This is a genomic window from Paraglaciecola sp., from assembly GCF_039964565.1.
Lineage (GTDB): Bacteria > Pseudomonadota > Gammaproteobacteria > Enterobacterales > Alteromonadaceae > Paraglaciecola.
On the sequence record NZ_JBDVXF010000005.1, the window covers coordinates 115,343 to 173,013 of the forward strand.

Genomic DNA, 57,671 nt, shown 5'->3' on the forward strand with positions numbered 1-57,671 from the left:
ACCATCACCGACCCCGTGTGAAAATCCCCATGTAACAAGGCTTCAGGCTTATTCATGAAAGTATATTTCATGTCTGCAACATGTTTTCTAACAAGAGGGTTTTTCTGTATAGAATCTATCACTGCCTGGGATAAAGCCGGATTGTAAGCGTTCATTTCGTGATGTTCAAATGGATAAGTAAACACAAACTCTTCGGTTATTTTACACATATCATGATTATGGCTATCACTCATCAATGCCTTCTTTTCTAGTGAAGACAAGGCAAAACTAGAAGAATAAAATAAAGTCTCGGCTAGAAAAGTAGATAAGTCTTCTGCAAGTCTAGGCAGATATCGCCCCTGTATTAATTGCGAGCGTAAAATATCGTGTTGACTTAGGTTTTGCATAATAACCACAGACAACGCTTCAGATTGATAATATAGCTCTGGCAGCATTTCCGGGCATACGCTGGATTGATAATTTAAGGCATTAATTTCAGCGGTCATTCTTTGTCGAGTTAAGGGCCATTGTTCTCCCATCACCTTAATATAAGGCGGGGCTTGCTTGATAAAAACAGACTGGCTTGGCTCTTGTTTGTTTCTCACCACAAAGGCAAAATTCATGTTGCCATCAGTTATTTCCTGAATCTCTAGATTATCAAAGCTCGAAAATCTGTGCTCGATTTCAGGCAACGATTGTAGGTAATCGGTAAGATTGAGGCGGCTAAGTTGAAAATATTCCATTCAGAATGGTACACCGTTGATTACATTAAAAAGAATTTGATACGTTTATTAAATGCCATTGCGCGGCAATTAATCTGGCAAATGTGCTTGTAAGTAACGCAACATATTGTCACCCATAACTTGTTTAATTTGTGATTCACTTAGTCCCAAATCTAACAAAGCTTGAGTTAGATACACTAGCTCAGACGTATCAAATGGCACACTGGTGGCGCCGTCGTAATCTGACCCAAGCGCTATGTGTTCGCTCCCTACTAATTCAATACCATATTTAATTGCTTTTGCGATTTCAGTTACATTAGGTTCACACACCGCTCCATCCCAATAACCCACAGCAATAAGACCGTCGTTTGCCGCAATTTGTTGCATCAAGTCATCGGAGATATTTCTTGCTGACGGGCAATGTCCGTAAAATCCGGTATGGCTTATGAGTAAAGGCTGATTACTCATCGCTAAAATATCTTTGACTACTTGTTCAGATGAATGTGACACATCTAACATAACCCCTAAAGACCGCATTGTTTGTATGGCGTTTTTTCCAAATTCTGTTAGCCCCTCACCACTTACGCCATGTAATGAACCACCTAACTTATTATCAAAAAAGTGTTGCAAACTCATCATCCGAAAACCACTATCAAATAGACGCTGGATATTGCTTAGGTCTCCATCAAGTGCATGTGAGCCTTCTGTGCCTAATAACATCCCTAATAATTTAGGGTTGGCTTTTCGCTTCTCAAGAAATTGTGATAGGTCCGATTTCGACGTAATTAGAGACACTTGATCGGGAAACCGTTGTGCTAGTTCTAACGCTTTACTCGCTTGAAACAAAGCTCGCTCTGCCAAACTATCCCAGGTACTAATAGGCCATAGGTTAACTAACGCCAGTTTAGTGATATTGTCGCTTGCATCAGTGCTGTTTTCTTCATAGTTGATGCCGTCAGGTGATTTAGTCACAGTGGTAAACATTTGTAATGCCACATTACCTTGTTGCAAACGAGGAATATCAACGTGTCCGTAGTCATGGTTTTCTATTAAATCTCTTTTCCACATTAAAGAATCACTGTGCCAATCACCGATAAATAATTGCCTATGTAAAGCGCGTGCTTGCTCAGAAATCACTGGTAAATTTGAATCATGTAACCGGTTGGTTTGTTTATCTAACTGCGCGGGAAAAAACACAAAAAAGGCAATAACTGCGAGTATGACGAGTATGGCGACGACTTTATAAATAGCTTTTTTAGAAGGCATAAGTAGTAATCTAAGGTTTGAGAAACATAAAGAGATACAATCTTCGTTCGTACCATAAATGTCAAACTAAATTATGAATTCCGGCAAAGCTAAAACTCTTCTGCTAACACCGTAAACCCGACTACGACTTAGGGTGCCAGTAAATTCAGTGTTAGGTTAATCGCTATTTTCAGACAACCACCTCCGCAACTCAATTTTCATTCAAATGGCAGTTTTTAATTGCCACAGGTTTGTTAAACTTTGCTATGAGATGTATCAAGCTTAGCGATTGATATTGAATTTTAACTTTTCCTACTTCCCGGTTTTACAATTAGGTATGACATGAAGAACCCATCTAGCGTGTTATGGTTTTTGAGTTTCCTTTATATTTTATTTTCGTCTCATTCAATTGCGCAACCTTATCCTCCTCTGAGATTCTTAACTGAACATAGTCCGCCCGGTGAATATCTAAATGAAGAGGGGGTTGTAACAGGTGTCACTGTAGAACTGATACGTATTTTACAACAGCGTCTTGACGAACCGGGTGAGATAAACATTTTACCTTGGGGCCGAGCCATGAAAATAGCGCGACAAGAAAAAGGGCTAGCTTTATTTGAAACAGTGCGAACTGAAGAGCGAGAAAGTTGGTTTAAATGGGTGGGGCCCCTGCAAAGTTATACAGTTTCGTTGTATGGTCTAAAACAGAGAATGATAAACAAACCCGATCTAAAAATGGCACCTCAAAAATATATTGCTTGTACCTATCGCAACTCCGCAATTATCGACGAAATAGAGAGTTTAGGTTTTCATACAGATAGAAATTTAATCCTAACCAGTAAAGTAGGAGATTGCCAAAAAATGGTATTGCTAGGACGTGCAGACTTAACACCTATTAGCGATTTAGGATTAGATAACTTTGTATCCGAAGCGTCAAAAATAGGTGATGAATTGGTACCTGTAGCGTTTTTAACCAAGCGCCAACGTTATCTCGCGTTTTCACTTGATGTTGATTCTAAACGTATCAATAGATGGCAAAGTGCGTTGGAGCAGAGCTATCGCGATGGCACTATGCGGCGACTCTATCAACCGGTATATTCCGAGTCCATAATTAAACGCCTTGAAGAGATAGCAAAGAATAATGTAAAAAACCTTTAAATTGATTATCAGTCAAATGCTATTGCTTGACTCGCGCTACCAAAAAATCCACAGCAGCTTTGACTTTAGGCACTAAATATCTTTGTTTCTGATATAACAGATACACCGCCATGTCGTTATTCTGGCTAATTTGTACAGTCGGCTCTATCTTTAACTCTAACAACTCACCCCTTGCCAAGTACTGTGCCGCTGACCACCTTGGCGCCATCAATATGCCTTTACCTTTAGCTGCTAGTTCACCTAACCATTTACCGTTGTTTGATACCGCCACTTGTGGAGCAGAGACGTCATGCCACTGATTATTGAGGTAAGCCAACCACGGTGTAGGTCCATTAGGTGTGCGAAAATATAGACCTTTGTGTTTTTTCAATTCAAGTGCGTTTGTTGGAGTTCCCATGTTTAGCAGATATTGCGGAGAGGCAACAGGTACAAACTGATTACCCATTAATTTGATCGCTAATACTCTTTCGTTTGGCGCATAGCCACCTCTAATTGCAACGTCCACTTCGTCTCTACTGAGCGCCGACAATTCATCGCTTAGACTCACATCGAGCACTATTTCAGGGTAGAGTTGGCTGAATTCTTCTAAAAGCGGTAGTAAGATACGCTCTCCAAATCCAACCATTGAGCTGATGTGCAAGTGCCCCATTGGTTTAGCTTGATAACTCCGCACCGCCTCATTACTTTGTTCCAGTTGCTGCAGGATATCCACCACTTGGTTATAATAACGCTGCCCGACCTCAGTGAGTTTAACGTCTCGTGTAGAACGCTTGAGTAGCGTGGCACCTAAGCTACTTTCTAAATCTGCAACCCTTCTGGACAACGAAGACGGTGGCACCCCGAATAACCTAGCAGCTTTCGTAAAACTGCCCATTTCTGCAACTTTACTGAAATAGCGTAACGCTCGGACTTGGTCCATTACTTTCCTTTTATATCTATCGAAAATACATTTATTGTCTTTATAACAATAAAGATAGCCTTTTTCAGCTATATATCTTGCCATTTTATTTAGCAATACTTACCTCTACAACGCAGTTCATTTAACGCAACCACATAATGGAGAATGCTAAACATGAGTACATACACAGCGATTAATCTAATTGCCCGCCCTGCCCCAGGCCCTATAGGTGCAGAACTTTTTGAAATAGTACAAAAACCCATTCCAAGTGCTGGTCCTGGGCAGATTTTAGTTAAACAAACCCATATGTCGCTAGACCCTGCGATGGTTGGATGGATGAATCCCGACCCAGAAAGTTATATCCCACCCGTTGCACTTGGCGACGTTATGCGCTCTTCAGGCATTGCTGAGGTAATCGAAAGTAATCACCCCGACTTTAGTGTTGGCGATCGTGTGATGGGCATGACTGGGTGGACTGAATATGTGGTAAGCACAGGCGAAGGCCTAAGAAAAGTACAACCGGGATTAGATCCTGAAATGGTGTTATCAGTTTTTGCACTGCCGGGCTTAACTGCAACCCAAGGTTTCTTTGGTTTTGGCAATCATAAAGCCGGTGAAACTATAGTGGTCAGTGGTGCTGCAGGTTCGGTTGGGTCAATAGTAGGACAGCTAGCCAAGGCCGAAGGTCTCAACGTGGTTGGGGTCGCAGGCTCTGATGAGAAATGTGATTGGATAGTTAAAGACCTTGGATTTGACGGCGCGATCAATTACAAAACAGATGATATTGATGCTAAGTTAACTGAATTAGCGCCCAAAGGTGTTGATATATACTTTGAAAATACAGGCGGTCCTATCCAACACCATGTTATCGAGCATATGAATGCTCACGGTAGAGCAATTGTATGTGGCATGATTTCTGACTACACAGCCGAAACTCCCAGTGCAGGTCCCAATTGGATACCAATTATAAAAAAACGTATCACTGTCCAAGGTTTTGCTATGCCTGATCATTTTGCGCAACTACCAGAATTAGTTAGCAAACTCACGCCCTACGTAATGCAAGGAAAGATAAAATACCGCGCACATGTGCTCAATGGTCTAGAGACTGCAATCGATGGTTTAAACATGTTATTAACAGGCGCCAATAACGGTAAACTAATAGTTAAATTGTAAAACCAATTGATATAACCCCCCAATCATAATTTTGAACAATCCCCCCTAAATGGCGGGGATTGTGACTAATCACATTGCCTTAAACAAAAATTCAGCCATTTTGAGGCCGCTTCTTTAAAATATTTTAAAAAATAATTTAAAGTGTTTTTGTCTATATTATTCCAATCCCACCTATAAAATTGCCCACCTAAACAAAGTATAAAAAATACCAAGAAAATCTGTTTAGGCCCCTATTATAAAGGCATTCATCTTGTACACCCCTCGGTTACACGAGTCCTCAATCAAACCAAAATATTACCAATATACGTTTACCACCCAATATTGGTATTACCAATAATAAACCAATTTATAAATATTGGAATAACAAAATGTTGACATACCACACCTTAATTGGTTAGTTTAGCGCACAAGCTTGAAACATTTTGTTTACAACTCAAACAAAACGTAAACAAGTAAAATTTCACATACCGATTAAAACTCATTGAAAAATGAATGGAGAACGCATGAAAACTAAACTAAATAAAATCAGCTCGGTACTAAAAAGTACTAGCGCACATTCAGCGATATACAGCGCAGCTGTAGTCGCAATTTTGGCAGCTCCCACAGTTTCAGCACAACAAGCGGCTCCCGAACAAGCTGTTGAAGTCATCGAAGTTTCAGGAATTCGTAGCTCACTAACGAGCGCACTACTTGAAAAACGTGAATCAACCAACCTAATTGAAGTAATTGAAGCTGAAGATATCGGTAAGTTACCCGACCAAAACTTGGCAGAAGTATTAGAAAATGTAACAGGTATTCAAATAACAAGAACAGCTGGTGTGGGTACCGGTGTTCAAATCCGTGGTTCAAATTCGAACAATGTCCTAATAAACGGCGTGCAAACAGTAGGCGCTGGAACTGGACGTGGCGGTATAAGTTTCGAAGACGTTTCAGCGTCAATCATCGCAGGTGTCGAGGTGACAAAAGCTTCGGACGCAAAAACTATTGAAGGCTCTGTAGGCGGTACAGTTAACTTAAGAACAATTCGTCCTTTAGAACTGAGCGAGCAATTAATTAATGTTCGTATTCAAGGCGAAGACAGCAGTTTAACAACTGATGGCATCCAGCCACGTTTTTCTGCCGTTTATGGTGATAACTGGGAAGTAGACAGCGGAAAATTTGGTTTTGTTCTGAGCGGAAGTATTACTCGACAAGAGTCTTCATCTTTCCGTCCTCGTGTTGACCGTGATGGTAGTTTAGTCGAAAACTGTGATGCAGTTGTTGTACGTAGCGGAAGTGTTGAAGACGTTGCTAACCGCCCTGTTTGTCAAGATTTCGACTTCCTTGGAATTCAGTTCTTAAATCAAGAATATGAAAACTATGAGTACGAAACCACTAACATTTCATCAACCTTCGAGTTTGCTCCAAACGACAACACTAAATTTTTCTTAGATGTTGTGTTAACTGATCAAGAACGTCGTCAAGATAGTACTCGTGTCCAAGGTTCGGGTGTAAGTTCAGTACTTAACCAAAATCTACCCACTGAATTTGAAACCATTAACTTTGGCTCTTTAGACGGAGTAGAGCTTGGCAGTATTCAAGCTGCGGTGCGTGGTGTTGTCGAGCCCGATTTAGCTAAGGACGACGATGATCCTAACTTACGTTTTAGTAGTGACACTGGTGCCCGTTTGACCGATACCAGCCTTTTCCGATTTGGTGGCGAGTGGCAAGGTGACAATTTGTTCGCTAGTTTTGAAATATCTTCAGCAAGTTCTGACACCACAAATCCAAATTTAAGCACCACTTTAAATTTCATTAACCCGCACGCTCCGTTAGACGGTCTTGATGAAGACGGCAACATTACTTCAAACACAAGTAATGATAACGCTGTGCCATTTATCTATGATTTAACAGGTGGAGCCTTAACCTTTGGCATCAACTTTGATTCACCATTTGCGCCAACTGTTGCAGAATTATTAGATCCCGCCAACGTTGTATTAGACCAGGTTGATGTGGGTCGTAATGAAACAAACAACTCATTAGACGCTGCTCGTGCAGATTTCAGTTATTATTTAGAAGACTCCCCTATTACTTCTATCGATTTTGGTTTACGTGTCAGCAAACGCGAAAGTACTTACAACCAAATAACCGATAGAATTGGTGGTTTCAGTAAGATGGTAGATAGCCCAAGTGGTTCTTTGTTCGCTGATATATTGGTTCCAGGACCTAGCAACTTTGGTGACGCTGACGGCCGTGAGTTGGCAATGCGTAATTTCATTATCGTCGATCCTGACTTAGCCTTTAATAACCCTGATTTTGTGTTAGATACGTTAGAATCAGCACTAATCGCTCATGATTCTTCACCTGATTTATCATCGTTATCCCCTTCATCTTCAGCATTTTTTAGTATTTCTGAAGAGACTCAAGCTATATATGCACAAGCAAACTTCGAGTTTGAAAACGTTGTGGGTAATATAGGCGTTAGACACCTGAAAACGACTGTTGATTCCACAGGTAATACTATTACTGACAGTGGTTCAGAATTAACTACTATTTCTGGTGATTACAGCTATACCTTACCAAAAGTGAACATTGTATTTACGCCACATGATGAAGTAGTGTTGCGATTAGGTTGGGGTCAAGATATTCGTCGTCCAGATTTTTCTGATTTGAATACCTCTGTGTCTTTCCCTTCTAACATTAACCAATCAGTTTCTATTGGTAATCCGGGGTTAGAACCACAAGAGATAACAACGTTAGATTTATCTGCTGAGTGGTATTTTACTGAAGCTGCAGTAGTAAGCATCGGTTATTTCGATAAAGAAATCAGTAACCTGTTCGTTTCTACTTTGGATTCTTCACCAACAGATGCTAACGGTTTCTTTTCTACCGATCCTTCATGTTCTGGTGGTGGTATCTATAACCCAGCAGCTCAAGGCGATGACTTTCTTGCTCCTCTGGGCGTGACTGGCGCTTGTGTAGATAAAAATACTCAAGTAAACGACCCTGCTAAAACCACCCAAACAGGTATCGAAATGGCGGTTCAATATGACCTGTCTAGTTTTGAAGATGACTTAGGTTGGGCATCAGGTTTTGGTTTCATGGCTAACTATACAATCCAAGAATACAAAGGCGGTTCAACAGTTAACTCTTCGGCTGGTCGTGGTACTGATATCTTTAACGCGATTAACGGCATTTATAACGATGCAGATTTTGTCACAGTTAATGCCGTTCAAGGCCTTTTAGACTTTTCTGAAAATGCTTATAACGTGACGGCTTACTATGAGAAGTTTGGTTTATCTGCACGACTTCGTTACACATGGCGTGAAGCTTTCCGTACCGACGATACTGCAGGTGGAGCATCACGTAACTCTACTTTAGGTTTCCCGGTTTATACTCACGACCGCGGACAGCTTAATGCAAGTGTTAGCTATGATGTTAACGAACAACTAAACATAGGTGTCGAAGCTGTTAACTTGACTGAGTCTGATATTACACAATCTTGTGTAAATGAAGATGCAATGCTGTGTTTCCAAGGATTGGCTGACCGTCGTATTACCTTCGGTGCTAGCTATCGTTTCTAAGAACAAAATCCGATAGTAAAAGTCAATTTGAGCGCTACTCTTGGCGCTTCGCTACCTCCAAACATAAAGTTGGAGGTAGCACATAACTTCTGTATTTCTAGGTTTAAAATTAGTTTCGGAACAATTTGAAAAGTAAATGAAACGACAATAATTTTGGAAGTTAAAAAAACACAATTATTACCAATTACTTTACCAATATTAACAAATATTATTACCAATTTAATTACCAATAGTGTAAATTAGACGGATGAAAAGGATTAGTCTAAATACGACTACAAATTAACCCGTTGAGCTTGTGATAAACCCAAAGCAAACAGCAAACTAACATCACTATAATTAGGAATTATTTATGACAAAACCTACCATTGGCTTTATTGGCCTTGGCCTTATGGGCAGTAACATGGTTGAAAACCTTCAGAAAAAGGGATTTGAACCAATTGTAATGGACCTAAATAAGGACGCAGTTGCCGCCGTAGTTGCTCGCGGTGCCACTGAAGCAACCTCTCCCGCTGAACTGGCTGCTGCCTGTGACATCGTTATGCTTTGTCTGACAACTTCTAACGTTGTTGAAAAGTTGGTTTATGCAGATGATGGTATATTAGCTGGCATCAAAGAAGGCGCAGTCTTAATTGATTTTGGCACTTCTATTCCAGCTTCTACTCGTAAAATCGGTGCCGACCTAGCTAAAAAAGGTGCGGGCATGGTTGATGCGGCACTTGGGCGCACGCCAGCACATGCTAAAGATGGCTTGCTTAACATTATGGCTTCGGGCGACCAAGCTACGTTCGACAGTGTTAAATCTGTTCTTGAAATGCAGGGCGAGAATGTCTTCTACTTGGGTGCATTAGGTGCAGGTCACACGACTAAGTTAATCAATAATTTCATCGGTATGACAACTGTTACCGCTATGTCGCAAGCTTTCGCCGTTGCAGAACGTGCTGGTGTAGATCGCCAACAACTTTTCGACATTATGTCTACTGGTCCCTCTAATTCGCCATTTATGCATTTTTGTAAAAATTATGCCGTTGACGGTGTGAGCGACTTAGGTTTCTCAATAAACAACGCCAACAAAGATTTAGGCTATTTCCTTGAGATGGTAAATGATTTAGGTACCACAGCTAAGATTGCAGAGGGCACTTCTGCGCACCTTCAAGCTGCAGTAGATGCAGGTATGGGAAATGGTAACGTTCCAGAAATTTACGACTACTTTCTTAAGCTATAGAAATAATTGAAGAGTGATCAGAGAAACATAACGTAAAAAATTGTGTTCCGTTATTAAGCCTCTTAACTTAGAGGCTTTTTAGTTCTGATGACCCTAGGATGCTTTTCGACATAAAGTAAATCCGATGACAGACTAGCCGAAATTGGGCTGAATAGGAGATAAATATGAGCCAGAGTGAACACTTTTTATTTGCTGACAAAACTGAAATTGAAGATATTGGCGGTGGTTTAAAGCGTCAAATGTTAGGTTATAACCACGAATTAATGGCAGTAAAAATTTGGTTCGAAAAAGGTGCGATTGGCTACAATCATGCACATCGACATTCACAAGTAACTTACGTTGTAGAAGGCGAATTCCATTTTAATATTGATGGAGTAACCAAAATTTTAAGAGCGGGCGATAGCTGCTTGATACCACCCTTTGCAGATCATGGAGCAACCTGTCCCACCGGTGGCATTCTAATAGATACCTTTAGCCCTGCCCGAGAAGACTTTGTAGAGGGTTTGTCAGCCCCAGAATAACTGTGGCGTATGACTGCGTACTTAAACTCCTTATTGGTTGATAAGACGTTTGAGTATGCAATCAAATTTTTGTTACACCAACAGATTGTTATTGGCGTGCCAACAGCAAATTTGTAGCGACGGGGTACTCCCCAATAAAACCAAATTTTCTAGACTAACAAGAAAGTAAGTTGTTAGATAAAGGACACCTAAAATGCACTTAAGAAAACTCACAGCACTCTTATTATTTGCAGTCGCAATTACGTCACCGCTTTTATTACAAGCACAGCCACATCCGAACTTAATTTTAACCAAAGAAGGTGTACAGAAAGTAAGGGAACATTTGGGCAAAGTGCCTTTATTTGACGCTACTGTTCAAAAAGTAAAACAACAAGTTGACGCTGAAATTGCATTTGGGATCGACACCCCAATTCCTAAAGATTTTTCTGGTGGTTATACCCACCAAAGACACAAAATAAATTTTCTTATCGCACAAAAAGCGGGCGCACTTTATCAAATTTTACAGGATGATAAATATGCGAAATACATCAAGGATATGCTGTTTCAATATGAAGCAATGTACAAGGACTTACCTGTGCATCCACAAGAGCGTTCTTATGCTCGCGGCAAGCTATTTTGGCAATGCCTAAATGACAGTAACTGGCTGGTTTATATGAGCCAAGCCTATGACGCGATTTACGATACTCTCAGCAAACAGGAGCGTGACAGGTTAGAAAATAACCTTTTTCGACCTTTTGCTGACTTTATTTCTATTGACAATCCACAGTTTTATAACCGAGTTCATAACCATAGTACCTGGGGTAACGCAGCCGTTGGCATGATCGCTCTTGTAATGAATGACGAAGAGTTATTACAACGGGCTTTATATGGCATTGAAGACGATGGTCTTGAGATTGGTGGTAAAGACAATGACGGCGGTTTTATCAAAGTTGCTGGTCAAAAAGCGGGGTTTTTAGCTAACTTGGAAGAGCCCTTTTCACCGGATGGTTATTATACAGAAGGTCCATATTACCAACGCTATGCCATGTATCCTTTTTTGATTTTTGGTTTAGCCATGTACAATGCTAAACCTGAAATGCAGGTTTTTGAGCACAAAAACAATGTACTGCTTAAAGGGGTAAACGCCCTTCTCAACTTATCCGATGCTGATGGAGAGTTTTTTCCCTTAAATGACGGACAAAAAGGCATGTCTTACTATACCGCGTCTTTAGTAACAGCGGTTGATATTGCCTACCAATATGGCAATCAGAATCCTCAACTGTTGAGCATTGCTGAAAAACAGAATGAAGTATTATTAGACCAATCTGGCCTTGCAGTGGCGATGGGGATCCGCGATGGCAAGTCTCAACCCTTTGTAAAAAATTCTATCAATTTATCCGATGGTCCCAATGGTAAACAAGGTGGCGTTGCTGTGCTGCGTTACGGTAATGAAGATCTAACCTTAGTGTTTAAATATGCGGCACAAGGCTTAAGCCATGGCCACTATGACAAACTTTCTTTCTCTTTATACGAAAAAGGTGACGAAGTGCTTCAGGACTATGGACTGGCGCGTTTCGTTAACATTGGACAAAAAGGTGGAGGTAATTACCTTAAAGAGAATAAGACATGGGCCAAAACCACCATTGCACATAACACTATCTCACAAAATGAAATGATGCATTTTGGCGGCAAATACGAAACAGCCAGTCAACATCACTCTGAACTATATTTTTATGATGATTCCAATAAAGACATTCAAGTTGTCAGTGCAACAGAAAACAACGCCTATCCTGGCACAAAATTACACCGCACTATGGCCGTGATTAAAAGTGACGGTTTCGAGAAGCCCTATTTATTGGATATTATGAAAGTAGAGTCTGAGAAACAGAATCAATATGACCTACCTTTCTATTTTATGGGTCAAGTATTGAGCCAAAACTTTGCCTATGAGTCTCCTACAACCTTATCTCCATTAGGTAAAAGCAATGGTTATCAACATTTATATTTGGAAGGTAAAGGGCGGCCTACTGGCAGCACCACTCAATTTTCATGGTTAGGACAGGGAAAGTATTACACCTTAACTTCGGCCACAAATAAATCTGATGAATTATTACTGACTCGGTTAGGGGCAAATGATCCGGACTTTAATTTGCGCAGAGAAGCGGCGCTGATGATCCGCAGAAAGGATAGCGACGACACAACTTTTGCCACTGTTATTGAACCACACGGCAGCTATAGCCCTGTTTCAGAATTGTCAGTGAATTCAAACAGTAACATTGCTGAATTGAAGGTAGTACACGACGACCTAAACTACACCGCAGTTTCAATCAAAGATGTAAAAGGTAATAGCAGAATGTTTATCTTGGCCAATAAAAATGCCGCGGCTAACAAACAACACAAAGTTAAAATTGCTGGCAAAACTTTCAATTGGACCGGGCCTTATCACTTCAACTAATAAGGAAAAGAGCACCCGCTCCTCACCTCACTAATTTATCCAAGCGAAGGCTCTACATACATAGAGCCTTTTCTTTTTTGCATATTTTTCTGAATATATTGCCTGTCAAACCGTTCTACGAAAATAGGATAATAGCCAACCAGCAAGGTGTATCTATCCCCTATCTCCTATACCGAGATCAAATGGGATTATCCTGATCCACGTTGAAGTTATTCTATGTGGTTAGTCAGGCTGTTAACTGTTTCCTGGGTAACACTCCAAAATCGACATACCTGTGTGTGATTGATATTCAAAGCGTTTCACACCAGCCGGGCAGAAAAAGCGCTCCCAACGCTTAAGTTGAATCACTTCCCCATCAATACAAATTGTGCCCTCACCTTGAGTCACAATACCATAGAAAAAGGCCTGCTCTTGGCGGTTAAAATTGCCTGTGACAGATGCTCTTTTTACTGTGAAGCAAGACGTTTTATCGGCACCGATTAGCTCTTCTAGGCAATTACCCTTGTTATCTGTAGCAAGGGTTTTAGGCAAACAACGAAATTCCGCGTCAATATCTTCAGGAGCAATAGGATCATAGTTAAACACGTCTAGCGCTGTATCAATATCTCTTCCCATAAACCTTGCTTGCTCAGGGATGACAAAACCGCCGCGCTCAAACTCAAACCTGACAGCCAGATCCGAGGGCTCCATAATTTCCAACATAAGTATGCCGGCACCTAAAGCATGAGGGCGACCACCTGGTAGCAGAAATACATCCCCAGGTTTAACTGGAATACGGTCGAAACAACTCTCTATGGATTGTATATCTTGTGTTTCAATCCACTCTTTCAACTGCTTACGACTAGGTGAACGTTGAAAGCCAGCATAAATGTATGGCTCACTTACGTCTTCGCGGGTTTCAAGAATAACATAAGCTTCAGTTTTGCCACGAGGCATACCTAATCGCTGCTGTGCAAACTCTCGGGTAGGATGCGCTTGAAAGTGTAAACGAGTTGCACTATCTAAATATTTAACCAGAGGAATATCGTCCATCGAACGGATAGTGTCACCAGCCTTTCCTAGAAAATATTCTTGATTCTTTTGCAATAAATCTCTAAACGGGACAGACCTACCCGCTTCATCTTTCACCATGGCCAATCCTTCTGACACATGCTCACGCCCAACATTGCGAGCCTCAACAGTAGAGCCAATCCAATCTTCAGGGAAACTTGAATCTTGGGGTTCTACTTTGCCTTCAATAGTATCCAGCAATTTACCCCCTTGGTAGGTTCGCCAAACACGATTGGAGTCGAACTTCATTATTTGATTCATAGTGTTGTTTCCGTTATTCCTAGAAGTGAAGATTTTTGAAATTACTAAACCTATATTTGAGTTTGTTCTTCTTATTTATATTGCTTTCAATGTAGCAACAATGCCACTGAGGCTCATGTAACTCATAACTAACGCAAAAACAAAAATTAGCAACAATATCAGATTGACCCTAGATGAAAACTTGTGCGCTCCCATTAGGTCTTTTTTGTTTCCCAAAAAAGCAATACAAAAAACCGTAGCAGGCAAGACTAAGGCACCAAAAGCTTGAGAACCTACCATGACCGCTATCGGCTTAGCGTTAAAAATAGGTACGATTAAGCCAAGTAAGGAAATAACTAGCGCCATGACTCTGTAACTTGGTCTTTTGAGGTTAGGTTGACGCTCATAAAAGTCATCCAACAACCAGGGTAACAAAGCGACATTAGGAAACTGTGAAGACACCCCAGCTGCGATTAAACCAATTGTAAAAATAGCGACTGCCGCGGACCCAGCTAGAGGCTCTAACAAATAGATCATTTGGGTTACATTGGTTAGGCTAATTCCTTGTGCAAATAAGGCCCCTGCGGCGGCGGCCATTATTGAAGTGCTGACAATAAACATCAAAAAAGCAGAAAACAGAGCATCTCTGTTTTGAGTTTTAAGATCAGCTAACGTCCAACCTGCTTCTTTGACGAGTATGGTACGTAAGATAAATAACCCAGAAAAAACCGTTGTTCCGACCATGGAGGCGATGACCAAAAACGAACTCTTATTAGGTCCAGTATCAGGTACATTAGGTATCATTCCGTTTAGAATATCTAAAGCCGGCGGCATCAAAATGAAAAAATTAATCAGAAAACATAGAGCCATAATGGCGACAAAAAAAGCCAATACTTTTTCAAATACTTGAGTCTTACCAATCAGAAAAATAATATAAACAAAGGCAATAAAAAACACTGCAAAATAAAGTGGAGCGATACCAGCCTCTACAAAATTCTTCGACCACTCAAAACAAACGTCAGCTAATATACCCATCACACCGATAACACTTCCGCATATTTGAGTCGTGAGTGCCACTATAAAAAAGCCACCAACAAGAGGGTGAATATTCTTCTTGAATGATTGAAGTGCAGTCTGACCTGTTACTAAGGTAAATTTACCAAACAGTTGAATCAAAAAATAGGTAATGGCACAAGAGATAAATATGGTCCATAACAGAGACATACCATAATCTGCTCCAGCTTTAGCCATGGCGGTGACACTACCAGTGCCTACCGTAAATCCGAATAAAAAGATCCCCGGCAATAGGGATTTAAAAAATGTTTTGACGTTATGCATTATATAAATTACCGGAAGTTTGGAAGTGCGCGATTACCGAGTCAATTCGAAAAAATCAAAAGTAATCAAACAACTAAACCGATTTAGTTAATACTTATAGTAACCGTTGTCATTATGAGCTGTCAATCATTAGCAGGGCTATCACAAGAGCTCCTACCGACAACCAATTAACAGCACGCAAGAGTTTGTTATTTAAAGTATTTTTATACAGGATTGTCGTTCAGTGACAGAGCAAGCAATCATCAGTTTTTGAGCGTTTTTAGCTTTGTCATTTATATTCTCTAACAGTAACTTAGCTGCCTCTTTACCGATAATATAAGGTTCTTGTTTGACTACAGTAATGGGGACTTTGAAAAATTCTGCCATGGGGATATCGTCGAAACCAATGAGTGAAACATCTTCGGGTATTGATATTTTTGCTTGGTTTAATTGACTCAAAAGCTCAGTAGTAATAGCTAAATGCTGAGTAAAAAAGGCGCTAGGAGCAGTACTCGATTCTAGGATACTTATAGGTGAATGTTCGAATCCAGTTTCGCGATGCCAATACTGAATGAGATTTTTATCCAAAGCAATATTGTGACGTTCAAGTGCAGATACATAGCCGAGGTAGCGGTCATTTCTTGATTTTACATTTTTAAATTCTTGAGTGACAAAACATATTTTCTTATGTCCTAAACGAATCAAATACTCAGTTGCGTCGAACGCGGCTTGGCGGTAGTCAGACAAAATAAGATTCTTTTCATTGCCATCGTGTTCTAACTGAAAGTGAACGATAGGCATACCTTTTCCTATATAGTCAGAGATCAGTTTGTTGTTTCCTCCTGACGACGCGATAATAATGCCATCAACCCTTAATTGATAAAGCGCCTCTAGGGATTTAGCTTCGATATCGGGGTCAAAATCAGTGTTGTATATTAGGGCGTTATAACCACAAGTTTTACAGAAATCATCGACTCCACGAATAGTGTGGCTCGTATCAAATCCGGTAATGTCCCTTACAACTACACCTATAGTTTTGGTCCTATCAGCTTTTAAGTTTCTGGCGATAGGATTGGGAACATAATCTAACTCCTTAATCGCTGCTCTAATGCGCTCCTGCGTTTCCTTTGACATATAATCAAAACGGCCATTAATGTATTGAGATGCGGTGCTTTTTGAAACACCCGCTAACTCTGCCACATCCACTAATTTTACTTTTGCCATCGATTTACTTCTGTAAAAAATCTAAATTTCTGAAAGTTGACATTCTGCAAGAGTATGATAATTTAATCAACTAAACCGGTTTAGTAAAACGGTATTTATACGATTCGAAGAGAGATCATTAGGTGAAAATTACAGAAATTAAAGTGTTTGTTTGTAGCCCCGGTAGAAACTTTGTCACCGTGAAAGTAATAACAGACTCGGGTATCTATGGCTTTGGCGATGCCACTCTTAATGGACGTGAAATGGCGGTTGTCACTTACCTAGAAGAGCATCTTGCGCCATGCCTAGTTGGCCGCAATGCTCACGACATTGAAGATATTTGGCAATACCTCTACAGAGGCGTTTATTGGCGCAAAGGCGCAGTAAACATGGCAGCTATTGCTGCGATTGATATGGCCTTGTGGGATATAAAAGGTAAAGCAGCTGGCATGCCTGTTTATCAATTGTTAGGTGGCAAAAGTAGGCGTGCTGTAACCTTATACGCCCATGCCAGTGGTGAAACTATTGACGACACGCTAGATCAAACTGAAAAGCATATAAAGCAAGGCTTCAAGGCCATTCGATTGCAGTGTGCAATACCTGGATTAAATGTGACTTACGGCGTTCTGGGAGATAAAACAGATTATTTCGAACTTCAAGGTAGTCGACCTTTGCCACCAGAAGAACGATGGTCCACACCAAAGTATTTCAACATGGTGGGGGAGCTTTTTCGTAAGGCACGAGAGCGCTTTGGTAACAACATTGATTTATTGCACGACGTGCACAGCCGCTTAACACCGATTGAATCTGCCAGATTGGGCAAGTTATTAGAGCCCTACAACTTATTATTTTTAGAAGATGCCTCCATTGCAGAAAACCAAGACAGTTATAAGGTAATTCGTGAGCATACAACTACCCCCCTCGCTATAGGCGAGACCTATAACACCATATGGGACTGCAAAGAGCTCATTCAAAATCAACTAATCGATTACATCAGAATGGCAGCGACTCATGCAGGGGGAATAACCGCGCTGCGACGCATTGCTGATTTTGCAAGTATTTATAATGTCAAAACGGCCCCACATGGTGCACCCGACCTCTCCCCTATTTGTTTTGCTGCGCACATGCATTTAAACCTTTGGGCCCCCAACTTTGGTATTCAAGAATTTGTTGGTTTTGGTAATGACCATTCAAAGCGTATTTTTAAGCATACTGCTGAAGTGAAAGAGGGTATGGCTTATTTAAGTGATGCCCCAGGCTTAGGAATTGAATTTGACGAAGAAGCAGCAAAAGAATACCCCTATAAACGCTCTTATTTACCAGTCAGCCGTTTGGAAGATGGCACAGTGTGGAATTGGTAAGCGCATCGTTTTTATGATTAATTGGGTTGGTGAAAAATCAGGAAAAATACCATGAATAAAAAGATACGAGTATTAGTACAAGGTACCGGATTTGCTGGTCAGGGACACACAGCAGCGTTCAGAGATATGGGTGCTGAGGTTGTCGGCATAGTGGGCAGAACAGAAAGTGTCGTGCAACAAGTCGCCAAAGAATTAAATATTCCCTATGCTGGGACTGACTGGAAACAAGCGCTGATCGATTGTAAACCAGATGTAGTCTCAATCGCCACTCCAGGTGGCGTCCATGAAGAGCCTATCCGTCAAGCAATAGAGTTTGGTTGCCACGTGTTTAGTGATAAACCTCTGACCCATAGTGGTGAAACGGCTAAAAAGCTGTATGAACTAGCCATTGAAAAGAAGGTAAAAACAGCCTTTGCATCCAGTTTCAGGTATATGCCTGAAGTGATCCACGCTAAAAGATTAGTGGCCTCTGGTGCGATTGGCGAGCCATTAGAAGTGGAATACATATCGCACTTTAATCTGGAGCGAAATATTCCTTTTGGCTGGTCTCATAGAAAAGAAGACGGTGGCGGTCGTTTAAACAACAACTTCACCCATAAGTTATCGATTACCACCTCAATTATAGGTGAAAAAATCTTATCAATTATGGGGGAAGTGCGTGATGACCTAGGTCGAGCTCCTATAGTTGAAGGTGTGCATAACTTCAAAACACGACGTGATTTTATTCCTGAATATATTGATGACCCTTCGCTAAAATGGGGGGAATCAAATGTGGAATGGTCTTATACAGTCTTAGCGCAACTAGAAAGTCCAATCGCTCAAAAACCGGTATCTGTGATGTTTAAACACGGTGGTTTGCATCCACGCTTTAATGAAGATCATATCGTCATTTATGGTAGTAAAAGCGCCCTATATATCAAAGGCCATTATGCCAGCGGACCTCTGTATATGTACGATAAAAACAATGAATGGGTCGAAGTTGCGCTACCTGAAGATATTGCCAAAAACATTCCCAATGTTGAAGGCGATACAGAAAGAAACTGGCGTTATCTAATTAAACAATTAATCAGTGATATTAAAGGCGAAGACGTCGCCCCTTATCAAACCTTCAAAGAAGGCGCTCAATATCAACAACTAATTGATCTTATTCGTAAAAATGACAATTGGGTTGACGTTAGTCATCTCCAATAAAAGGGTTACCCATGTTTTATGAATACTTAGTGATTATTGGTTATTTTTCACTCATTATCGGTATTGGTTTTGCTTTCAAAAATATGGCTAAAAACTCTACCAGCGACTACTTCCGTGGTGGCGGTCGTATGCTGTGGTGGATGGTGGGCTCTACGGCGTTCATGGCACAGTTTTCAGCTTGGACTTTCACCGGAGCGGCAGGTAAGGCATTTACTGACGGTTTCGCGATTACCTTGGTCTTTTTTGCCAATACCTTTGCGTATTTTTGTGGCTGGCTGTATTTCTCAGCACGATTCCGGCAAATGCGTATTGATACCCCCACAGAGGGGATCAAGCGGCGCTTTGGTAGTCAGAACGAAACATTTTTTTCATGGGCTCTGATTGTTTTCAGCTTTATCAATGCCGGTGTATGGCTAAATGCCTTAGGTGTGTTTGCCAGTGCCGTTTTTGAAGCGGATATTACCCTTACTATCATAGTGACTGGACTCACTGTTGTATTTGTATCAGTCCTATCAGGGGCGTGGGGGGTGGTTGCCTCCGACTTTGTGCAAACCCTAATTGTGGCAGTTATTTCAATAGCTTGTGCCATTGTGGCGCTTGTTATGGTCGGTGGACCTATTGCGTTAGTGAATAACTTTCCAACAGATTTTGTGTTGGGTCCCGACATGAATTATGGCGTAATTTTAGTGGCTTCTTTTGTGTTCTTTTTAGCCAAACAAATGATCACTATCATGAACATGCACGACTCATTTCGGTTTTTGAATGCTAAAGACTCAGCTAACGCTCGAAAAGCGTCGTTACTTGCCATGATATTAATGGGGTTTGGCAGTATTATTTGGTTTATTCCCCCCTGGGCTGCTGCCACTTTATATCCTGATGCAGCAGCAGCTTACCCCGAACTCGGTAATAAAGCGGCCGATGCTGTGTATTTGGTGTTTACTCGTAATGCCATGCCAGTGGGCACAGTAGGCTTGCTATTGGCTGGTTTGTTTGCCGCAACTATGTCTTCTATGGATTCCGCATTAAATAAAAACGCTGGAATTTTTGTCAGGAGTCTTTATCAACCTATGCTGCTTAAAAGGAATAAAAGCGTAGATGATAAACACCTGCTTAAAGTCAGTCGTATTGTTAGTTTCGTAAGTGGTATTTTAGTAATAGTGGTGGCGCTGTTTTTTAAATCCTTAAAAGAATTAAGCCTATTCGAATTAATGATGAACATGTCAGTCATGATTCAAATGCCTTTACTCATCCCTTTGATTTTTGGCCTATTCATTAGAAAAACACCGCAGTGGGCGTCTTGGGTGACTGTCGCCATTGGGCTTTTTGTATCTTGGTTTACGGCCAATATATTTACGCCTGATGTGTTAGCAGATTATATTGGATTACAGCAAGCATTCACACGCCGCGAATTTATAGACATCAACTTAATAATCACCATAGCGGCACACTTAGTGATAACCGCTGGATTTTTCTGCTCAACAACATTTTTCTATAAGCAAGAGAAGGATCAACATAGACAGGAAACGGATCGCTTCTTTGATGATCTAGGCAAAGCTGTGATTGCTGATTTTGAGCAAGATGAATATGACAAACAACAGCGTCACAAACTCGGCTCTATGGTTATTTTTATGGGAAGTGGTGTATTCGCCATGATATTGATCCCGAACCCTATGTGGGGGCGAATGGTGTTTCTACTGTGTGCATTAGCAATATTAACAGTTGGTTTTTTACTTAAAAGAAGCGCCAAGCCTTAGCTTTATTTAACTAACGTAGTTTTAAACACTTTGGGACAGTGAATTGCTGTCCCTTTTGTCATGGGTGAATAATCAAAATGTTTAGCAAAATAATTGCACACCTCTTTATTTAGAGTTTTGTTAGTTTAAGCCTAGCTTGCAACCTATTATCTGAACCTGACCAAGTCACTTTAAGCCATGGCACCGATAATTCTAGCGCCTATGTCGCCATTGAAACGGCTCAGCATGTACAAATAATTTTTACGTCAGACAATGGTAAATGGCAAGGACAGTGGGACTTTTACCCCGATAGGTGCATGAGCCAAGGTTACCATTATTGGGTGCAATATGAAGGGGTCCCTGGGGGCGAAATGGATGACGATGATTTTTGGTATGCGTCAATTGATGACAAGGCGCATTCTATTAAAGAAAGCAATATTGGAGACTTACCCGCTCTTGAGTGGTTTGCATTTGGTGATAAAAAAAACGCTGATATGATTTATTTAACCTGAGCTCGGGTTAAGACGTGCCGCGTCCTATGAAGTCAATCTAATAAAAACAATAGGTTATAATCTTACTATTTATCTAGCCGCCAATTTAATGCATCCAGTGCTGATTTTATTGTGTTTATCAAGGCGAGCTTGTGAAGCAATAGCCAGCTATTGAGAGCAAGTTCAACGAAGTTAGGCGCAATAATAGCGGTGCTGGACGGTATGGCTTATCCCGAGTTCAGGTTATTTACTCCGCCATCAAGATGATAACTATCCTGAAAATTACGTGAGTAGACCCTATATGACAGTATTAGGCTTTGGCTGTAGCGACAAAAATAAATATCTCAACACTCCGCAAACATTTTCAATTGGCTTCGTAGAATAAACTAACTACAAAGATGTAGAACAAGCTGTCAAAAGAGTGATTCAATAGTTTGGTGAAAAATAGAGCTGAAGAATATTATTTACCCCCATTTGAATAAAATGGGTTACCGCACTAATGAGCCTTAATGGCTTGTTTTTGTATTGCTAATGATCAGTCGACAGTTCAGATAGCTTATCAATAATCACTTTATTCGCATCTGGAAAAGTAAACTGAGTTAGGTCCTTTATTTCTACCCATTGGCTTTGTTGTCCTTCTTGGTGACTCGCCTCTCCTTCAAACTCCTCCACCAGACGTACATCTAGACGAACTTTTTTGTCACCATAATCGTGTTCAATCAACATCAACGGGCTTTGCTTAGTAACCTGTATGCCAATTTCTTCCGATAACTCCCTAACCAGTGCTTGCTCAATGGTCTCATTCGCTTCACGTTTACCACCAGGAAATTCCCATTTACCACCTTGATGTAACGCATCTGAGCGCTTGCTGATGTAGATTTTATTACCTTGTTTAATTACACCAACAGCGACTTCAACTATTTTCATAAGGGCTTCTCTTGTTATCCACAAACATCTAAAACAAAAAAGTCGGACATGAGTCCGACTTTAATGGAAATTACTCGTTTAAATTAACTTAATTTAACTTAATTTTCCATGACACTGCTTATACTTTTTACCTGAACCACAAGGGCATGGATCATTTCGGCCAACTTTTGGTCCCTGACGTATGCCCGTTTTAGTGGGCTCAGGTTTACTCGCTGATTCATGTTCAAATTTCTTTGGTGTTTCGTCGGCTTGACGTCTTTGCTCTTCTACCGCTTCAACGTCTTCTTGCGCTTTAACCTGAACTTTACTTAAAATAGTGACCACTTCGACTTTGAGAGCTTCTAACATTTCTGAAAACAGTTCAAAAGACTCACGTTTGTATTCTTGCTTAGGGTTTTTCTGTGCATAACCACGTAAATGAATACCTTGGCGCAAATGATCCATAGCAGCCAAATGTTCTTTCCAGTGGCTATCTAGGTTTTGAAGCATCACCGCTTTTTCAAATTGCCTGATGACCTCTGGACCAACAATCTCTTCTTTAGCTTTATAGGCTGCGTTTACTTCAGCCAAAACCTTTTCACGAAGCTTTTCTTCATAGAGTTTGTCGTCTTCATCTAACCATTTTTGAACTGGCATTTCGGTTAAAAACTCTGCTTTGAAACGCTCTTCTAAGCCGGCCACATCCCACATTTCCTCTAAAGACTGGGGAGGAATATATTGGTCTAGAATACCATTGACCACATCTTCACGGATCACTTCGATGGTTTCACTGATTTCGCCTTCGTCTAATAACTCATTACGCTGCTCATAAATAACTTTTCGTTGATCATTAGCAACATCATCATATTCAAGCAATTGTTTACGCATATCGAAGTTACGACCTTCAACTTTACGTTGGGCATTTTCGATAGCTCTGGTTACCCAAGGGTGTTCAATCGCTTCACCACGCTCCATGCCCAAACGCTTCATCATATTGCCCATTTTTTCAGAGGCAAAGATACGCATCAAAGCATCATCAAGTGACAAGTAAAAACGTGAAGAACCTGCATCCCCTTGGCGACCCGAACGGCCACGCAATTGATTATCGATACGACGTGATTCATGACGCTCGGTACCTATAATATGCAATCCTCCTGCTGCCAAAACGGCGTCATGAGCGACTTTCCATTCTTCCTTAATTTTTTCTACTTTACTCGGCTTAGGATCGTGGATTTTGTCGATTTCTGCCTGCCAGTTACCACCTAAAACGATATCCGTTCCCCTACCTGCCATATTCGTGGCAATGGTAATGGCACCTGGTTTACCTGCTTGAGAAACAATATCCGCTTCTTGTTCATGGAACTTAGCATTGAGTACTTTATGAGGTATTTTTTCTTTTTTCAAAATGCCCGATATCAATTCCGAATTCTCAATTGAGACGGTACCCACTAGCGCTGGTTGACCACGTTTGACACAGTCTTTGATATCTTCAACTATGGCTTCGTATTTTTCTTCCGCAGTTAAGAAAATCAAATCCGCTTTGTCTTTACGTACCATAGGTTTATTGGTTGGAATAACAACAGTATCCAGACCGTAAATACTTTGAAATTCAAAGGCTTCGGTATCGGCTGTACCTGTCATACCAGAAAGCTTCTCATACAAACGGAAATAATTCTGGAAGGTTATAGACGCTAATGTTTGGTTTTCATTTTGAATGCGCACACCTTCTTTCGCTTCTACTGCTTGGTGTAACCCCTCAGACCAACGACGCCCTTCCATAGTACGTCCAGTGTGTTCGTCAACTATAACGATTTCGTTATCTTTAACGATATAATCCACGTCTTTGGCAAACAGTTTATGTGCTCGTAGTGCTGCATTAACATGATGCAGTAATGAGATATTAGCGGCAGCAAACAAAGATTCTTCTTCTGGTAAGATACCTTCGCGTTGTAAAATTTGTTCTACAAATATCTGACCATTTTCAGTCAAATGAATTTGCTTACCTTTTTCGTCAATGGTGTAGTGTCCATCACCCGTTTCACCTTCTTCATCTTCTTTTTCTTGCTTAGTTAGCTCAGGGATAATGACATTTATTTTTCGATATAACTCAGAGCTGTCTTCGGCTTGGCCAGAAATAATAAGAGGTGTACGAGCTTCATCAATAAGAATCGAATCTACTTCATCAATTACAGCAAAATGTAGCCCTTTTTGAACACGATCATTCGGACTAAATGCCATATTGTCGCGTAAATAATCGAAACCAAATTCATTGTTTGTGCCATAGGTGATATCGGCGGCGTAAGCGTCTCGTTTTTGTTGAGGATTCAAACCCGGAATATTACAACCTACAGTTAAGCCCAAAAACTCAAACAAAGGTCTACTCCAGTCAGCGTCTCGACTAGCTAGATAATCATTAACAGTAATAACATGAACGCCTTTGCCTGATATCGCATTGAGGTAGGTAGGCAAGGTAGACGTCAGTGTTTTACCTTCACCAGTACGCATTTCTGCAATTTCACCTTGATGTAGCACCTGACCACCGAGCATTTGCACATCAAAATGACGCATTCCGAACACTCGCTTACTGGCTTCACGAACCACAGCAAAAGCTTCGACCATAATATCATCTGTGGTCTCATCTTTTTCTAAGCGCTGTCTAAATTCGCTCGTTTTGTCTTTAAGCTGTTCATCAGATAAAGCTTCGTATTCAGTTTCTAGTTGATTAATAAGGTCAACAGACTTACTTAGTTTTTTAATTGTCCGGTCGTTTCGACTGCCGAATATTTTGGTGAAGATACTAGAAAACATCTATTTACAGCTTCCAATCTAAAAGATTAATAATTTTATTTGATCATCAAGTCACAACAACCCATGATCAAACCCTGTACTAAAATAAAACAATCGGCCCAGAGAGCCGATTGTTAATAATGAAATTTTGCCCCATTAATGTGGATTAGGAGCTTTTGCGATATACGTAAGGTAATGGATCCTGCTGCTTACCTTTGCGTATTACCTCATAATGCACGTGTGCTCCAGTAGAGCGCCCCGTATTGCCCATGACAGCGATACTTTGGCCTTTTGTCACTACATCGCCAATCTTAACATTAAGTTCTTTATTGTGCCCGTAACGCGTAACTAAGCCGTCTCCGTGATCAATCTCGACCAAATTACCATAACCGTATCGTGCTCCAGACCAAGTGATAATCCCGGCTCCGGTAGCTAAAACAGGCTCACCTTCTTTACCGGCAAAATCAAGCCCTTTATGCATCGCGGGCAAGCCACTAAAGGGGTCTTTACGAATACCGTAATAAGATGACAACCAACCAGATGAAATAGGTTTACCCTCTAAGCGTCTCTCCTGCTCTATATGGTGACTGAGCATGATAGATTCAAGGGCTGTGAGTTCTTGGGTTTTACTTTGGATGGTTTCTAACATGCTCGTCATTTGCGACAAAAGCACATCTTGAACTTGAATATCTACGGGACTGCTATCCAAAGGACCGCCCATACTAGGTATTTGATTGAAACTAAACTCTTCAGGATTCAGATTGGCTCTTTCAACCAAGCGAGATCCTAAAACATCTAAGCGTTGAATTTGGCTTTGCATATCTGCCAATTTAAGCATTACACCGGTTAAACGTTGTTCCGTTGAAGATTTGAGTAAATTTACTTCATTAGCCTGTTGCTCGAGGCCAGCCTTTGCATACTGGATCCTCGCAATATTTTCGTCTGGAGAATGAGTGGAGCGACCAGAAACAAAGAAAAATCCACAGATCGCTAATAAAGCTACAAGCAATTTGGGCTTGTCGATATTGAGCACAAAACGTGCTTTATTACTTTTAAAGAGTAACGTTAATTTCATTACTATTGACTGCCTTTCAACATGGACTCAATATACTTTGAGTTTAATTCACCAAGCCATAAACTAACAGCATAACAAGTTATATCAATTACAACATACTGTTGATTTTTTATACCAACCGGATTCCAAATAGAATCTCTTCAATTAGGAAATAATCAACAATTGTGCATATGTATTATTGATAACTCTCTCACTATGTTATTTGGCTAGTTTATTGTCAACTAGTCAAGCGACACAAATTAAGACTTAATTAGTCAATAATACCGGAGCAAAGCTGATAGGCATCTCTTCTGGGGTGTTATAACCAACAAATTCCCAACATTCTTTATTTTGCAACAAAGCGTTAAGTAATTTGTTATTTAACCCATGGCCTGTTTTATAAGCCACTAACTCACCAATAATACTATGCCCACAAAGATATAAGTCACCAATAGCATCCAGTATTTTGTGCTTCAAAAACTCATCAGGGTAACGTAACCCTTCAGGATTAAGTACTCTATATTCATCTAAGGCGACCGCATTTTCCATGCTGCCTCCTAAGGCCAAATCATGTGAATTCATATATTCAAGATCTTTCATAAATCCGAATGTACGCGCACGACTGACTTCGTCGACGTAAGACGACGAGTCGAAGTCCAAAACCATATGTTGTCGAGTCTGACTAATTACTGGGTGTTCAAAATCAATTCTAAAATCTACCCTAAAACCGTCATAAGGACGAAACTCAGCCCATTTATCACCGTCTTCTACTTTGATAGTTTTATTGATTTTTATAAACTGCTTAGGTGCATTAAGTTCTTCAATGCCAGCTGATTGTAACAAAAAGATAAATGGACTCGCGCTACCATCCATAATAGGTAGCTCATCACTGTCTACTTCTACAATTATATTATCAATACCTAGCCCAGCTAAAGCTGATGCTAGATGTTCAACTGTAGAAATTTTCGCACCATCGTCATTGCTGATACATGTACATAACATTGTATCACCTACAGATTCTGCGCGAGCCGGAATATCAGCATAAGGCTCAAGATCAACGCGGCGGAATACGATTCCCGTATTCGCCGGCGCTGGCCGGAGAGTCATAGTGACCTTGTCACCTTTATGCAGACCAATTCCTGTCTCTTGCACAGATTGTTTGATAGTGCGTTGTTTGATCATAACCTTTCAGCTCAATAGCTTATTAGAATAAAAAGCGGCACGCATAGTACTAAAAAACCTTATTTTTGTCAAAATACTGTCATGTTTAGCTTAATGGCTGTCTTAGCCAAGCTATCAGACCGAGTATTAACTAAATAATTCACTTTTAGTGCTAATCAGCTTGTTTACGCAAGAATGCTGGGATATCTAGATATTCCAAATCGTTGCCTTGCTCAGCTTTTTCTTCACTCACTACTGTTTTTGCTGTTTCAGGCATAACATTCGCGCTAGGCATCACATTTGAACCATTAGCTTGAAGTTTGAATTCGTGTGCGTCAGCTACCACTTTATTTGCTCTATTGGACACCAAAGAAATGTCAGGTTTCTTTTCGGCGCCAATTCCCGTTGCTACAACTGTTACGCGCAATTCATCACTCATTTCCATGTCGATTACTGTACCCACAACAACGGTAGCGTTTTCTGAAGCGAACGCTTTAACAGCATTACCAACAGTTTCAAACTCATCAATAGAGAAGTCTGGACCGGCGGTAATATTGACTAGAATACCTCTTGCACCGGACAAATCGATATCTTCCAATAGAGGGCAAGCGATTGCACTTTCTGACGCTTCTTCCGCACGATCTTCACCTGACGCGCTACCATGGCCCATCATTGCAGTACCCATTTCAGACATAACCGTTCTTACATCTGCGAAATCCACGTTGATCAGACCTGGGCGGGTAATCAGCTCTGCAATACCTTGCACCGCACCGCTTAAGATATCGTTAGCTGCGCTAAAAGCTTGTAGTAACGGCGTACCCTTACCCATTACTTTCAATAGCTTTTCATTAGGAATTGTGATTAACGAATCTACATATTTAGATAACTCTTCAATACCCTGATCGGCAAAGTCGGTACGTTTTCTACCTTCAAATGGGAAAGGTTTAGTTACCACAGCAACAGTCAAAATACCCAGTTCTTTGGCTACTTTCGCGACTTCTGGCGCTGCCCCGGTACCTGTTCCTCCCCCCATTCCTGCAGTGATAAATACCATATCAGCGCCTTCAAGGCTCTGGCGTATGGTTTCTCTATCTTCTTCTGCAGCCTGACGACCAATATTAGGGTTCGCGCCGGCACCTAGACCTTTGGTTACCCCTGATCCAATTTGCAACGTCACGTTTGCTGATGAACTACGTAACACCTGAGCATCAGTATTGATGGCAATAAACTCTACACCTTCAATATTCTGCGCAACCATGTGCTCGATAGCATTACCACCACCACCGCCAACGCCAATAACCTTAATTACCGCTTCTTCGCTATGACTATCCATTAACTCAAACATTTTTACTCTCCGGTTTGTACATAAAAGCAGTCAGAAATTCTTCCTTGTCTGCTGCTCATTTTTTATTGCTCAATTTGTGTGTTAAAAAATCAACTTTTAAAACTCACCCTTGAACCAACTTTGAATTCGTTGCCACATTCCGTCACTTGCTTTGTTTTTCATAACAAGCTGACTTATGACATGTTCTTTTCCGTATTGCAGTAAACCTACCGCAGTAGCAAATTTTGCATCTTCGACATATTCAGACAAACCCTTCATTCCTAAAGGCTCCCCTACTCGAACCGGCATTTGGAAAATTTCTTCTGCAAATTCAACTGCACCTTCCATTTTTGCCGTGCCGCCAGTTAATACTATGCCCGCAGCGATTTGCTCTTCTAATCCACTGGCGCGAATTTCATCATGAACCAGTTCAAACAGTTCTTGATACCTAGGTTCAATTACCTCTGCCAGTGTATGTCTCGACATAGCTCTTGAAGGCCTACCTCCAACACTATGCACTTCAATGTTTTCTTCCATGCTAACCATGTCTTTCAAAGCACATGCATGTTTAATTTTGATCTCTTCAGCATGACTGATTGGGGTACGGAATATTTTGGCAATATCACTGGTAATTTGGTTGCCAGCCGCAGGAATCACTGCGGTATGGCGAATCGCACCATCGGTGTAAATAACCATATCGATAGTCCCCCCACCAATATCCACTACACACACACCTAACTCTTTTTCATCATCGGTTAATACCGCATAACTAGACGCTAACGCCGAAAATATTAATTGGTCGGCTGTGAGCTCACAACGCTCAACACATTTAACTAAATTTTTAGCCATGTCATCAGCACAAGTAATAATATGTGCCTGCGCTTCCATTCTCACTCCAGACATACCAATCGGATTTTTAATACCTTCCTGTACGTCTATCGTAAATTCTTGAGGCAACACATGTAACAATCGACGCTCAGCCGCAATAGGCACAGAGCGAGCGGCATGCACCACATTGTCTACGTCTTCTTGGGTCACTTCCTGATTATTAATCGGCACCATACCGCTTTCATTTTGGCATTTTACGTGGCGGCCTGATATTGACATAAACACCGAAGATACACTGCAGTCCGCCATCAATTCCATTTCGTGCACCGCACGTTTGACCGATTGCACTACCAAGTTGAGGTCGTTTACTCCTCCTTTATCCATGCCTTTTGACGAATGGCTGCCTACACCGACAATGCTAATAGTGTTGTCATGCAACAACTCGCCCACTACGGCCTTCACATTGCTGGTGCCTATGTCTAAGCCAACAATTAGGCTTCTTTCTGTACCCTTAGACATATTGCTCAACTCTGTCATTCATCACATTCACCACACTCACGTTAATTTAATCTGTTCTTTTCCAGTTATTAAACTGGTTTAATTTATGCTGCTTTGTCTAAGGTTTTCCAACCTACTGCTAAACCTGTGTCATAACGTAAATCGACATAATCCACTTGTTTTTCTTGCTGCGATATCAGCGGTAACAAATCCACAAATCGCTGTAATCGGTCAATAAACTCTGTACGTCCTAAATTTAACTTAATGCCATTGTTTAGTTGTACATTCCACGCAAAACGTTCGCTCAAAAACATTTCTACAATATACAAATCGGAGGTGTCCAATAACGACTGCATATTTCGGTATCCTTGCAATGCAGTTTGTTCACTTCCTCCAGGCCCGTATAAATGAGGCAGAGTTATTTTTGAATTCAAATCAGCATCGCTAATCTGCGCATCAAACGCATCTCCAAATTGGTTCAGCAGCATGTCGCCGTTCCAAATAGCGGCTGGCTGTTGCTCAACGACAAACACCTCCAATCCATTTGGCCAACGCTTGCGGACTGAGGCTCGGTATACCCAAGGCATGCCTTCAACCGTTTGATGAGTTTGGTTAACATCCAATTCAAAAAAACTGCCTGGCTGTGTTTTTTTAATCAACCTCTGTATCTTCTGGTCGTCAATAAATGTTCTTTCACCTGAAATCACAATATCTTGTACCGGCGCTTGTTGTTCATCTTCCAACCAAGCATTCAATTTAATCAATCCAAACACTAACAAAACCAACAAACTGATAAAAAACACTGGCCCCACATAAAAATGCGAGCCTCTGCGTGGTTTATCTAACTCTGGCAGTTCGCTCACCTGCACTCCTCAGTGGTTTTGAGCACTGCTAATGACAACTCATCGAAGCTCATTCCAGATTGTTTTGCTGCTAGTGGTACTAAACTTTTCTCAGTCATACCGGGCACTGTATTGGCCTCCAATAAATAGAAGCGCCCTAATTTATCCTGCATGAAATCGATACGGCCCCAGCCTGAGCCCGCTAAAGCATCAAATGCTTGCAACGCCAACTCCCCTAGTTGTCTCTCTAACTTTTCAGGCAAACCACTAGGACAACGATAAACGGTGCTATCTGCTTGGTATTTTGCAGTGTAATCATAAAAATCGCGGGGAGTGCTCATACTTATAGAAGGCAAAGCTTTACCATTCAGTATGCTGACAGTGTATTCTGAACCATGTACGAACTGCTCTATTAAGACTTTATCATCATACTTAAATGCGTTTTCTATGGCAGTTTCTAGTTGTAGTGCACTACTGACTTTAGCCATACCTATGCTGGAACCTTCCTGCGCAGGTTTGACCATGACCTCATTCCCCAAGTCGGCTATTATAGCCTCGCACGATCCTGCATCAAAGCTTCTTTTGTCAGCTATTTTATATTTAGCGGTGGGTAACCCTAAACTCTGCCATACTTGTTTACTGCGAATTTTATCCATACATAACGCAGAGCCCAAAACCCCCGTTCCAGAATAGGGTAAATTGAGCTGCTGCAACGCACCTTGCAACGAACCGTCTTCACCACCACGGCCATGCAGCATAATCACGACACGCTCAAAATTTTCTGATAATAACTCGGTTAAGGGGTGCTCGGCAGGGTCAAAGGCATAAGCATCAATGCCCATAGCTATGAGTCCACGCAATACAGCCATCCCAGAATTCAAAGACACATCTCTTTCCGCGGAGTTTCCGCCAAACATTACTGCGACTTTTCCATATTCAGTGGAACCAAGAATACGCGATGTTACTTGCTGCTTACTCACGACTCTAACCCTTTATTTAATACATGCGGTTCTAGTTTGCTTTGTTGCAAAAACTTAGCTATTTGCCCAATATTGCCCGCACCTTGCGTTAATATAATGTCTTGGTCATTAAGCGTTTCGGCCATCAATTTAGGCAACTCTGTTATATCCGAAACATAAATAGGCTCAAGTTGCCCGCGCTGCCGAATAGATCGACACAACGAACGACTATCTGCACCATCTATTGCTTCTTCTCCGGCGGAATAGACTTCTAGTAATAACAACACATCAACCTGGGACAACACTTTGACAAAGTCTTCGTAGAGATCACGGGTACGAGTATACCTATGAGGTTGATAAGCCATAACTAAACGCCTATCTGGCCAGTTATTTCTGGCTACTGCGATAGTGGCTGCAACCTCAGTTGGATGATGACCGTAATCATCAACTAAAATGACTTGGCCTTTAGATGTTGTGTAATCTCCTAAAAACTCAAAACGTCGACCTATACCTGAAAACCCAGCCAAAGCGTTGACTATGTATTGGTCTTCCAAACCTTCATCACTTGCCACAGCGATTGCAGCCAAAGAATTCAACACATTGTGCTGCCCAGGAATATTAACCGTGACAGTCAATGGGGGAAGATTGGCTCGCAATACGTCGAAAGTACTTTGATTAAAACCTAATTGAATATTCACGGCACGCACGTCTGCGTTTTCAGAAACCCCGTAAGTCAAGTATTGCCGTCCTAATCGAGGTAGTAATTTTTGAATCACTGGATCATCAATACACAATACAGCCAATCCATAAAAAGGTAAGTTATGCAAAAAGTCGATATAGGTGTCTTGCATCTTCTGGAAATCACCTTGATAGGTTTCCATATGATCAGCTTCAATATTTGTCACCACGGAGACCATTGGTTGCAAATGCACAAATGAGGCATCACTTTCGTCTGCTTCAGCAATCAAATATTGACTATCACCTAACCTAGCGTTAGTGCCTGCACTGTTGAGTAGCCCTCCAATAACAAATGTCGGATCCAGCTTAGCCTCAGCAAAAATAGTCGAAATGAGACTGGTAGTCGTGGTTTTCCCGTGTGTACCGGCTATGGCTATACCATGTCGAAAACGCATAAGCTCAGCTAACATTTCGGCGCGGCGAATGACCGGTATACGTTTTTCGTTGGCAGCGCTAATTTCAGGGTTACTAAGATCTATTGCGCTGGAAACCACAACAACATTAGCCAACTCAATGTTAGTAGCGAGGTGCCCAAAATAAATAGTGGCTCCCAAGTTTTGCAATCTTTGCGTCATTGCATTGGCTTGACGATCCGAACCTGAAATAACATAACCTTCATTTAGTAATACTTCGGCAATGCCCCCCATACCAGCACCACCAATCCCCACAAAATGAATATGTTTAATCCTGCGCATCTCTGGCACGTGGTAATGGGCTGGAGTATCTTTGTTCATGCTGCTCGCTCACTTAATTCAATACAACAATGCGCGACTTCTTTAGCGGCATCTAAACGGGCAAGGCTTTTTGCACTTTTACCCATCTCAATTAATTTTTCGGGAGACAACACATACTCTTGCAACAATCCTCGCAATTTTTGTGCTGTCAGTTCACTTTGAGGCAATAATTCTGCCGCCTGCACATCGACCAAAGTCTGTGCATTTTTTGTTTGATGGTCATCTACAGCGTAGGGCAAAGGCACAAAAATCGCTGCCACACCTGCAGCAGCCACTTCTGCAACAGTTAAGGCCCCTGCTCGGCAAATCACTAAGTCTGACCAAGCATAGGCTGCTGGAATATCGTCAATAAATTCAGAAATTTGATAACAATCTGAGTCAATTCCATTTTCGATATATGCCTGTTGCACAGTGGATAAATGCCCAGCCCCTGTTTGATGCCGTACCTTTACTTGATCTAAATTGACTAGCGCGGACGGTAATGTTTGGTTTAACACTTGCGCCCCTAAACTACCGCCAATAACAAGAATATTGAGAGGTAACTCAACAAGCGCCTTAATGGCTAATTCTGCAAATTCCCGACGTACTGGATTGCCAACCCAGACATATTTATTATTGTGTCCTGCGCCTTGCGCTGCAAAGGTTTTGTCGAATCCAGTCATTACTTTCTTAGCAATCCGAGACAACAGTTTATTGGTCAGCCCTGGCACTGCATTTTGTTCATGTAATATCAAAGGCAAACCATTTAACCAGGCAGCCACACCACCAGGACCACTTGCAAAACCGCCCATTCCAATGACAACATCAGGTTTAAATTGTTTAATAACTTTATGGGCTTGGACAATTGCTTTGACAATTTTAAATGGCGCACTTATTAAAGTGAGTAAGCCGTTTTTGCGCACTCCAACAACATCAATGAAGTTTATGGGGTAACCCGCTTGTGGCACTATTTGAGCTTCCATTCGACCTGCCGTACCCATCCATTGTATTTGCCAGTTTTTTGCTGCCAATTCTGCCGCAACAGCCAAACCAGGAAAAACATGGCCTCCAGTACCGCCCGCCATAACCAATAAACGCTTACTCATGGTGACCTCCAGCTTTTACTGCGGTAGCTGGCTCCAACGGCACTTCGCTGATGACGTCTTCAATCACATCGTTAACTTTTCGTTTGGCCTTTTTGGTTAACAGGCTTTTTTTACCTTTGGCAGCACTTGCTTTATTGATAGCTTGAATACCATCCACTCGCATTTCAAAATCAATACGTACTAAAATTGCCACTGCTATCGACATCACTATCATGCTCGAACCACCATAACTCAATAGTGGAAAAGTCAGCCCTTTAGTTGGCAAAATACCGGCACTCGCTCCAACATTGACTGCGGTTTGTAAACTAAACCAAATGCCAATCGAATAAGCTAAATAGGCGTCAAATGGGCGCTCCTTTCGTAGAGCTAAATTCCCCATTTTCATGGCTTTCATAACAATCACTAAAATAACGATTAGAACCGTTACGACACCGGCAAAGCCTAATTCCTCAGCGAGAATAGCCATAATAAAATCGGTGTGTGCTTCTGGTAAGTATTCGAGTTTTTGTAAGCTATTACCTAAACCTTGACCAAACACATCGCCACGACCATATGCCATAAGTGATTGGGTTAGCTGATATCCACTGCCAAACGGGTCTGCCCAGGGGTCAAGAAAGGATGTTATTCTGCGTAATCTATACTCTTCAAATACAATAAGCATTACTACTGCTAACGTACCAGCAATAGCCAAACTGAAAAATTGCCAAAGTTTGGCGCCAGCTAAAAATAGTAGGCCAATAGTTGTCAATAACATAACCACTACCGTACCCAAATCAGGTTGCAACAATAGCAGTAACGCCAAGGCAAAAAATACCACTAGAGGTTTAATAAATCCTTTTAAGTTTTCGGTCACTTCTTCATAGCGGCGTACCAAGTATCCAGCTAGATAACAAAAGAAAAACAACTTGGCAGGCTCTGCAGCTTGAATGGTAATAGGGCCCACTACTAACCACCGCGTACTGCCATTCACACTGCGGCCAATTAGCAGCACAGCAACTAACAGCACCACAGCCAATAATAATAACCAAACGTTACTCATGCGCCACCAGCGCATCGGAATTTGCATCACTATCAATGCTGCAATCACTGCCAGCACAATATAAATGCCATGGCGAATAGCAAAATGAAATGGGTTACCAAACAACCTATCCGCTATTGGCATTGAGGCCGAAGTTACTACAACTAGTCCGATTGATAACAACGCCACAGCCAAAAGAAGTAAGGACTGATCATAAGGTTTTAGATTCGCTTTTGCGGCAGCCTCAGAATTATCATGTCTAGACATGAATAGTTGCCTAAGTGAATTACTTTTATTTTCAGCAGTCATGTTCATCCTGCGAGCTCCTGCACAGCGTGGGAAAAACAATCTCCTCGTTGTTGATAACTAACAAACATATCTAGACTCGCACAAGCTGGCGAAAGCAAAACAATATCGCCCGATTGGCTATGTTTAGCCGCTACTAATACCGCTTCCTGTATTGTTTCTACCTTGATATTATTGTTATGTAAGGCAGCAATTTTGTCACCGTCTTTACCAAGGGTAATTAGCACGCTGACAAATTGTGTAAAGCACTGTTTTAACACAGTGAAATCAGCTCCCTTGCCTTCGCCACCAGCGATAAGAATTAACTTCCCCTTAAGGTTTGAAACCAACCCATTGATAGCTGCTAATGTTGCTCCTACATTTGTTGCTTTAGAATCATTGATCCAGCGGACGTTATTGAACATGGAAACAGTTTGGCATCTATGGGGCAAGCCACCGAATTTTTGAGCTCCCTGACGAATACTGTCATCGTCTATACCAAATACTTTAGCTAAAGCTGCAGCAGCTTGGATATTCAACATATTATGGGCGCCAACCAATAAACACCGGCCGCTATCTATGTATGGCTTGTCGTCTAACAAGATACACGCGTTATCTTTATCCCATGAGAAGCCTGAACTAGATTGAGATAATCCGTACGTTATGGTGGCTTCGCAGTTTGTTGGGTAAGACAAAATATCGTCTCTGTTACAAACCATAAATTGGCAATTTTGATAGATACTCAGTTTTATTTGCTGATAGCTTGCTAAATCCCCATGGCGATCAAGGTGATCTTCGGTAATGTTCAGTACGGTCGCCGCCAGTGGCGTTAAAGAGTAAGTGGTTTCTAGTTGAAAGCTAGATAGTTCTAGTACTATGACATCAGCGGACTGCTCCAGCAAATCCAAAGCTGGTACGCCAATATTGCCTCCCATTAATACTTTTTTACCTGCAGCTTTGCACATATCAACTACTAGGTGAGTAACAGTAGACTTGCCATTAGAACCCGTGATGGCAATCACCGGAACATCATTAAATTGAGCAAACAATTCAATATCACCCACCACATGTACACCAGCGTTGATGGCTTGTTGAATAGCTGGGGTATAAAAATCGACGCCGGGGCTCAGTACAATCAAGTCAGCTTGAATCAATTTCGCAATTGATAATTCGCCCAGAACCAAAGGGATATCGAGTTTAAGTGTCAATTCATTGCGGCTGTCCATCGCTGTGACATTGGCTCCTTTAGCTAACAAAAATCGAACACAAGATAAGCCAGTAAGGCCCATTCCTATGACAACGATATTTTTGTTAACTAAAGACATGTTTTTCACGTTTATTTACTCGACCCTTAACGTAATTTTAAGGTGGCTAATCCCACCAAAACTAACATCAATGAGATGATCCAAAAGCGCACGATTACTCGGGGTTCTGGCCAACCTTTTAATTCGTAATGGTGGTGAATCGGAGCCATTCTAAAAATGCGTTTGCCGCGCATTTTGAATGATCCAACCTGCAAAATTACCGACAAAGTTTCGGCAACAAAAATGCCTCCCATAATGAATAAAACGATCTCTTGGCGAACCAACACAGCCAATATTCCTAAAGTGCCACCTAATGCCAACGATCCTACATCACCCATGAAGACTTGAGCTGGATAAGTGTTAAACCATAAAAAGCCGAGTCCCGCTCCTACTATTGCAGTACAAACAATGACTAGTTCGCTGGTGAGCGGCAGATAGGGAATATTTAAATAAGCGGAAAAATTGATGTTACCTGTAGCATACGCAAAAATAGCAAAGGCCCCTGCTACTAAAACAACTGGCACTATGGCAAGCCCATCCAGACCGTCAGTAAGATTGACAGCGTTACTGGTACCTACAATCACGAAGTAGCTGACAACAATAAATAACATTCCCATTTGTGGCATCACGTCTTTAAAAAACGGCACTAATAAAGCAGTTTCAGCTGGATTTTGTTGACTTGAATACAAGTAAAATGCCACTAAGATTGCGATAACAGACTGCCAAAAATATTTCCACCGTGCGATTAAACCTTTAGCATCTTTACGAATAACCTTACGGTAATCATCAACGAAACCAATAATGCCATAAGTCACCAAGACAAATAACGTGACCCATACGTACCTATTCGCCAAATCACTCCATAACAATACGCTCGACACGATTGCCGCTAGAATTAACAAACCGCCCATAGTGGGTGTTCCAGACTTGGCTAAATGAGATTCTGGACCATCATCTCTCACCGTTTGTCCAATCTGCATTCGCTGTAACCAACGGATCATTTTTGGTCCAATTATCACGGCGATAAGTAAGGCCGTTAAGGTACTCAAAATAGCCCGCAAGGTTAAGTACGAAAAAACTCGAAACCCCGCGTCAAACTGTTGTAGCCAATCAGCTAACCAAATTAGCATGCAATTCTCTCCCTAAACCGTTCAAGCTTTCCCAATGGGGATTCCTCCAACGCTTTAACCACTAACTCCATGCGAGCACTTCGAGAGCCTTTTACTAAAATACTGATGTCGCATTTTTCCGATAACGTTTGTTGATTGATAAACTCAATCATTTGCTCCAAACGACTAAAATGTCGTCCTTGTTCAGCAAATACATCACTCGCACTCTGACTTAACACACCTAATGTATACAGTTTATCAATGCCTTTTTGTTTGGCGTATTCACCGACTTGTTCATGGTAATAGCGGGCTTTTTCACCCAGTTCAGCCATATCTCCAAGGACCAATATTTTTCTTCCGGCAAAACTCGACAATAAATCAATTGCTGCATTCACCGAACCAACATTGGCATTGTAAGTGTCGTCTAAAATTTTCACTTGATTAGTCAGGGTTTTAACATGTAAGCGACCGGCTACATGGGGCATATCTCGTAAGCCTTCACGCACATCCTGTAGAGTTGCCCCAACTTGCAAAGCGAGTGCGGCTGCCACAAGAGCGTTACTAACATTGTGAGCGCCGGGTAGAGATAAACTAATGGCGATACGACCTTTCGGAGTCACTAACTCAAACTGAGCACAACCATCTAATCCAAGAATGATATCTTCCCCATACACGTCTGCAGCCTTTTCGGTTGAGAAGGTTTGCACCTTATTGTATTTAAGTTTCCCCATCCAAAAGTCAGCAAACTGGCTATCTGCGTTAACTATCGCTAAACCATCTTTTTCTGATAAACCTTTAAAAATTTCACTCTTAGCTCTAGCAACACCAAGCAAACTTCCGAACCCTTCTAAGTGTGCGGCAGCGGCATTGACTATAGTGGCTACGTCAGGCTTGACTAAATTAGTGGTATAAGCAATTTCACCTAGATGATTGGCGCCCATTTCTACCACAGCAAATTCGTGATGTTGTTCGAGTCTTAACAATGTCATAGGCACACCTAATTCATTGTTGAAATTACCTTTGGTGGCCAATACTTTTCCGCGACGAGATAAGATAGCCGCGACCATTTCTTTGACGGTTGTTTTGCCACTGCTGCCAGTAATACCCACGGTTTTAGGTGCCACTTTCGCTTTCACTGCGGCCCCCAACAAACCAAGCGCTATGGTAGTATCTTCAACTAAAATATAAGGGAGTTGTGTATCAACATCTTGGGACACAATTAAGGCAATAGCACCTTTACCTTCGGCTTGTTGAACAAATTTGTGACCGTCAAAATTCGGGCCTTTTAATGCTAGAAACAGATCTTTAGGCAAGATACTTCTGGTATCAGTACTGACGCCTTCAATTACCAAGTCCTGCATATTCTGAGCAACTAACTGCCCATTTACTTGTTCCGCAACCCAGGAAAATGAAACCGGGATCATACTTTTTTCCCCTTTTGAAGAAGTGCTACAAACTGACGTTCGTCGTACGTCACTGTTTGTGTTCCTATTATTTGATAATTTTCATGGCCTTTACCCGCGACCAAAATCATATCGCCAGCCGCAGCTTGTGTGGCAGCTAACTTAATCGCTGTTTTTCGGTCATGTTCCACTAGGATAGATTGAGGGTTGGCACAACCTGATAAGATGTCGTTTATTATGTCTTGAGGGTTTTCACTGCGCACGTTGTCATCAGTTACAATAACCTTGTCTGACAACCTTTCAGCAATTTCTCCCATCAAAGCACGTTTACCCACATCACGATCACCGCCACAGCCGAACACGCAATATAACTTTCCATCACAGTGTTGCTTAGTCGCCATTAGTGCTTTTTCTAGGGCATCAGGGGTGTGGGCGTAATCCACTACTATAGTGGCGTGGTTTTGACGGCTATATAGCTCCATTCTTCCCGCTACAGGTTTAAGCTTTTGAACAATATAAGCTATCTGTTTGAGACTCTTACCTAAACATAATTGGCTACAAATAGCGGCTAACACATTAGCCACATTAAAGTCAGCTAATAAACATAAGCGCAGTTCACAGTCTCCCCAAGAGGACTGCAGCGTAAGCGCAATACCGTCAGTGGTATAACGCACATTGTTTGCCACACAATAGCGATATTCATTGGGTAAGTCTGTTGTACTAATATTTTGGCCAAAGAGCACTACAGTGGTTTGCTCCGGCATATTGGCTAGCCAGTTTTTGTGTTCAGGATCATTGACGTTAAGCACAGCATAAGCCAAACCTGATTGTTGCAATAAAAGCTGTTTTGCTAGAGCGTATTCGGCCATTGAGCCATGATAGTCAAGGTGGTCACGGCTTAAATTTGTAAAAACGGCGATGTCAGTCTTAACCGCTTTTATGCGGTTTTGTACTAAGGCATGTGAGGATGCTTCCATAGCGACTTGGAATGCTCCTTCACTGACAAACTCGGCTAACAGTCTTTGTATGCTGATAGCATCAGGTGTGGTGTTGACGGTATTTTGCTGGGTTTTAAACTCAGCATTGGGTGAATACATACCCGCACCTAAGGTGCCAATAGATGCAGCTTGTTCTCCCATTAAGTTTGCCAGTTGACTGGTTAACTGTACTGTTGAAGTTTTACCATTAGTACCGGTCACTGCGATAATTGACATCGAATTAGCCGGGTATTGATAAAAATGAGCAGCCAATTCTGAGAGTTTTTCAGGCAATTGAAAAAACCACACTATGACACTTTGTTCACGCATTTCGACTTGGCCATGACTGCTTTTGTCGTCACATTGCGCCACTATCACTTTGGCACCTAAACTAATCGCTTGGGGAATAAAGTCCCGTCCATCTAACGCATGACCATTGAGGGCGATAAAGGCTTTATGTATGGCCACATCTCGACTGTCTAACACCAGCTCGCTGATCATAATGTCCGGTGCATCAATGCCAAAATGTGCCAAAAGGGGCTTGATGCTCTGATCAAACACCTCAGGGAATTGTTTATTAATGCTGACCATATCAACCTGCATTAGCGGCCACTCCACTGGCTTTGGCAGATGAAATTGCAATTGACGAAACAGTCTTGTCATCAGGAGGAACATTCAGCATTTGCAAACTAGCCGCCATAATTTTAGCGAAAACCGGGGCCGCTGTTTGACCAGCGTAATAAAGTTCACCTTTGGGTTCATTAATTAAGATGACGACAGCTAACTGAGGATCAGATACTGGAGCAACCCCCGCGAAAATATTGACGTATTCCTCTCCGTAACCATTCGCAATGGCTTTACGACTGGTACCTGTTTTGCCAGCAACTCTGTACCCTGGCACATTGGCTTGCTCTGCAGAGCCATTTTTTTCGGTGACCGTTTCCATCATTTGCAATATTTGTTGGGTTGCTTGAGCACTGATAACACGTTCACTTTCAACGGGAGCATCAGGTTTAATAATACTCAAGGGGCGACGAATACCGCCGTCGCCTAAAATGCTATACATTCGAGCTAACTGTAACGCGGTAACCGAAATACCATAACCAAATGACAAGGTAGACAACTCAAAATCAGACCAACGGGGGCGGTCATTAAAAATACCGTTAATTTCGCCAAGTAAATTTGCGCCACTTCCACTCATTAATCCGACGTTGTAAAACATATCCAGCAAGAATTCTTTAGGTACTGACAAGGCTAATTTCGAGGTGCCCATGTTACTGGACTTACGAATAATTTCGGTTAAGTCAATCTCACCATAGTTACGAGAATCCCTAACAATGTTGCCACCTAAGTGCATCCAGCCAGGAGAGGTGTCCACCAAGGTTTCTGTGTCTGCGGTTCCAAACTCCAACGCGCTTAATACCGCCAGAGGTTTAATTGAAGAACCCGGTTCATAGGCATCAGTCACCGCTCGGTTACGAATTCTATGGGCCGACACTCCGACTCGGTTATTGGGGTTATAAGAAGGGCTATTCACTAAGGCGAGGATTTCTCCTGTACTCACAGCCACAACAACGGCAGACCCTGAGGTCGCTTTGTAATATTGAACGGCTTGTTTGAGTTCTTTATAGGCGATAGCTTGAATTCGTTGATCAATGGTTAACTGAATATTTTGTGGCTCTTTGCCTGCTTCAGATTCAATGAGCTCGACCATTCTTCCTTTACCGTCACGACGAATTTTCCGCGAACCTTGAGAGCCCGCCAACCACTTGTTGTATAGTTTTTCGATGCCTTCGATCCCAGCATCGTCAACGTTTGTAAATCCAACAACATGAGCTGAGACTTCACCACTTGGGTAATAACGTCTCGATTCATCACGTAGATATATTCCAGCCAGCTTTAATTCTTCAACATATTCAGCCATAGCGGGTGAAACTTGACGCTGGATGTAGACAAAGCGCTTTTCAGGATTACTGACTTTTTCTTTAAGCTTATGCACGTCTTGGCCTAATACTTCTGCCAAGGCCTTCCAGCGTTTTTTATTTTCACGTTGCTGAGCTTGCAAATTAAAACTGGGGTCTTCTTTAGCTTTTTGTTGGGTTTCTTGCTCAGCTTCAGCAATGGCTTTGGGATCGGCCCAAATTGCGCGAACCGGCACACTGACCGCCAATTGTTGTCCATTGCGATCCACAATCAATCCACGATGCAACGGGTTAGCTCGTGTACGTAATGTACGACTATCGCCTTGTTTAATTAACAAATCTGGTGAAACTACTTGTATGTATGCGGCGCGAATACCTAAGCCAACAAAAACCAATAAAATTGCCACCACCACAACAACAAAACGCCAATGCAAAAAACTCGGCACACTATTGACCTTGGCTTGATTGGATCTATTTTGTTTTTGCGTCTGGCGACTATTGGTATTCATTTGATACGCACCACTACTTCGTCACTGGGCAGTGGTCGGTGCATATTGAGCTCACTTTTTACCAGCGATTCAATACGGTTGTGTTCAGTTAATGCGCTTTGTTCAAGCACTAAATGACGCCACTCCACATCAAGTTGATCTTTCTCTTGCATGAGACGTTCGATCGCAATCGACATTTGTCTATTGTGGTGGGCACTCAGTATCACTAGCCCTGCACTAACTAAGAGTGCTAGAAACAACAAAACCCGCACTGGATGGCGGGCTAAATCAGCAGCTACAAAACTGAAGAGATTGAAGTTAGTGTTGTGACCACTCATAACTTTTCAGCCACCCTTAACACCGAACTTCGAGCTCGAACATTTCTTTTCAATTCGTCGGCCGAGGGTTTAATTGCCTTCCCAATAGGCTTCATAGCCTTAGAAGCGTCAATTTCTGCCTGCAGTATTGGCATGCCATGAGGTACATCAAGACCCCGACTTTGCTCCCGTACAAAACGTTTTACTAAGCGGTCTTCCAATGAATGAAAACTAATTACCGCCAAACGCCCTTTCGGGGCTAACGTATTTAACGCCGCTTTGAGGCCTGTTTTGATTTCGTCTAGTTCACTGTTGACATAAATACGTATCGCTTGAAAGCTACGGGTAGCAGGATGTTTGAACTTATCTTTAACTGGTACGGCTAAATCAATAATCTCGGCAAGTTGAGCAGTATCGGTTATCGGCGCAATTTGACGAGCATTCACAATACCGTGAGCTATGCGTTTACCAAATTTTTCTTCTCCAAACTCCTTAATAACTTGAGTGATATCTTGCTCTTCGGCAACCGCTAGCCACTGAGCGGCGCTTAAACCTCTAGTGGTATCCATTCGCATATCTAGTGGCCCGTTACGCATAAAGCTGAAACCACGATCCGCATCATCAAGCTGCGGTGAAGACACCCCTAGATCCATTAAGATGCCATCAACTTTTCCGATCAAACCTAATTCTTCAGCTACAGTTTGCAACTCTGAAAACGGACGATGATGGATTGAAAAACGTGGGTCATCAGCCAAAGACTTAGCCGCTTCGATTGCGCTAAGATCACGATCGATAGCGATCAACTGACCTTTCGATGATAAAACCTTTAGGATCTCCTTAGAATGACCTCCACGACCAAAAGTCGCATCCATGTATATGCCATCAGGATTAATGGCTAGCCCATCAATGGATTCCTGCAACAATACAGATAGATGTGAAAAATCGTTTTCCATTAAAGTGAAAAATCCTGAAGTCGTTCAGTCAATTCGAAGTTCGCCTCTTGTTCTGTAGCTACATCCAAATTGATTTGTTGCTGCCATACCTCGGCATCCCAAATTTCGAACTTATTGAATTGGCCAACTAACATAATTTGTTTGTCGAGCTTAGCGTGTTGACGCAAAGGCGCGCCCAGCAAAAAACGCCCGTTTTTATCCATCTCACCTTCGTTTGCATAACCGAGCAATAAACGCTGCATTCTGCGCTCATGCGGGTTCATGCTAGAAAGACGGCTTAATTTGAGTTCAATTTCTTCCCATTCGGGAAGTGGGTAAAGCAGCAAACAAGGCTGTTGTGTGTCGATAGTGCATACTAGCTGTCCCTGACAATCATCCAGCAAGGACTGCCTATACCTGGTAGGTATAGTCACTCGACCTTTAACGTCTAGATTGATTGCATTAGCGCCGCGGAACATGATTCCCCTAACCTTTTTTATTTTTATCTATCGAAAATTAACTAGTAAAGACAACACTAAACAGAATCTGAATTTATTTTTATCGTTGCTTTTTGGGATTTCTAACCCATTAGATCCACTTTGTGCCACTTTTACCCACGATAGACAGTTTAGGTACCACCCGTCTATCATGTCAAGGACTAAAACTAGCTATTTGCTCGGATTCGAGGCCTTGTTGTGCGTGGATTTATAGAAGTCTCTGAATTAGTAGATAAAACCTACAGACTGGCGCAATTTGGTAACGCTAAAAATATCGGAAGCGTCATTTTCTAATCCCAAGGAAAAACACAAGTCTCGATAGATTAGAAGTTTTGGATAGTTATTTCTGAGGATTAGCTGTTGAAGTAGGACCGAGTTCCAAACGACTAAAAACATAATCTAGCATTTGTTGCTGTTCAACCAAGTGATTTTCGCCAACATGTCCAGTTGCACGCTCCGCTTCGATGTTGATATAACGTACCCCTATCTTTTGTGCGTAGACCGACAACGATCCGTCATCTTCTGAAGGGTCAGTCACAACTTGAGGGTGTTGTAACACCGCATTCCAACCACTTTGCTCCATAGCATTAAAGTCTTGCTGCTGAGTAACAAAGAATAGGTCATCTTCATCGCCATTTAGTGCAGTGACAGCCTTTAAGAAAGCGGCACCTTTGGCTAATTTTTGCTGATACTGGACAATGGATATATTGCCAATACCGTGATGGTTATCTCCCAAATAGCCTTGTGTATTATTGTGCATTGCCACCCAAGTACGCGAGACATTTGGCCCTCCCATGGTTTCAACAATAAATTGAGCTAAGTCGGCAGACAAACGCATCGCTCTATGAAACACATAAGTATTAGTGCGTAAATTAGGGTTATGTTTAATGATGTTATTACGTCTGCCTTTTTTGGTAAAAATGCGATTAGGATCGATTTTAACTTCGAAAGGCTTAACATCAAGACGCAACAATCGCTTGCCATTTTGGCGCAGAATAACAAACACTCCACCGCGTTCAAGAATTTGTTGACTTACATATTCATTTGCCACGTTTTCGTTTTCGTGAGGAGCGAAAAAAGACCACTGAGGCGTATCTGACACCTCCCCAATCACTTCAAGTTTGATGTTGGGCTGGGGAGAAAACACTACGATTTGGCTAAGAAGTATAAAAAATAAATTCACGTTAAGGTAAGTTACTCGCAAAAAACGGCTCTTTAAAATAACAAGCTTGTTGAACGGATTCAAAAATATTTCGCATTTCAAAGAGCTTGGTACAATGCCCCTAATTTAAGGTTACCTGAAGTTTAAAAACGATAACGCGGCATGTAGTGCGCAATATTTAATCGAGACTACGCGTCACAAGCATTCTAGAGGGTCTCAATAACAAATATCAGGTACAAAATTGGTTATGTTCTTAGCGTAAAAATATTATACTCGGCATACATTGTTAAAAAGATGTTAGTGGGTAGCTAAACATCTGAAAAACTTAATTTTTTGTTTATTTAACCGAAGGAGCTTATATGCCGCTAGAAAACTGCATTCTGTCTATTGACCAAGGTACCACTTCTAGCAGAGCGATCGTTTTTGCCCCAGATTCAAGCATTGTAGCTGTTGCTCAACAAGAATTTCCCCAGCATTACCCAAGCGATGGTTGGGTAGAACATGATCCCGAAGACATTTGGTCAGCAACATTTAATGTATGTGAGCAAGCTATTGCTCAAGCCACTGCCAAAGGCGCAAAGATAGTTGGCATAGGTGTCACAAATCAAAGAGAAACCACTGTGGTGTGGGACAAAAACACCGGCAAGCCCATATATAATGCCATAGTGTGGCAAGATGGACGTACAGCGCAGCAATGCAAAGACTTGCTAAGTGCAGGTCATTTGACAGCCGTTCAAGAACGCACTGGGTTATTACTTGATCCATATTTTTCAGCTACAAAAGTAGCTTGGATCTTAGACAATGTTGAAGGCGCACGGCAAAAGGCCGATGCCAATGAGTTAGCTTTCGGAACAGTAGATAGTTTTCTTATTTGGCGCTTAACCGGTGGCAAAATGCATGCCACTGATGTTACCAATGCCAGTCGAACCAACCTATTTAACATTCATACTTTAGGCTGGGATGAAAAACTCCTCGAAATATTTAACGTCCCTAAATCGATACTACCTGAAGTAAAAGAATGCGCCGCTGATTTTGGCAATACGGCCCAAGGGTTATTTGACTATTCAATACCCATCGCCGGAGTCGCGGGTGACCAACAAGCCGCCAGTATAGGTCAATGCTGTTTTAATCAAGGCGATATCAAAAGTACCTATGGTACCGGTTGTTTTGTATTATTGAATACTGGCGAAAAAGCGCTGCAATCTAAGAACAAACTGCTGACTACTGTCGCTTACACTATCAAAGGTCAAACTCACTACGCGTTAGAAGGCTCGATATTTATTGCAGGAGCGGCGGTGCAGTGGCTTAGAGACGGCTTAAAAATCATAGAAAGTGCCTCAGAAACAGAAGCCTTGGCCAAAAGTATTCCTGATGATCATGGCGTTTTTCTAGTTCCCGCCTTTGCTGGTTTAGGTACACCTTATTGGTCGCCCGACGCCAGAGGTGCAATATTTGGGCTAACGCGGGCTACAACAAGCGCACATCTTGCTAGAGCCGCACTCGAATCGGTGTGTTTACAAACCTCAGATTTACTTAAAGCCATGGGAGAAGATGGCGTTAATCCGAAAAAATTAAGAGTAGACGGTGGCATGGTCGCCAATAGTTGGGTTTGTCAATTTTTAGCAGGTGTGCTTAATGTAACGGTGGAGCGTCCCAAAGTAATGGAAACCACTGCTCTAGGCGCGGCTTACTTAGCAGGTTTACAACTAGGAATTTACCAATCAACAAGTGAATTGGCCAGCATGAATCAAATTGATAGTTGTTTTGAACCAGAAATGGATGCCACAAAACGAGAAAAATTACTGAAAGGATGGGCCAGCGCCATTCAAAGCACTTTAGGGTTCAAGGCATGATAGAACAAACAAACTTTGGCTCAATGCCAGATGACTCGCAGGTAACACAGTTTTGTTTAACTAATGCTCAAGGTGTCAGTGTTGAGATCCTTGATCTTGGTGGGATTATTCGCCGCTGGCTAATACCCAGCCAGAAACAAAAACATATAGACATAGTTTTAGGTTATGACACAGTAGATGAATATCTAGCTGACGACAGTTATTTAGGCGCCCTAGTCGGCAGATATGCAAATCGCATTAAACACGGCAAATTTAGCTTAGCGGGTAAAGACTATCAAACCGATATCAACCAAGGTGGGAATTGCCTGCATGGTGGAGGCCTAGGATTTAACAGCAAGGTATGGCAAAGCACGGTGTTATCTAACTCAGACAACCCATCATTAATGTTAGAACTGACTAGTCCAGATAACGATCAAGGGTTTCCTGGCCAAATTTCTGTAAAAGTGATTTATACTTTAACTGAACAGAATCGATTAAAAATCGAATATTTTGCAACAACAGACCAAACAACTGTATACAACCCAACTAATCACAGCTATTTTAACTTAGCTGGGCATAACAGTGGCTCGGTTACAAATCAGCAAATTCAGTTGTTAGCCAGTCATTATACGCCAACAGATGAAAACGCTATTCCCACAGGAGAATTATCTGTAGTGGATAGCACCCCTTTTGATTTTAGAACACCCACAACGATAGGCGTGTCCTTAGCCTCAAAACACCAACAAATTGAATATGCTAACGGATTAGATCACAACCTATGTTTAGACGCTTATTCAGCAGATCTAAAGTCAGCTTCTTATGTGGGTAACGCGGTTGCTAAAGAAACGGGTATCAAGCTAGAGGTTTATACCAATATGCCTGGCATCCAAATATTTACAGCGAATCATTTCAGCAACAAAAAAGGCAAAGAAGACTCACTCTATCAAGCGCATCAAGGCGTGTGCTTTGAAACACAATTCTACCCCGACACACCCAATCACCCGAATTTTCCTAGTGTTACATTAGAAGCGGGTAAAGATTTTTATAGCGTAACCGAATACCAAGTTTCGTTTTAGAAAAGTCAAAAGCCGTGAGCGCGTGTTTAGTAGAAACAAAAAAGCCCATTACAAACAAGTTGTAATGGGCTTTTTAATATTAGGAGTATTATTTTTTAGCCGTTTTCTTCTTTTCAGCTTTTGCTTCTGGTGCTGGTGTTTCTTCTGTTGCAGGCGCTTCAGCTTGAAGTTGTAAAGATTTTACTGGGTTATCGCTAGTTTGAGTCAATTGTACTAAACGATTCAACTGCCCAAGCGACATCAATACCGCGTACATTGCACCTAAGTAACCAGATTTATGTAAATCCGCTACCGTATCTGTGTCTAAAGCCTGTAGGCGTTTTTCACTGATAGTCTGCATACCATTAATATTACGTTGTTGGCCGTTAGCATACTGAACACGGATAACGATGGAATCAAGTAAATCCAGCTCTTTGATTTTATTAACAAAATCACGGGTTGCTAATTCACTATTGGCTAAATCAGACAATAATTTTTGACGATTATCTAAAAACGGGCTTGCATCACCGTCAGTGAAAAGAGGCTCGCCTTCTTTTCCGACTAAGTCAGAATTTTCATCGATAAAGACCGCTAATTTGTCGCCATCAGGACGCACATCAAAAGGGTAACGTTGAATATTAAGAGGGACAACATGGCCAGACCATTTCCCATCTTTCATAAATACGTTAACACCTTGTTCAATACCCAACATGGCAATACTATGAGTGGTGTCGCTATTCGGATCTTTGATAAAAATGATTGGCATACAACTAGCAAGTTGTGCGTACTCGCGAATTGACGCTGCAGCTAAATGCGTGTCTTTAGCGTGAGCAAAATCGTTAGTTACCTTTACATGGGTATCTTGATGTTTCTTTTTATCTAAGGGGATGTAATTCATTGTCATTAAAAAATTCTCTAATTATTTTTTGGAAAAGCGGTTTTCGTAAGCCGTCTTAGTTTTAATAGCCGACATAACAAGATAACTGGGGATCATTAACTTTTTTACAAGCAAAAACCAGCAGAAGTGTGATTTATTTGTAAATAATAGTGACTTTTAAGAATGAATCAGCGACTTGAATGATGAGGACAACATTTAAAGTTAAATGTTGTCCCTACTCATTGGCATCCTATTGAGATACTAGTGGCTAGTGGCTAGTGGCTAGTGGCTAGTGGCTAGTGGCTAGTGGCTAGTGGCTAGAAATGATAATGCGTTAAGTATTAGTTACCAAATCGATATATTCTTGCAGTTTAGCTTCGGCCTCGTCTGCAAATAAAATTTCGCAGGCCTCTTTCAATCCCGGAGCGGAGAGAATATCTTCCTTTTTAACAACTAATGATATTTTTGAGCGACGCCTTAAAAAGTCATCAAGTTTGGTCACCATTTCGCGCTCGGCAGCATGTTCAATTTCTACTCTCAAATATTCAGAGTTTTCGATTAGCAATTCTGCCATTGCAGGGTTTTCGCGGATTTTCTCTAACATATTAATGGCGTTACGCCCGTAACGTCGCCAAAACCTTTTAGTTAAAGGCTCTGAGGAGGTAGCCGGCGTTAATGCATCGAAGTCCATTAATTTGGCACGATGAAAAAACTCGTCTCGCACCGTATCGTCTGGCTCACCGTACCATTTGTAATCTTCAAATGGTAAATCAATCCCCAGTCCTTTAACCAAGCCAGCTACTTCGTCACCGACGTTGATGCAATCTGTCAGTTTACCTCCAAAAATCGACAGGTACTTATCTGCTTCATGGGTGTCTATGGCGTGTTTTCGAGACAATTGCACCCAGTCAGCTTTTCCTCCCTTTCCTTTTATGGCAAGGGGCCGCACTCCGCAACGTTCGGCGATGACATCGTCCTGTGTTAAAGGTGTCGGTAAATCTAAAAGTTTATTTACATTGTCTAAAACAAACTGTCTGTCTTTCTCTGTCACTTTGGCATGAGGGTCGTCAACTTGCGTGTCGGTCGTACCAATACAAGTTTTAGGGCCCATAGGAATAACAAAAAACAAACGCCCATCGTCAGCAAAAAAAGTCAGCACTTTGTTGCTATCGGTAATTTTATTGACAATCAGGTGTATTCCCTTTGAAAACACATGATGATGATCAGTATTTTGGTGATTAAGTTGATTCAACGGGTCCACAAATGGCCCCGCAGCGTTAATGATCACCTTAGAGCGGACCTCGAATTCTTCTGCGCTTATGAGGTCCTTTGCCTGAGTCTTCCAACCACCTTTGACTTTCTCAGAACCATTCGCTTGAACATAGTTAGCCGCAATACAGCCATAGCTCATACTGGAGCGAATAAAATTAAACACAAAACGAGCATCATTATCATGTAAAAATGCATCAGAATATTCAAACCCACCGTTAACATTTTGGGTGTTCACTACATTTTCAAGGGACTTAATTTTAGCGGCAGATAAATACTGCGGGCTTTGGGTAAAAAACCGACCCATCAACCAATACACAATAGTACCCATATAAATAAACAAAGGAGGGAAACGAAAACCCTTTTGAATACTGGTAAAGAAACGGATCTCTTTTACGGTAGACGGGTAACTGCGCATTAAATGATTGCGACTTTTACACAGTTTATTGACCAAGCCATATTCGTGACTCTCGAGATATTTAATGCCTCCCCAAGCTAAATTTGATGAATTAGAGCTAGTAAAACCCGCAAAATCGCCTTTATCAATCAAAGCTACTTTTGCCCCTTTTGCGGCAAGTGACGCTGCCGATACCGCACCGTTAATCCCTCCGCCGATAATCAATACGTCGAAGTTTTTCTCAGGCAACTTTTGAATATTACTTTTTCTAAGATTGTTCACAGTGTTTCCGCTATTTTAGGATTCTTGAATGAGTCCGTCGTTGCTGCCCCAAGCAAGTTCAGCTGATTGTTTATAGAATACTTTATTTATTATCAACGCCATGATCACACAGGATATCAAGGTAACAAACATCAAATGAATATAATGCAGATCAAAAGGTGCATGCCAAGGTGAAAATTCGAATGATAATGAACCATACAAAAACACCCCAAATATCACCGCAATAATACCCGCATTAGCATGTACGTTTCTAAACACTAAACCGACTATAAAAATGGATAAAATTGGCATACTGAATAATCCCCATAGCTGCTGCAGAAGATTGATAATGCTGTCGGCTTTAGCGTAAACGGGAACTAAAAACAGCGCGATAACGGTCAACGACACCGTAATCCATGCACTTAATTTGGCAACATTCTTTGGGTGCCCAATAAAGGGTTCATGAAGGTCGCATACATAAAGCGCTGTCGCTGAGTTTAAGTTACTGTTAAAGGTGGATAAAACCGCAGCAGCCATAGCTGCAGCAAAAATTCCTGACAACCATGTTGGCAATATGTCACCGACAATTTTTCCATATGCGGCATCACCGATGTCACCATAGAGTTGGAAAGAAACAATCCCAGGAATAACAACAATAGCGGGAACAATCAGTAGTCGAATTCCTACCGCTGCATAAACGCCCTTTTGCGCTTCTTTTAGTGAAGGTGCAGCCATGGCTCGCTGAGTGATAACTTGATTAGTGCCCCAGTAAAACATTTGTATAAATATCATACCCGTTAACAGCGTATGCCAAGGAATAGGTGAATCACTATCGCCAATCAAAGTAAGTCTGTCGGCTGGAATTTCAGAGAAATCATAACCTATAGCATTAAGGGCTAAAAATACGATGACAATAGCCATGGTCAAAAGCAATATTCCTGAGTAGGTATCTGACACTGCAACAGCTCTAAGGCCACCAAAAATAGCGTACATGGCACCTAAAGTCGCAAATGCAAATGCGATATACATCAAAGGAATATCTAAACCAAACATGGTTTTCATAAACAAAGAGCCTGAGTAAATGACCGCAGGGCAAAATATCAACGCACTACTTAAGAAAAACAATGCCCCAATAACAGCCCGTATGTTTTTGTTTTGATAACGTTTTTCTAATAACTCTGTAGTTGTGGTGCACTGATAACGGTAATACAGTGGCAAAAACACTTTAGCCAGTATAAATAACCCAACTAAGGCAGCAAATTCCCACCAAGCTAATAACGCCATTTGGGTACCGTTGGTACCTACTAATTGATCGGTACTTAGGTTGGTTAAGGTGATCGAACCTGCAATGAAATACCACTTCAGCCCGCCACCGGCTAAAAACAACTCTTTATTTTGTTGACCTTCGGTAGCATTTTGTAAGCGACCTTTGCCCCTACATTGTAGGTAAGTTAACAATCCAATAAGTGCAGTAACAAATGCAAATATTGATACTTGGATCATGGTGTCTGACATCTACTTATTCCTCTGTGCTTACGCGCATTTGTACACCCAGAATTTTATTTTCTGAACAGTTGTTATGATATTTGATCAGTCGATTGACTTGGATTAGTGATAAAACAATCCCATGTATTGGAAGGATAAAATTGGCTTTGTTGAGCTCTAAAATGGTGGCGTCATCCAACTGCCGTAATCTTTCCTCATCTATAGTGTAAATACCCTTGATGCGCGTTTTTTTAGCATCTGAAAACTCGATATGCAGCTCTATTTCCTTCAATAATTTCAATGTTAATAATTGTTGAGTGAATTGATGGGTAAGTTGTTCTTGCTGATAGTAATCGGCCATTTTACTTTGAACTTCTTGTAAAAATTGACTGGGTTCACCGTCTTGGTACAAAGCTTCACCTTCAGTTGTACTGACATAATCACTGTGATCATCAAGGTAAAGGGTAAGGGTTTTTTCTTGGCTAGGATCAGGCCCGAGTTCGAAAGGTGTGCGTAAAAAAGCAGAAGGCAAATGTACACCTTGCCATTCCTTGTCACTATAAAAGTGGTTTTCACCGGCAATAAGGCTTAACAACGCTACAGCTCGAAATTGTCCTTGTTGTGGCTCTTTCATATAAACAACAGGAAAGCTACTTGCCGCGGCCCCAAACTCGTGAACCACTAACGACACTTGGTGCTGGTGTTTGCTAAATGAAAAGTTACTGTGTGCTTTTATTTTTATATCCTGATGCTTAGCAGGATCAAGTAATACATAATTAGACATATTTATCTCTTGATAGCTGTCATTAAATAGTTGAAAAACCAAGGCTACTTACCTTATCGATAAGTTCGCGATGTTTTGGCAAAGTATATTTGAGTTGTTCAATGCGTTTATGGGTCATCAACAACTGTTTTTGTGCCGCTTGCCCTTGGTTATAAATTTGTTGCATCTGAGTAAAATCTGATTTGAATCCGGCCCCATACAGAATATATTGGTAACTGGCTGCGCTAAACGCTTCCACATTGTCAGTAAAGTCATATTCGCTCGGTGAATTATATCGCCACAATGCTAATAGTTCTTTTAGGGAATCAGGAATACTCTGAGTTTGCCGATTCTGCTGCCAGAAGGGCTCGGGACGTTCACTCAATACATAATGTAACTTTAGAAAATCAATCACGCCGCGCCACTTTTTTAACATCATAGCGTTAAACCGTTTCGCCACTATAGGCATAATTTCAGTGTTTGCAGGTAGTTGTTCAGCGATATAATTCGCAGAAGTTTCAATCAGCATTAACGCTGATGCCTCAAGGGGCTCTAAGAAACCAGCTGATAATCCCACTGCCACACAATTATTTTTCCAAAACACCTCTCTATGCCCTGGTTTAAAGTGTATTTTTTTTACACTATCTACAGTTTCACAGCCTATGTACTTAGCCAAGGTATCTAGAGCATCGTCATCACTACAATGCTCACTAGAATATACGTATCCTACTCCACGTCTGTCTTGTAATCCTATGTCCCAAATCCAACCAGCACTTTGCGCCGTAGCGATAGTTTGACAGGCAATCGGGTCTTGGGGTTGGGCATAGGGAACTTGTGTTGCCAAAGCGGTATCGGCAATAAATATTTGGTCACATGGTTTGAACGGTACCTTTAAGGTTTCGCCAAGCAATTTGCTGCGCATCCCAGAACAATCGACAAACAAATCCCCATGTTGCTGACCATTAGCTTTAGTTTGCAATGATTTAACGTCGCCATTATCGTTCTGAATAACCTGTTCTACGGTATCGCAAATATGTCGAACACCCAGTTGTGATGTACAATGTTCGCGTAACAACGCGATAAACTTTGATGCATCTAAGTGATAACCATAATTCGCAACCACTTCAAATTCTTTATTAGCAATAGACTTTGGGGCTAAATTATTTTCACATAAAAACTGTTGAAAACTCACCGCTTCAGAAAACGAACATCCCGGCGCAACAAAAGACTGCCAATAAGGAGCCGGATCTACTTTGTTAAAGCCTTGTGGTTCGGTAAACGGATGATAATACACATCATTTTCACCATGGATCCAATTAACAAATTTACTGGCTTGTTTGAAAGTGGCGCCACAGTGCCTGATAAACTGAGTTTCAGAAATACCCAGTTGAGCCAAGGTTTTGCGCATTGTAGGCCAGGTCCCTTCTCCCACTCCAACAACCGCAATGTCAGCCGATTCAATTAAACTGATTTGGACATTTTGCTGTTTTGGATTTGACGCATGTTTTTTAGCTAAAATGCCAGCAGTGATCCACCCAGCAGTGCCACCACCTAGAACAATAATTCGTTTTATATCGCCCGCCAAAAGTCCACCTTATACCATTGAGTTAAGTTACATCCAGCAAAAAAGGGGAACAAGTCCCCTTTTCAATTTTAAGAGCTACTACCTTACTAGAATGAACCTCTCACACCAACTGCATATCGAGCACCAGAGCGAACTTGCTCAGTGAAGTGACTCGAGATACGGCCGCTTTTTGACGTATATTCGTCAGTAATATTGATACCTTCAAATATCACAGTGAAATTTTCATTTATGTCATAACTAGCACTGACATCCCATTGTCCATAAGTATCGACATACTCTGGTTCACCAGTATCACCGTTACGTAAAGTTTGTAGGAACGACTCACGGTTGTTGAAAGCGATTCGCGCTTGGAACGCGTCTTTTTCATAAAAAGCCACTATGTTCTGAGAATCACCTAAGCCTTCTAACTGAAAGTCATCTTCGCTCGTGCTGTCAACAATAGTTGCGTTAGCTTGGAAACCAAAACCATTTTCCCAAGTTTGAGTCCATGCCATTTCCAGGCCTTGTACAGTTGCTTCTGCGCCATTTCTAGGTCGTGTAACCTGAAATTCATAACTGCCACTGGCCAAGTTAAAGGTTTCTGCTGCCGGTGTTGAACTGATAAAACCTTCGGCTTCTTTGCTAAACAAACCTATAGACACAGCACTAGCGTCGGCATAGTACCATTCATAAGATACATCCCAGTTAGTTGACAAAAATGGTGATAAATAAGGGTTACCACCACTTGCTAATAATAAGTCAGGGCGAGTTGTACCTATATTAGTAACCGGACGCATGTCTGCCATTGTAGGTCGAGTTAAGGTTTCTGAATAACCAAAACGCAATAACATGTCTTCTTCAATTTCAAACTTAACGTTTAAACTAGGTAATAAATTGGTATAAGTATTTTTTAGAGAAATAGGTACCGATACACGTTGTCCGTTAGCGTCAACTTGATACGTTTGATCAAGTATTGTTCCGTCTAGTGGATTTTGTGAAATATCCAATAACGTCGCTTGGTTACCTGAAGCAGTAGTGGTGGTTTCACTGTATCTAAAGCCAACGTTTACTGTCCATGGCATGTCACCGAGATCACCTTGGAATACAAAGTCTGCATAAGCGGCAAAGATTTCTTCATCAATTTCAAAACTTGTACCTAACTCAACTGGCGTGTAGCCTTCTAATGCTGCAAAGGCGGCAATATTAGCTGCAGCATCTTCACCACGATTTGCCGATTGCCCTGCGATGGCTTCGTCTGATTCCAAAAAGCTTAAATAGGCGTCAACATCATAGCCATAAAACGAGCTTGGGATCCCGTCAAACCAGCCATTGGGTGTCACTAAGTAAGCCAAATCATCCGGCACATCTAAACCGTAACCACAGTAGAAACAATTAGGTAAGCTTGGAGATTGGAAAACTTTAGCTGACTTTGTTCTATCTTGTGTGTACAAACCATATCTTAACTGAGTAAAGGTATCGCTATCTGGTGTATAGGTAAAATCAGCGCGCATTTCGGTGATCTCATCTTCACGTTCATCACCGCCACGTTCAACGTAGTGGGCGCGAAGTTTACTTGCATCTGACTCAGTAAAAGGCCCATCAATTCCATCAGATGAAAACGAAGGTAAATCACCGCCACCAGTAAAGTCATAGGTATAACCATTGGCATAACCCATTACTGTAAATACTCGGCTTTGGTCACCACTTAAGTCTTCTGCAGACGAAGTTGAAATATCGATATTCACATTTAATTGTTCAGATAGATCCCAATCAGCATTGAAACCAAATCCCTGAATTTTCACATTGCGGTCTAAACCTTGTTGCACAAAGTCAGTCGCGCCAGAGCCAGAGCCCATAGGGTCATCAAAGGCATTGTGCGACCAATAGGTGACTGTTTCAGTGGCTGCATCAACTTCAAAGTCACGGAAATTACCTGGAGTAAACCAGTTTGCATAGTTACTTACTTGAGATTCAACTTCAAACTTTGAGTACAAACCATCAAACGTAATAGTCAATTCATCTGTGGCGGCATATTGCACGACTAAGGTCCCACTAGTACGAGTCCTGTCTTCTTCATTCGAAGTTAAATCAAGGTTTCGCGGTACCCATACGTTAAAGGCTTCTTTACCTGCACCTGTAGCCGCATCAAAGTCGTTGGTTGCAATACGATCCACACGATAAAAACCGCGGGTGTCTGCTTGGTTGATTTGAGCGTCACGTTGTTGCACAGACAAAGATGCTAAAACGCCTAACCTGTTGTCCATAAAGGTGTTACTGACTAAACCAGAAAATGCAGGAGTGGTACTTTCTGAAAGGCTATCGTAAGTCGCTTTTGCACTA

At 41.6% G+C, this 57,671-nt stretch carries 44 protein-coding genes (2 of these 44 running past the window's edge); 12 read left to right on the forward strand and 32 right to left on the reverse strand.

The features are described 5' to 3' along the window. Together mtnK and ABJK37_RS01905 are read right to left on the reverse strand one after the other, a co-directional pair. Positions 1-722: the 5' portion of an S-methyl-5-thioribose kinase gene (mtnK, locus tag ABJK37_RS01900; protein ID WP_348349543.1), read on the reverse strand. It extends 523 nt beyond the left edge of the window; only the first 722 of its 1,245 coding nucleotides appear in the window; it begins with the start codon at positions 720-722; its stop codon lies beyond the left edge, outside the window. Positions 723-791: 69 nt separating this feature from the next. Next, positions 792-1,967 carry a dipeptidase gene (locus ABJK37_RS01905; RefSeq protein WP_348349545.1) on the reverse strand — a complete coding sequence of 392 codons (1,176 nt, stop codon included), beginning with the start codon at positions 1,965-1,967 and terminating at the stop codon, positions 792-794. Between the two features lie 321 nt (positions 1,968-2,288). Between ABJK37_RS01905 and ABJK37_RS01910 the strand changes: the two genes are divergently transcribed. Further along, the gene (locus ABJK37_RS01910) at positions 2,289-3,101 is read left to right on the forward strand and encodes a transporter substrate-binding domain-containing protein (protein WP_348349547.1); all 813 of its coding nucleotides are present in this window, start codon (positions 2,289-2,291) and stop codon (positions 3,099-3,101) included. Positions 3,102-3,120: 19 nt separating this feature from the next. Here ABJK37_RS01910 and ABJK37_RS01915 read toward each other — a convergent pair whose 3' ends face one another. Continuing rightward, positions 3,121-4,020: a LysR family transcriptional regulator gene (locus ABJK37_RS01915; RefSeq protein WP_348349549.1), complete on the reverse strand. Its 900-nt coding sequence runs from the start codon at positions 4,018-4,020 to the stop codon at positions 3,121-3,123. Between the two features lie 153 nt (positions 4,021-4,173). Here ABJK37_RS01915 and ABJK37_RS01920 point away from each other — a divergent pair, with 153 nt between their 5' ends. The 5 genes from ABJK37_RS01920 (at position 4,174) to ABJK37_RS01940 (ending at position 12,912) form a co-directional block, all read left to right on the forward strand. Next, positions 4,174-5,172, forward strand: a complete 999-nt coding sequence (locus ABJK37_RS01920; protein ID WP_348349551.1) for an NADP-dependent oxidoreductase — start codon at positions 4,174-4,176, stop codon at positions 5,170-5,172. A 503-nt stretch (positions 5,173-5,675) separates the two neighbouring features. Further along, positions 5,676-8,735 (forward strand): TonB-dependent receptor, encoded by a 3,060-nt coding sequence (locus ABJK37_RS01925; RefSeq protein WP_348349553.1) that lies wholly within the window; start codon positions 5,676-5,678, stop codon positions 8,733-8,735. Between the two features lie 349 nt (positions 8,736-9,084). After that, positions 9,085-9,957 carry an NAD(P)-dependent oxidoreductase gene (locus ABJK37_RS01930; protein WP_348349555.1) on the forward strand — a complete coding sequence of 291 codons (873 nt, stop codon included), beginning with the start codon at positions 9,085-9,087 and terminating at the stop codon, positions 9,955-9,957. 164 nt (positions 9,958-10,121) lie between these two features. Further along, positions 10,122-10,478, forward strand: a complete 357-nt coding sequence (locus tag ABJK37_RS01935; RefSeq protein WP_348349557.1) for a cupin domain-containing protein — start codon at positions 10,122-10,124, stop codon at positions 10,476-10,478. A gap of 193 nt (positions 10,479-10,671) precedes the next feature. Then, positions 10,672-12,912 (forward strand): heparinase II/III family protein, encoded by a 2,241-nt coding sequence (locus ABJK37_RS01940; protein ID WP_348349559.1) that lies wholly within the window; start codon positions 10,672-10,674, stop codon positions 12,910-12,912. A 234-nt stretch (positions 12,913-13,146) separates the two neighbouring features. Here the strand turns inward: ABJK37_RS01940 and ABJK37_RS01945 are convergent, their stop codons facing one another. From ABJK37_RS01945 to ABJK37_RS01955, 3 genes are all read right to left on the reverse strand, one after another. Further along, positions 13,147-14,223: a class I mannose-6-phosphate isomerase gene (locus ABJK37_RS01945; protein ID WP_348349561.1), complete on the reverse strand. Its 1,077-nt coding sequence runs from the start codon at positions 14,221-14,223 to the stop codon at positions 13,147-13,149. A 75-nt stretch (positions 14,224-14,298) separates the two neighbouring features. Continuing rightward, on the reverse strand, positions 14,299-15,540 hold the full coding sequence (locus tag ABJK37_RS01950; RefSeq protein ID WP_348349563.1) for an Nramp family divalent metal transporter: 1,242 nt from the start codon (positions 15,538-15,540) through the stop codon (positions 14,299-14,301). A gap of 192 nt (positions 15,541-15,732) precedes the next feature. Next, positions 15,733-16,743, reverse strand: coding sequence for a LacI family DNA-binding transcriptional regulator (locus ABJK37_RS01955; RefSeq protein ID WP_348349565.1), 1,011 nt, complete (start codon positions 16,741-16,743; stop codon positions 15,733-15,735). Between the two features lie 122 nt (positions 16,744-16,865). Here ABJK37_RS01955 and manD point away from each other — a divergent pair, with 122 nt between their 5' ends. The 4 genes from manD to ABJK37_RS01975 all read left to right on the forward strand — a co-directional run bounded on the left by manD (position 16,866) and on the right by ABJK37_RS01975 (position 21,519). Beyond that, positions 16,866-18,083 (forward strand): D-mannonate dehydratase ManD, encoded by a 1,218-nt coding sequence (gene manD / locus ABJK37_RS01960; protein ID WP_348349567.1) that lies wholly within the window; start codon positions 16,866-16,868, stop codon positions 18,081-18,083. Between the two features lie 51 nt (positions 18,084-18,134). Then, positions 18,135-19,274 (forward strand): Gfo/Idh/MocA family oxidoreductase, encoded by a 1,140-nt coding sequence (locus ABJK37_RS01965; RefSeq protein WP_348349569.1) that lies wholly within the window; start codon positions 18,135-18,137, stop codon positions 19,272-19,274. Between the two features lie 11 nt (positions 19,275-19,285). Then, positions 19,286-21,028, forward strand: a complete 1,743-nt coding sequence (locus ABJK37_RS01970; RefSeq protein WP_348349571.1) for a transporter — start codon at positions 19,286-19,288, stop codon at positions 21,026-21,028. Between the two features lie 296 nt (positions 21,029-21,324). Next, a complete protein-coding gene (locus ABJK37_RS01975) occupies positions 21,325-21,519 on the forward strand; it encodes a hypothetical protein (RefSeq protein WP_348349573.1) in 195 nt (64 codons plus the stop codon). Positions 21,520-22,026: 507 nt separating this feature from the next. Here the strand turns inward: ABJK37_RS01975 and mutT are convergent. From mutT to ABJK37_RS02075, 20 genes are all read right to left on the reverse strand, one after another. Continuing rightward, positions 22,027-22,425: an 8-oxo-dGTP diphosphatase MutT gene (mutT, locus tag ABJK37_RS01980; RefSeq protein WP_348349575.1), complete on the reverse strand. Its 399-nt coding sequence runs from the start codon at positions 22,423-22,425 to the stop codon at positions 22,027-22,029. A 93-nt stretch (positions 22,426-22,518) separates the two neighbouring features. Then, positions 22,519-25,212, reverse strand: coding sequence for a preprotein translocase subunit SecA (gene secA / locus ABJK37_RS01985; RefSeq protein ID WP_348349577.1), 2,694 nt, complete (start codon positions 25,210-25,212; stop codon positions 22,519-22,521). 145 nt (positions 25,213-25,357) lie between these two features. Continuing rightward, positions 25,358-26,266 (reverse strand): M23 family metallopeptidase, encoded by a 909-nt coding sequence (locus ABJK37_RS01990; RefSeq protein WP_348349579.1) that lies wholly within the window; start codon positions 26,264-26,266, stop codon positions 25,358-25,360. Positions 26,267-26,512: 246 nt separating this feature from the next. Continuing rightward, complete coding sequence (gene lpxC, locus ABJK37_RS01995) at positions 26,513-27,427, reverse strand: UDP-3-O-acyl-N-acetylglucosamine deacetylase (protein ID WP_215930263.1); 915 nt, start codon at positions 27,425-27,427, stop codon at positions 26,513-26,515. Between the two features lie 151 nt (positions 27,428-27,578). Further along, the gene (ftsZ, locus tag ABJK37_RS02000; protein WP_348349581.1) at positions 27,579-28,751 is read right to left on the reverse strand and encodes a cell division protein FtsZ; all 1,173 of its coding nucleotides are present in this window, start codon (positions 28,749-28,751) and stop codon (positions 27,579-27,581) included. Between the two features lie 96 nt (positions 28,752-28,847). Beyond that, positions 28,848-30,077: a cell division protein FtsA gene (ftsA, locus tag ABJK37_RS02005; RefSeq protein WP_215930265.1), complete on the reverse strand. Its 1,230-nt coding sequence runs from the start codon at positions 30,075-30,077 to the stop codon at positions 28,848-28,850. Between the two features lie 83 nt (positions 30,078-30,160). Then, complete coding sequence (locus ABJK37_RS02010; protein ID WP_348349583.1) at positions 30,161-30,919, reverse strand: cell division protein FtsQ/DivIB; 759 nt, start codon at positions 30,917-30,919, stop codon at positions 30,161-30,163. Beyond that, entirely contained in the window at positions 30,916-31,878 is a 963-nt protein-coding gene (locus ABJK37_RS02015) for a D-alanine--D-alanine ligase (RefSeq protein ID WP_348349585.1), read from the reverse strand. Before ABJK37_RS02015 ends, ABJK37_RS02010 begins: the two co-directional genes overlap by 4 nt. Further along, positions 31,875-33,329 (reverse strand): UDP-N-acetylmuramate--L-alanine ligase, encoded by a 1,455-nt coding sequence (gene murC / locus ABJK37_RS02020; RefSeq protein ID WP_348349587.1) that lies wholly within the window; start codon positions 33,327-33,329, stop codon positions 31,875-31,877. The genes ABJK37_RS02015 and murC overlap by 4 nt, the downstream gene beginning before the upstream one ends. Further along, positions 33,326-34,414 carry an undecaprenyldiphospho-muramoylpentapeptide beta-N-acetylglucosaminyltransferase gene (gene murG, locus ABJK37_RS02025; RefSeq protein WP_348349589.1) on the reverse strand — a complete coding sequence of 363 codons (1,089 nt, stop codon included), beginning with the start codon at positions 34,412-34,414 and terminating at the stop codon, positions 33,326-33,328. The genes murC and murG overlap by 4 nt, the downstream gene beginning before the upstream one ends. Continuing rightward, positions 34,407-35,747 (reverse strand): cell division protein FtsW, encoded by a 1,341-nt coding sequence (gene ftsW / locus ABJK37_RS02030; protein ID WP_348349591.1) that lies wholly within the window; start codon positions 35,745-35,747, stop codon positions 34,407-34,409. Before ftsW ends, murG begins: the two co-directional genes overlap by 8 nt. Beyond that, entirely contained in the window at positions 35,744-37,042 is a 1,299-nt protein-coding gene (gene murD / locus ABJK37_RS02035; RefSeq protein WP_348349593.1) for a UDP-N-acetylmuramoyl-L-alanine--D-glutamate ligase, read from the reverse strand. Before murD ends, ftsW begins: the two co-directional genes overlap by 4 nt. 26 nt (positions 37,043-37,068) lie before the next feature. Beyond that, positions 37,069-38,151 carry a phospho-N-acetylmuramoyl-pentapeptide-transferase gene (gene mraY / locus ABJK37_RS02040; RefSeq protein ID WP_348349595.1) on the reverse strand — a complete coding sequence of 361 codons (1,083 nt, stop codon included), beginning with the start codon at positions 38,149-38,151 and terminating at the stop codon, positions 37,069-37,071. Beyond that, positions 38,145-39,554, reverse strand: coding sequence for a UDP-N-acetylmuramoyl-tripeptide--D-alanyl-D-alanine ligase (gene murF / locus ABJK37_RS02045; protein WP_348349597.1), 1,410 nt, complete (start codon positions 39,552-39,554; stop codon positions 38,145-38,147). Before murF ends, mraY begins: the two co-directional genes overlap by 7 nt. Continuing rightward, on the reverse strand, positions 39,551-41,113 hold the full coding sequence (gene murE, locus ABJK37_RS02050) for a UDP-N-acetylmuramoyl-L-alanyl-D-glutamate--2,6-diaminopimelate ligase (RefSeq protein WP_348349600.1): 1,563 nt from the start codon (positions 41,111-41,113) through the stop codon (positions 39,551-39,553). The genes murF and murE overlap by 4 nt, the downstream gene beginning before the upstream one ends. Continuing rightward, positions 41,103-42,941: a penicillin-binding transpeptidase domain-containing protein gene (locus ABJK37_RS02055; protein WP_348349602.1), complete on the reverse strand. Its 1,839-nt coding sequence runs from the start codon at positions 42,939-42,941 to the stop codon at positions 41,103-41,105. Before ABJK37_RS02055 ends, murE begins: the two co-directional genes overlap by 11 nt. After that, on the reverse strand, positions 42,938-43,258 hold the full coding sequence (gene ftsL / locus ABJK37_RS02060; RefSeq protein ID WP_215930276.1) for a cell division protein FtsL: 321 nt from the start codon (positions 43,256-43,258) through the stop codon (positions 42,938-42,940). The genes ABJK37_RS02055 and ftsL overlap by 4 nt, the downstream gene beginning before the upstream one ends. Further along, positions 43,255-44,190 (reverse strand): 16S rRNA (cytosine(1402)-N(4))-methyltransferase RsmH, encoded by a 936-nt coding sequence (gene rsmH, locus ABJK37_RS02065; protein WP_348349604.1) that lies wholly within the window; start codon positions 44,188-44,190, stop codon positions 43,255-43,257. The genes ftsL and rsmH overlap by 4 nt, the downstream gene beginning before the upstream one ends. Continuing rightward, positions 44,190-44,648 (reverse strand): division/cell wall cluster transcriptional repressor MraZ, encoded by a 459-nt coding sequence (mraZ, locus tag ABJK37_RS02070; RefSeq protein ID WP_215930278.1) that lies wholly within the window; start codon positions 44,646-44,648, stop codon positions 44,190-44,192. Before mraZ ends, rsmH begins: the two co-directional genes overlap by 1 nt. Positions 44,649-45,006: 358 nt before the next feature. Further along, positions 45,007-45,849 (reverse strand): hypothetical protein, encoded by an 843-nt coding sequence (locus ABJK37_RS02075; RefSeq protein ID WP_348349607.1) that lies wholly within the window; start codon positions 45,847-45,849, stop codon positions 45,007-45,009. A 338-nt stretch (positions 45,850-46,187) separates the two neighbouring features. Between ABJK37_RS02075 and glpK the strand changes: the two genes are divergently transcribed. Both glpK and ABJK37_RS02085 read left to right on the forward strand, forming a co-directional pair. Next, positions 46,188-47,681 (forward strand): glycerol kinase GlpK, encoded by a 1,494-nt coding sequence (glpK, locus tag ABJK37_RS02080; protein WP_348349609.1) that lies wholly within the window; start codon positions 46,188-46,190, stop codon positions 47,679-47,681. After that, entirely contained in the window at positions 47,678-48,736 is a 1,059-nt protein-coding gene (locus ABJK37_RS02085) for an aldose epimerase family protein (protein ID WP_348349611.1), read from the forward strand. The genes glpK and ABJK37_RS02085 overlap by 4 nt, the downstream gene beginning before the upstream one ends. 88 nt (positions 48,737-48,824) lie before the next feature. On the opposite strand, the gene ABJK37_RS02090 is transcribed toward ABJK37_RS02085, so the two are convergent. The 6 genes from ABJK37_RS02090 to ABJK37_RS02115 form a co-directional block, all read right to left on the reverse strand. Next, positions 48,825-49,619 (reverse strand): SapC family protein, encoded by a 795-nt coding sequence (locus tag ABJK37_RS02090; RefSeq protein WP_348349613.1) that lies wholly within the window; start codon positions 49,617-49,619, stop codon positions 48,825-48,827. 307 nt (positions 49,620-49,926) lie between these two features. Beyond that, positions 49,927-51,540, reverse strand: a complete 1,614-nt coding sequence (locus ABJK37_RS02095; RefSeq protein WP_348349614.1) for a glycerol-3-phosphate dehydrogenase/oxidase — start codon at positions 51,538-51,540, stop codon at positions 49,927-49,929. A 15-nt stretch (positions 51,541-51,555) separates the two neighbouring features. After that, positions 51,556-53,034 (reverse strand): SLC5 family protein, encoded by a 1,479-nt coding sequence (locus ABJK37_RS02100; protein WP_348349616.1) that lies wholly within the window; start codon positions 53,032-53,034, stop codon positions 51,556-51,558. A 4-nt stretch (positions 53,035-53,038) separates the two neighbouring features. Further along, positions 53,039-53,788, reverse strand: coding sequence for a SapC family protein (locus tag ABJK37_RS02105; RefSeq protein ID WP_348349618.1), 750 nt, complete (start codon positions 53,786-53,788; stop codon positions 53,039-53,041). A 22-nt stretch (positions 53,789-53,810) separates the two neighbouring features. Beyond that, complete coding sequence (locus tag ABJK37_RS02110) at positions 53,811-55,352, reverse strand: tryptophan halogenase family protein (protein WP_348349620.1); 1,542 nt, start codon at positions 55,350-55,352, stop codon at positions 53,811-53,813. A gap of 86 nt (positions 55,353-55,438) precedes the next feature. Then, positions 55,439-57,671 carry the 3' portion of a TonB-dependent receptor gene (locus ABJK37_RS02115; protein WP_348349622.1) on the reverse strand. It continues 533 nt past the right edge of the window, so 2,233 of the gene's 2,766 nt are visible here — the last part of the coding sequence; its start codon lies beyond the right edge, outside the window; it ends in the stop codon at positions 55,439-55,441.

What these genes read in the sequence shown, in the direction of transcription:
- mraY (WP_348349595.1), bottom strand. Translation starts at nt 38,151, where the DNA reads ATGCTAATTTGGTTAGCTGATTGGCTACAACAGTTTGACGCGGGGTTT.
- mraZ (WP_215930278.1), bottom strand. Translation starts at nt 44,648, where the DNA reads ATGTTCCGCGGCGCTAATGCAATCAATCTAGACGTTAAAGGTCGAGTG.
- secA (WP_348349577.1), bottom strand. Translation starts at nt 25,212, where the DNA reads ATGTTTTCTAGTATCTTCACCAAAATATTCGGCAGTCGAAACGACCGG.
- ABJK37_RS01910 (WP_348349547.1), top strand. Translation starts at nt 2,289, where the DNA reads ATGAAGAACCCATCTAGCGTGTTATGGTTTTTGAGTTTCCTTTATATT.
- ABJK37_RS01990 (WP_348349579.1), bottom strand. Translation starts at nt 26,266, where the DNA reads ATGAAATTAACGTTACTCTTTAAAAGTAATAAAGCACGTTTTGTGCTC.
- ABJK37_RS01905 (WP_348349545.1), bottom strand. Translation starts at nt 1,967, where the DNA reads ATGCCTTCTAAAAAAGCTATTTATAAAGTCGTCGCCATACTCGTCATA.
- ABJK37_RS01915 (WP_348349549.1), bottom strand. Translation starts at nt 4,020, where the DNA reads ATGGACCAAGTCCGAGCGTTACGCTATTTCAGTAAAGTTGCAGAAATG.
- ABJK37_RS01920 (WP_348349551.1), top strand. Translation starts at nt 4,174, where the DNA reads ATGAGTACATACACAGCGATTAATCTAATTGCCCGCCCTGCCCCAGGC.
- ABJK37_RS01935 (WP_348349557.1), top strand. Translation starts at nt 10,122, where the DNA reads ATGAGCCAGAGTGAACACTTTTTATTTGCTGACAAAACTGAAATTGAA.
- ABJK37_RS02100 (WP_348349616.1), bottom strand. Translation starts at nt 53,034, where the DNA reads ATGTCAGACACCATGATCCAAGTATCAATATTTGCATTTGTTACTGCA.
- ABJK37_RS01975 (WP_348349573.1), top strand. Translation starts at nt 21,325, where the DNA reads ATGAGCCAAGGTTACCATTATTGGGTGCAATATGAAGGGGTCCCTGGG.
- murE (WP_348349600.1), bottom strand. Translation starts at nt 41,113, where the DNA reads ATGCAGGTTGATATGGTCAGCATTAATAAACAATTCCCTGAGGTGTTT.
- ABJK37_RS01965 (WP_348349569.1), top strand. Translation starts at nt 18,135, where the DNA reads ATGAATAAAAAGATACGAGTATTAGTACAAGGTACCGGATTTGCTGGT.
- glpK (WP_348349609.1), top strand. Translation starts at nt 46,188, where the DNA reads ATGCCGCTAGAAAACTGCATTCTGTCTATTGACCAAGGTACCACTTCT.
- rsmH (WP_348349604.1), bottom strand. Translation starts at nt 44,190, where the DNA reads ATGGAAAACGATTTTTCACATCTATCTGTATTGTTGCAGGAATCCATT.
- ABJK37_RS01940 (WP_348349559.1), top strand. Translation starts at nt 10,672, where the DNA reads ATGCACTTAAGAAAACTCACAGCACTCTTATTATTTGCAGTCGCAATT.
- ABJK37_RS02105 (WP_348349618.1), bottom strand. Translation starts at nt 53,788, where the DNA reads ATGTCTAATTATGTATTACTTGATCCTGCTAAGCATCAGGATATAAAA.
- ABJK37_RS02055 (WP_348349602.1), bottom strand. Translation starts at nt 42,941, where the DNA reads ATGAATACCAATAGTCGCCAGACGCAAAAACAAAATAGATCCAATCAA.
- murF (WP_348349597.1), bottom strand. Translation starts at nt 39,554, where the DNA reads ATGATCCCGGTTTCATTTTCCTGGGTTGCGGAACAAGTAAATGGGCAG.
- ABJK37_RS01950 (WP_348349563.1), bottom strand. Translation starts at nt 15,540, where the DNA reads ATGCATAACGTCAAAACATTTTTTAAATCCCTATTGCCGGGGATCTTT.
- ABJK37_RS02085 (WP_348349611.1), top strand. Translation starts at nt 47,678, where the DNA reads ATGATAGAACAAACAAACTTTGGCTCAATGCCAGATGACTCGCAGGTA.
- murD (WP_348349593.1), bottom strand. Translation starts at nt 37,042, where the DNA reads ATGTCTTTAGTTAACAAAAATATCGTTGTCATAGGAATGGGCCTTACT.
- ABJK37_RS01970 (WP_348349571.1), top strand. Translation starts at nt 19,286, where the DNA reads ATGTTTTATGAATACTTAGTGATTATTGGTTATTTTTCACTCATTATC.
- ABJK37_RS01945 (WP_348349561.1), bottom strand. Translation starts at nt 14,223, where the DNA reads ATGAATCAAATAATGAAGTTCGACTCCAATCGTGTTTGGCGAACCTAC.
- ABJK37_RS01955 (WP_348349565.1), bottom strand. Translation starts at nt 16,743, where the DNA reads ATGGCAAAAGTAAAATTAGTGGATGTGGCAGAGTTAGCGGGTGTTTCA.
- ftsL (WP_215930276.1), bottom strand. Translation starts at nt 43,258, where the DNA reads ATGAGTGGTCACAACACTAACTTCAATCTCTTCAGTTTTGTAGCTGCT.
- ftsA (WP_215930265.1), bottom strand. Translation starts at nt 30,077, where the DNA reads ATGTCTAAGGGTACAGAAAGAAGCCTAATTGTTGGCTTAGACATAGGC.
- ABJK37_RS02090 (WP_348349613.1), bottom strand. Translation starts at nt 49,619, where the DNA reads ATGACAATGAATTACATCCCCTTAGATAAAAAGAAACATCAAGATACC.
- ftsW (WP_348349591.1), bottom strand. Translation starts at nt 35,747, where the DNA reads ATGAACATGACTGCTGAAAATAAAAGTAATTCACTTAGGCAACTATTC.
- mutT (WP_348349575.1), bottom strand. Translation starts at nt 22,425, where the DNA reads ATGAAAATAGTTGAAGTCGCTGTTGGTGTAATTAAACAAGGTAATAAA.
- ABJK37_RS01925 (WP_348349553.1), top strand. Translation starts at nt 5,676, where the DNA reads ATGAAAACTAAACTAAATAAAATCAGCTCGGTACTAAAAAGTACTAGC.
- ftsZ (WP_348349581.1), bottom strand. Translation starts at nt 28,751, where the DNA reads ATGTTTGAGTTAATGGATAGTCATAGCGAAGAAGCGGTAATTAAGGTT.
- murC (WP_348349587.1), bottom strand. Translation starts at nt 33,329, where the DNA reads ATGAACAAAGATACTCCAGCCCATTACCACGTGCCAGAGATGCGCAGG.
- ABJK37_RS01930 (WP_348349555.1), top strand. Translation starts at nt 9,085, where the DNA reads ATGACAAAACCTACCATTGGCTTTATTGGCCTTGGCCTTATGGGCAGT.
- murG (WP_348349589.1), bottom strand. Translation starts at nt 34,414, where the DNA reads ATGAGTAAGCGTTTATTGGTTATGGCGGGCGGTACTGGAGGCCATGTT.
- lpxC (WP_215930263.1), bottom strand. Translation starts at nt 27,427, where the DNA reads ATGATCAAACAACGCACTATCAAACAATCTGTGCAAGAGACAGGAATT.